Annotated in this window: 55 protein-coding genes (2 of these 55 running past the window's edge); 29 read left to right on the forward strand and 26 right to left on the reverse strand. The window is 65.0% G+C overall.

The window, feature by feature from the left end; genetic code table 11:
- On the reverse strand, positions 1 to 127 hold the 5' portion of the coding sequence (locus APT59_RS22600; RefSeq protein WP_167348572.1) for a hypothetical protein. 41 nt of this gene lie to the left of the window's left edge; the window shows 127 of its 168 coding nt (coding positions 1-127); the start codon lies at positions 125 to 127; its stop codon lies off the left edge, out of view.
- A gap of 182 nt (positions 128 to 309) precedes the next feature.
- On the opposite strand from APT59_RS22600, the gene APT59_RS20605 reads away from it, so the two are divergent.
- Positions 310 to 765 (forward strand): EVE domain-containing protein, encoded by a 456-nt coding sequence (locus tag APT59_RS20605; RefSeq protein ID WP_059316545.1) that lies wholly within the window; start codon positions 310 to 312, stop codon positions 763 to 765.
- 78 nt (positions 766 to 843) lie between these two features.
- Here the strand turns inward: APT59_RS20605 and APT59_RS20610 are convergent, their stop codons facing one another.
- Both APT59_RS20610 and APT59_RS20615 read right to left on the reverse strand, forming a co-directional pair.
- Positions 844 to 1,251, reverse strand: a complete 408-nt coding sequence (locus APT59_RS20610) for a flagellar basal body-associated protein FliL (RefSeq protein WP_059316546.1) — start codon at positions 1,249 to 1,251, stop codon at positions 844 to 846.
- A 45-nt stretch (positions 1,252 to 1,296) separates the two neighbouring features.
- Positions 1,297 to 2,322 carry a DUF5924 family protein gene (locus tag APT59_RS20615; protein WP_059316547.1) on the reverse strand — a complete coding sequence of 342 codons (1,026 nt, stop codon included), beginning with the start codon at positions 2,320 to 2,322 and terminating at the stop codon, positions 1,297 to 1,299.
- A gap of 193 nt (positions 2,323 to 2,515) precedes the next feature.
- On the opposite strand from APT59_RS20615, the gene glpT reads away from it, so the two are divergent.
- Positions 2,516 to 3,856 (forward strand): glycerol-3-phosphate transporter, encoded by a 1,341-nt coding sequence (glpT, locus tag APT59_RS20620; RefSeq protein ID WP_059316548.1) that lies wholly within the window; start codon positions 2,516 to 2,518, stop codon positions 3,854 to 3,856.
- Between the two features lie 148 nt (positions 3,857 to 4,004).
- Here glpT and APT59_RS20625 read toward each other — a convergent pair whose 3' ends face one another.
- The 5 genes from APT59_RS20625 to APT59_RS20645 form a co-directional block, all read right to left on the reverse strand.
- Positions 4,005 to 4,973 carry a CDP-6-deoxy-delta-3,4-glucoseen reductase gene (locus APT59_RS20625; protein ID WP_059316549.1) on the reverse strand — a complete coding sequence of 323 codons (969 nt, stop codon included), beginning with the start codon at positions 4,971 to 4,973 and terminating at the stop codon, positions 4,005 to 4,007.
- A gap of 11 nt (positions 4,974 to 4,984) precedes the next feature.
- Complete coding sequence (ubiD, locus tag APT59_RS20630) at positions 4,985 to 6,451, reverse strand: 4-hydroxy-3-polyprenylbenzoate decarboxylase (RefSeq protein WP_017639419.1); 1,467 nt, start codon at positions 6,449 to 6,451, stop codon at positions 4,985 to 4,987.
- 119 nt (positions 6,452 to 6,570) lie between these two features.
- Positions 6,571 to 7,833 carry a transcription termination factor Rho gene (gene rho, locus APT59_RS20635; RefSeq protein ID WP_059316550.1) on the reverse strand — a complete coding sequence of 421 codons (1,263 nt, stop codon included), beginning with the start codon at positions 7,831 to 7,833 and terminating at the stop codon, positions 6,571 to 6,573.
- A gap of 226 nt (positions 7,834 to 8,059) precedes the next feature.
- Positions 8,060 to 8,386, reverse strand: coding sequence for a thioredoxin TrxA (trxA, locus tag APT59_RS20640; RefSeq protein WP_017639417.1), 327 nt, complete (start codon positions 8,384 to 8,386; stop codon positions 8,060 to 8,062).
- Positions 8,387 to 8,635: 249 nt separating this feature from the next.
- The gene (locus APT59_RS20645; RefSeq protein ID WP_059316551.1) at positions 8,636 to 9,328 is read right to left on the reverse strand and encodes a FadR/GntR family transcriptional regulator; all 693 of its coding nucleotides are present in this window, start codon (positions 9,326 to 9,328) and stop codon (positions 8,636 to 8,638) included.
- A gap of 267 nt (positions 9,329 to 9,595) precedes the next feature.
- Between APT59_RS20645 and APT59_RS20650 the strand changes: the two genes are divergently transcribed.
- The 5 genes from APT59_RS20650 to ppx all read left to right on the forward strand — a co-directional run bounded on the left by APT59_RS20650 (position 9,596) and on the right by ppx (position 14,023).
- Positions 9,596 to 10,378, forward strand: coding sequence for a transporter substrate-binding domain-containing protein (locus tag APT59_RS20650; RefSeq protein WP_059316552.1), 783 nt, complete (start codon positions 9,596 to 9,598; stop codon positions 10,376 to 10,378).
- 3 nt (positions 10,379 to 10,381) lie between these two features.
- Positions 10,382 to 11,047, forward strand: a complete 666-nt coding sequence (locus APT59_RS20655) for an amino acid ABC transporter permease (RefSeq protein WP_059316553.1) — start codon at positions 10,382 to 10,384, stop codon at positions 11,045 to 11,047.
- The gene (locus tag APT59_RS20660) at positions 11,044 to 11,694 is read left to right on the forward strand and encodes an amino acid ABC transporter permease (RefSeq protein WP_174523177.1); all 651 of its coding nucleotides are present in this window, start codon (positions 11,044 to 11,046) and stop codon (positions 11,692 to 11,694) included. Before APT59_RS20655 ends, APT59_RS20660 begins: the two co-directional genes overlap by 4 nt.
- Positions 11,681 to 12,412 carry an amino acid ABC transporter ATP-binding protein gene (locus APT59_RS20665; RefSeq protein ID WP_059316555.1) on the forward strand — a complete coding sequence of 244 codons (732 nt, stop codon included), beginning with the start codon at positions 11,681 to 11,683 and terminating at the stop codon, positions 12,410 to 12,412. The genes APT59_RS20660 and APT59_RS20665 overlap by 14 nt, the downstream gene beginning before the upstream one ends.
- 111 nt (positions 12,413 to 12,523) lie before the next feature.
- Complete coding sequence (gene ppx, locus APT59_RS20670) at positions 12,524 to 14,023, forward strand: exopolyphosphatase (RefSeq protein ID WP_059316556.1); 1,500 nt, start codon at positions 12,524 to 12,526, stop codon at positions 14,021 to 14,023.
- 879 nt (positions 14,024 to 14,902) lie between these two features.
- On the opposite strand, the gene ppk1 is transcribed toward ppx, so the two are convergent.
- Both ppk1 and hemB read right to left on the reverse strand, forming a co-directional pair.
- Positions 14,903 to 17,128, reverse strand: a complete 2,226-nt coding sequence (ppk1, locus tag APT59_RS20675; protein ID WP_059316557.1) for a polyphosphate kinase 1 — start codon at positions 17,126 to 17,128, stop codon at positions 14,903 to 14,905.
- 9 nt (positions 17,129 to 17,137) lie between these two features.
- Positions 17,138 to 18,160 carry a porphobilinogen synthase gene (gene hemB / locus APT59_RS20680; RefSeq protein ID WP_059316558.1) on the reverse strand — a complete coding sequence of 341 codons (1,023 nt, stop codon included), beginning with the start codon at positions 18,158 to 18,160 and terminating at the stop codon, positions 17,138 to 17,140.
- Between the two features lie 264 nt (positions 18,161 to 18,424).
- Here hemB and APT59_RS20685 point away from each other — a divergent pair, with 264 nt between their 5' ends.
- A complete protein-coding gene (locus tag APT59_RS20685) occupies positions 18,425 to 18,979 on the forward strand; it encodes a DedA family protein (protein ID WP_059316559.1) in 555 nt (184 codons plus the stop codon).
- A 118-nt stretch (positions 18,980 to 19,097) separates the two neighbouring features.
- Positions 19,098 to 21,218: a putative bifunctional diguanylate cyclase/phosphodiesterase gene (locus tag APT59_RS20690; protein ID WP_082696397.1), complete on the forward strand. Its 2,121-nt coding sequence runs from the start codon at positions 19,098 to 19,100 to the stop codon at positions 21,216 to 21,218.
- 25 nt (positions 21,219 to 21,243) lie between these two features.
- On the opposite strand, the gene APT59_RS20695 is transcribed toward APT59_RS20690, so the two are convergent.
- On the reverse strand, positions 21,244 to 21,714 hold the full coding sequence (locus APT59_RS20695) for a YaiI/YqxD family protein (RefSeq protein WP_059316561.1): 471 nt from the start codon (positions 21,712 to 21,714) through the stop codon (positions 21,244 to 21,246).
- A gap of 100 nt (positions 21,715 to 21,814) precedes the next feature.
- Here APT59_RS20695 and APT59_RS20700 point away from each other — a divergent pair, with 100 nt between their 5' ends.
- Complete coding sequence (locus tag APT59_RS20700; protein ID WP_059316562.1) at positions 21,815 to 22,579, forward strand: SDR family NAD(P)-dependent oxidoreductase; 765 nt, start codon at positions 21,815 to 21,817, stop codon at positions 22,577 to 22,579.
- A gap of 9 nt (positions 22,580 to 22,588) precedes the next feature.
- On the opposite strand, the gene APT59_RS20705 is transcribed toward APT59_RS20700, so the two are convergent.
- From APT59_RS20705 to APT59_RS20715, 3 genes are read right to left on the reverse strand one after another with little or no spacing between them, the layout of a single operon-like run.
- A complete protein-coding gene (locus tag APT59_RS20705; RefSeq protein WP_059316563.1) occupies positions 22,589 to 23,224 on the reverse strand; it encodes a LysE family transporter in 636 nt (211 codons plus the stop codon).
- Between the two features lie 4 nt (positions 23,225 to 23,228).
- Positions 23,229 to 23,804: a mechanosensitive ion channel domain-containing protein gene (locus tag APT59_RS20710; protein WP_372237650.1), complete on the reverse strand. Its 576-nt coding sequence runs from the start codon at positions 23,802 to 23,804 to the stop codon at positions 23,229 to 23,231.
- A 2-nt stretch (positions 23,805 to 23,806) separates the two neighbouring features.
- Positions 23,807 to 25,720 carry an ATP-binding cassette domain-containing protein gene (locus APT59_RS20715; protein ID WP_059316564.1) on the reverse strand — a complete coding sequence of 638 codons (1,914 nt, stop codon included), beginning with the start codon at positions 25,718 to 25,720 and terminating at the stop codon, positions 23,807 to 23,809.
- A 47-nt stretch (positions 25,721 to 25,767) separates the two neighbouring features.
- On the opposite strand from APT59_RS20715, the gene APT59_RS20720 reads away from it, so the two are divergent.
- A complete protein-coding gene (locus APT59_RS20720; RefSeq protein WP_059316565.1) occupies positions 25,768 to 26,232 on the forward strand; it encodes a TIGR02444 family protein in 465 nt (154 codons plus the stop codon).
- Here APT59_RS20720 and APT59_RS20725 read toward each other — a convergent pair.
- The 8 genes from APT59_RS20725 to APT59_RS20760 form a co-directional block, all read right to left on the reverse strand.
- Positions 26,229 to 26,705, reverse strand: a complete 477-nt coding sequence (locus APT59_RS20725; protein WP_007161363.1) for an Rsd/AlgQ family anti-sigma factor — start codon at positions 26,703 to 26,705, stop codon at positions 26,229 to 26,231. The two genes, APT59_RS20720 and APT59_RS20725, sit on opposite strands and share 4 nt — an antisense overlap.
- Before the next feature lie 108 nt (positions 26,706 to 26,813).
- Positions 26,814 to 27,269, reverse strand: a complete 456-nt coding sequence (locus tag APT59_RS20730) for a disulfide bond formation protein B (protein WP_059316962.1) — start codon at positions 27,267 to 27,269, stop codon at positions 26,814 to 26,816.
- Positions 27,270 to 27,387: 118 nt separating this feature from the next.
- The gene (locus APT59_RS20735; RefSeq protein WP_059316566.1) at positions 27,388 to 28,596 is read right to left on the reverse strand and encodes a heme biosynthesis HemY N-terminal domain-containing protein; all 1,209 of its coding nucleotides are present in this window, start codon (positions 28,594 to 28,596) and stop codon (positions 27,388 to 27,390) included.
- Complete coding sequence (locus APT59_RS20740; RefSeq protein ID WP_059316567.1) at positions 28,593 to 29,756, reverse strand: uroporphyrinogen-III C-methyltransferase; 1,164 nt, start codon at positions 29,754 to 29,756, stop codon at positions 28,593 to 28,595. Before APT59_RS20740 ends, APT59_RS20735 begins: the two co-directional genes overlap by 4 nt.
- A 17-nt stretch (positions 29,757 to 29,773) precedes the next feature.
- Positions 29,774 to 30,532, reverse strand: coding sequence for a uroporphyrinogen-III synthase (locus APT59_RS20745; RefSeq protein ID WP_059316568.1), 759 nt, complete (start codon positions 30,530 to 30,532; stop codon positions 29,774 to 29,776).
- The gene (gene hemC / locus APT59_RS20750) at positions 30,529 to 31,467 is read right to left on the reverse strand and encodes a hydroxymethylbilane synthase (RefSeq protein ID WP_059316569.1); all 939 of its coding nucleotides are present in this window, start codon (positions 31,465 to 31,467) and stop codon (positions 30,529 to 30,531) included. Before hemC ends, APT59_RS20745 begins: the two co-directional genes overlap by 4 nt.
- A gap of 93 nt (positions 31,468 to 31,560) precedes the next feature.
- Positions 31,561 to 32,307, reverse strand: coding sequence for a LytR/AlgR family response regulator transcription factor (locus tag APT59_RS20755; RefSeq protein WP_017639394.1), 747 nt, complete (start codon positions 32,305 to 32,307; stop codon positions 31,561 to 31,563).
- Between the two features lie 4 nt (positions 32,308 to 32,311).
- A complete protein-coding gene (locus APT59_RS20760; RefSeq protein ID WP_059316570.1) occupies positions 32,312 to 33,388 on the reverse strand; it encodes a sensor histidine kinase in 1,077 nt (358 codons plus the stop codon).
- A 128-nt stretch (positions 33,389 to 33,516) separates the two neighbouring features.
- On the opposite strand from APT59_RS20760, the gene argH reads away from it, so the two are divergent.
- On the forward strand, positions 33,517 to 34,911 hold the full coding sequence (argH, locus tag APT59_RS20765) for an argininosuccinate lyase (RefSeq protein WP_059316571.1): 1,395 nt from the start codon (positions 33,517 to 33,519) through the stop codon (positions 34,909 to 34,911).
- Between the two features lie 279 nt (positions 34,912 to 35,190).
- The gene (locus tag APT59_RS20770; RefSeq protein ID WP_237140547.1) at positions 35,191 to 35,955 is read left to right on the forward strand and encodes an endo alpha-1,4 polygalactosaminidase; all 765 of its coding nucleotides are present in this window, start codon (positions 35,191 to 35,193) and stop codon (positions 35,953 to 35,955) included.
- 8 nt (positions 35,956 to 35,963) lie between these two features.
- Here APT59_RS20770 and APT59_RS20775 read toward each other — a convergent pair whose 3' ends face one another.
- Both APT59_RS20775 and APT59_RS20780 read right to left on the reverse strand, forming a co-directional pair.
- The gene (locus APT59_RS20775) at positions 35,964 to 36,839 is read right to left on the reverse strand and encodes an NAD(P)-dependent oxidoreductase (RefSeq protein ID WP_059316573.1); all 876 of its coding nucleotides are present in this window, start codon (positions 36,837 to 36,839) and stop codon (positions 35,964 to 35,966) included.
- 36 nt (positions 36,840 to 36,875) lie between these two features.
- Positions 36,876 to 37,859, reverse strand: a complete 984-nt coding sequence (locus tag APT59_RS20780) for a magnesium transporter CorA family protein (protein WP_059316574.1) — start codon at positions 37,857 to 37,859, stop codon at positions 36,876 to 36,878.
- A gap of 55 nt (positions 37,860 to 37,914) precedes the next feature.
- Here APT59_RS20780 and APT59_RS20785 point away from each other — a divergent pair, with 55 nt between their 5' ends.
- Positions 37,915 to 38,193, forward strand: coding sequence for a hypothetical protein (locus APT59_RS20785; protein WP_059316575.1), 279 nt, complete (start codon positions 37,915 to 37,917; stop codon positions 38,191 to 38,193).
- Here the strand turns inward: APT59_RS20785 and rnk are convergent.
- Both rnk and cyaY read right to left on the reverse strand, forming a co-directional pair.
- Positions 38,190 to 38,573, reverse strand: a complete 384-nt coding sequence (gene rnk, locus APT59_RS20790) for a nucleoside diphosphate kinase regulator (RefSeq protein ID WP_059316576.1) — start codon at positions 38,571 to 38,573, stop codon at positions 38,190 to 38,192. The two genes, APT59_RS20785 and rnk, sit on opposite strands and share 4 nt — an antisense overlap.
- A 192-nt stretch (positions 38,574 to 38,765) precedes the next feature.
- A complete protein-coding gene (gene cyaY, locus APT59_RS20795; protein ID WP_059316577.1) occupies positions 38,766 to 39,095 on the reverse strand; it encodes an iron donor protein CyaY in 330 nt (109 codons plus the stop codon).
- A 169-nt stretch (positions 39,096 to 39,264) separates the two neighbouring features.
- Between cyaY and lptM the strand changes: the two genes are divergently transcribed.
- From lptM to APT59_RS20870, 15 genes are all read left to right on the forward strand, one after another.
- A complete protein-coding gene (lptM, locus tag APT59_RS20800) occupies positions 39,265 to 39,390 on the forward strand; it encodes an LPS translocon maturation chaperone LptM (RefSeq protein ID WP_007161378.1) in 126 nt (41 codons plus the stop codon).
- Between the two features lie 9 nt (positions 39,391 to 39,399).
- Positions 39,400 to 40,647 (forward strand): diaminopimelate decarboxylase, encoded by a 1,248-nt coding sequence (gene lysA / locus APT59_RS20805; RefSeq protein ID WP_059316578.1) that lies wholly within the window; start codon positions 39,400 to 39,402, stop codon positions 40,645 to 40,647.
- Between the two features lie 10 nt (positions 40,648 to 40,657).
- A complete protein-coding gene (dapF, locus tag APT59_RS20810) occupies positions 40,658 to 41,488 on the forward strand; it encodes a diaminopimelate epimerase (protein ID WP_059316579.1) in 831 nt (276 codons plus the stop codon).
- The gene (locus APT59_RS20815; RefSeq protein WP_059316580.1) at positions 41,485 to 42,171 is read left to right on the forward strand and encodes a DUF484 family protein; all 687 of its coding nucleotides are present in this window, start codon (positions 41,485 to 41,487) and stop codon (positions 42,169 to 42,171) included. Before dapF ends, APT59_RS20815 begins: the two co-directional genes overlap by 4 nt.
- A 15-nt stretch (positions 42,172 to 42,186) precedes the next feature.
- Positions 42,187 to 43,080 carry a tyrosine recombinase XerC gene (gene xerC, locus APT59_RS20820; protein ID WP_059316581.1) on the forward strand — a complete coding sequence of 298 codons (894 nt, stop codon included), beginning with the start codon at positions 42,187 to 42,189 and terminating at the stop codon, positions 43,078 to 43,080.
- Entirely contained in the window at positions 43,077 to 43,787 is a 711-nt protein-coding gene (locus APT59_RS20825) for an HAD family hydrolase (protein ID WP_059316582.1), read from the forward strand. Before xerC ends, APT59_RS20825 begins: the two co-directional genes overlap by 4 nt.
- Before the next feature lie 872 nt (positions 43,788 to 44,659).
- Positions 44,660 to 46,039 (forward strand): pyridine nucleotide-disulfide oxidoreductase, encoded by a 1,380-nt coding sequence (locus APT59_RS20830; protein WP_059316583.1) that lies wholly within the window; start codon positions 44,660 to 44,662, stop codon positions 46,037 to 46,039.
- Positions 46,040 to 46,083: 44 nt separating this feature from the next.
- The gene (locus APT59_RS20835; RefSeq protein WP_059316584.1) at positions 46,084 to 47,256 is read left to right on the forward strand and encodes a DegT/DnrJ/EryC1/StrS family aminotransferase; all 1,173 of its coding nucleotides are present in this window, start codon (positions 46,084 to 46,086) and stop codon (positions 47,254 to 47,256) included.
- Between the two features lie 19 nt (positions 47,257 to 47,275).
- Positions 47,276 to 48,811 carry a lipopolysaccharide biosynthesis protein gene (locus tag APT59_RS20840; RefSeq protein WP_059316585.1) on the forward strand — a complete coding sequence of 512 codons (1,536 nt, stop codon included), beginning with the start codon at positions 47,276 to 47,278 and terminating at the stop codon, positions 48,809 to 48,811.
- A gap of 1 nt (position 48,812) precedes the next feature.
- A complete protein-coding gene (locus APT59_RS20845) occupies positions 48,813 to 49,748 on the forward strand; it encodes a glycosyltransferase family 2 protein (protein ID WP_059316586.1) in 936 nt (311 codons plus the stop codon).
- Positions 49,749 to 49,806: 58 nt separating this feature from the next.
- Positions 49,807 to 52,020 (forward strand): polysaccharide biosynthesis tyrosine autokinase, encoded by a 2,214-nt coding sequence (locus APT59_RS20850; protein WP_059316587.1) that lies wholly within the window; start codon positions 49,807 to 49,809, stop codon positions 52,018 to 52,020.
- Positions 52,021 to 52,069: 49 nt separating this feature from the next.
- Positions 52,070 to 52,600 carry a transcription/translation regulatory transformer protein RfaH gene (rfaH, locus tag APT59_RS20855; RefSeq protein ID WP_059316588.1) on the forward strand — a complete coding sequence of 177 codons (531 nt, stop codon included), beginning with the start codon at positions 52,070 to 52,072 and terminating at the stop codon, positions 52,598 to 52,600.
- Between the two features lie 35 nt (positions 52,601 to 52,635).
- Positions 52,636 to 53,634, forward strand: a complete 999-nt coding sequence (locus tag APT59_RS20860) for a glycosyltransferase (protein ID WP_059316589.1) — start codon at positions 52,636 to 52,638, stop codon at positions 53,632 to 53,634.
- Positions 53,631 to 54,878: a glycosyltransferase family 4 protein gene (locus APT59_RS20865; protein ID WP_059316590.1), complete on the forward strand. Its 1,248-nt coding sequence runs from the start codon at positions 53,631 to 53,633 to the stop codon at positions 54,876 to 54,878. Before APT59_RS20860 ends, APT59_RS20865 begins: the two co-directional genes overlap by 4 nt.
- Before the next feature lie 30 nt (positions 54,879 to 54,908).
- Positions 54,909 to 55,714 carry the 5' portion of a glycosyltransferase family 4 protein gene (locus APT59_RS20870; RefSeq protein ID WP_059316591.1) on the forward strand. Its footprint extends 283 nt past the window's final position, so the window shows 806 of its 1,089 coding nt (coding positions 1-806); it begins with the start codon at positions 54,909 to 54,911; the stop codon falls past the right edge of the window.

Raw genomic sequence — 55,714 nt, forward strand, 5'->3', positions numbered from 1 at the left:
CGGCATAGCGGGCGTACTGCTGCTGGCTTTGGCGCTGTTCCCAGAAACTCTGGGTGTACCCGGTGGTGACCACGCCCAGGGTGAAGATCAGGACCAGCACCCATAACAGATCAGGTTTGCGTTTCATCGAGCTGGGCCACCCCCTTGCTGGCACCTTTGGGCAGGACAGGACGTCGCCCTGTTATGCTCAGCGCGTACGGTCAGACTACATCCGGAATGCGCGGCATTCTGCGACAAGCGGTCGCCCCTTGCAATCGACCAGACCCCTTCCTGGAAGCTCCCGAGCCTCCATTCGTCAGGAGACGAACCGTGGCCTGCTGGCTGTTGAAATCCGAGCCCGATGAGTTCTCACTTAACGACCTGCAACGCCTGGGCCAGGCGCGCTGGGATGGCGTGCGCAATTACCAGGCGCGCAATTTCCTGCGTGCCATGGCGCACGACGACCTGTTCTTCTTTCATCATTCGAGTTGCGCCGAGCCAGGCATCGCCGGCATCGGCCGAATCGTGGGCGAGGCCTTCGACGATCCCACCGCCCTGGATCCAGAGAGCCCCTACCATGCACCCAAGGCCAGCGCCGACAGCAACCCCTGGACGGCGCGCCAGGTCGCCTTCGTCGAAGCCTTTCCGCGGGTATTGACGCTGCCGCGCCTGCGCGCGCTGCCGGCGCTTGCCGACTTCGCCCTGCTGCGCAAGGGCAACCGGCTTTCGGTGATGCCGGTCAGCACCACGGAGTGGGCGGCGATCGTCAACGCGGCCCGCGGCTGAACCGGCGCCAGAGGCTGCTCACGAGGCCGGAACGAAGGCGACATTTTCAACACCGCCTAGCAGGTCACGCGCAGCTTCTCAGGGCTGGATGATCAGGTTGTTGAACAGCAGATCCTCCACCAGGGGCTTGCCCTCCTCCTGGGTGATCACGCTCTGTACCTGCTTGAGGGCCTCCTGCCGCAGCTTCTCGCGCGCCTCCACGCCGGCCAGGGTCTCGTCGGTCTGCTGGGCGAAGAGCATCACCAGCTGATTGCGGATCAGCGGCTCGTGGAACTCCACCCGGTCCTTGGCTTCCTTGCCGGTCACCATCAGCGCGATATCGGCCTTGTAATACTTGAGCTTGGGCCCGCTGCCGTAGTTACCGACCAGCGCCGGGGTCAGGTTGTAGAACTCGGTCTTGGGGGCCTCCCCTTCCTTTTTCTCTTCATTCGCCCAGGCATTGAGGGCCAGGCAGAAGGACAACAAAACGGCAGCGAAGACTTTCACGGCAAATCCTCTAGAGGTGGGTGCCTGCAGCATAGCCAGCAGGACTCAAGGGGTCACCTCGAACCTGAGGGTTCCGATCACCTGGCCGACGTCCGTCACCACTTGCACCTGCCAACGGCCAGTCACGTCGCCGGGAAAGTTCTGCTTGTGGGTCCAGGCGCGATAGCCCGCCTCCCGACCGCCGCTGATGTCCAGGGGAATGCGATCCACTTCCCGACCGGCATGGCGCCAGACGTGATAGATACGTTCGTTCAGGCCGCGTGGCGCATTGATGGCGGTAAAGGCATAGAGCCCCTGGGCGCGCAGCTGGGCACTGCTCAGCGTCTTCACCGAATCGCCGGGCTGGCGCTTGAGGCTGTCGAAGTTGGTGCTCATGCCCATGTCGGTCAGCCACAGGGTCGCCGGCGGCACCCAGGCGCGCCCCAGCCAACCGAAGGCGCCGATGGCCAGGCACAGCCCCAGCAAGCCCAGCCAGCGCCAGCCCAGGCGTACCCGGAAGGCCACTGCCAGACTGGGAAAGGACAGCAGTACGGCGACGCCCAGCGCCAGTTCGTAGCTCTGGGTGGTGGTCAGGTGCAGGATGATCGGCAAGGCGGTGAGCAATACCGCGAACAGCGTCAGGGTGTGGTAGCTGAGGAATACCCAGCGCCGCGGCGCCAGGGTCTTGTAGTAGAGCGGATCGATGATGGAAACCAGTGCGGCCGCGCCAAGCAGCCCGGTGAACAGCGCCTGGCCACTGTTCCAGGCCGTGGTGATGGCAAAGAACGGCAGGCAGAAGAACAGACTCTCCTGGTGGATCAGCTGGGTGGCGTAGCGCAACAGCGGCGGCGGCAATTCCCAGCCGAAGCGCCGGCTGACCCAGCCCCTGAGCACGTTTTCCAGCATCAGCCAGACCCAGCTCGCCAGCATGATCACCGCCATCACGGGCGCGAAGCCTTTCTGCCGGTCCACCAGCAGGAAGCTGCAGATCCCCGAGATGAAGCCGGCCAGGGCGATCAGTCGCGGATAGCGCTCGAACAGCGCCAGGGCGAGGTTAAGGGCACGAGAAGACAGGACTTTCCAGGCAGGCATAGCGACTCGCGAAAAACGACGACGGCAGGACGCGCCACCCTAGGCGCGCAACCCGTACAGATCAAGGGGCAAACCCGGCCCTGGCTGCCGCAGAGCGGAAAAGCCTGTTCAGGCTGTAATATCATTGTAATATTCGAAAACGAACCTGGAATGTTCGCTTTCGATTAATACTTATAACAATACCGAGGCTCCCATGCTTGGAATCTTCGCTCCCGCGGCCCATAGCGCGCCGCTGCCCGCCGATCGTATCGACCCCGTCTACCGTCGCCTCCGCTGGCAGATCTTTGCCGGGATCTTTATCGGCTACGCGGGCTACTACCTGCTGCGCAAGAACTTCTCGCTGGCCATGCCCTACCTGGTGGAGCAAGGCTACAGTCGGGGTGAACTGGGCGTGGCGCTCTCCGCGGTGGCCATCGCCTATGGCCTGTCCAAGTTCCTCATGGGTCTGGTCTCGGACCGCTCCAATCCCCGCTATTTCCTGCCCTTCGGGCTGGCCATGTCGGCGCTGGTGATGCTGCTGTTCGGATTCGCGCCCTGGGCTACCTCCAGTGTCAGCATCATGTTCGTCCTGCTGTTTCTCAATGGCTGGTTCCAGGGGATGGGCTGGCCGCCCAGCGGTCGCACCATGGTGCACTGGTGGTCGCAGAAGGAGCGCGGCGGTGTGGTCTCGGTGTGGAACGTCGCCCACAACGTGGGCGGCGGTCTGATCGGGCCGCTGTTCCTGCTCGGCCTGGCTTGGTTCAACGACTGGCATGCGGCCTTCTATGTCCCGGCCGTGGTGGCGCTGGCGGTCGCCGTGTTCGCCTTCATCGCCATGCGCGATACCCCGCAATCCTGCGGCCTGCCATCGGTGGAAAACTGGAAACAGGATTTCCCCGAAGGCTACAGCGAAGGCCATGAGCGCGAATTCTCCACCAAGGAGATCTTCGTCGAATACGTACTGAAGAATCGCCTGCTCTGGTACATCGCCCTGGCCAACGTCTTCGTCTACCTGCTGCGCTATGGCGTGCTGGACTGGGCACCCACCTACCTCAAGGAAGCCAAGCACTTCTCGGTGGACAAGACCTCCTGGGCCTACTTCTTCTACGAATGGGCCGGCATCCCCGGCACCCTGCTCTGCGGCTGGCTGTCGGACAAGCTGTTCCGCGGCAACCGTGGCGCGACCGGCGTGGTGTTCATGCTCGGCGTACTGGTCGCCACCCTGGTCTATTGGCTCAACCCGGAAGGCAACCCCGGTGTCGATCTGGCAGCGCTGGTGTCTATCGGCTTCCTGATCTACGGCCCGGTGATGCTGATCGGCCTGCAGGCGCTGGAACTGGTGCCCAAGAAGGCTGCCGGCACCGCCGCAGGCTTTACCGGGTTGTTCGGCTACCTGGGCGGCTCGGTGGCAGCCAACGCCCTGGTGGGCTACACCGTGGACCACTTCGGCTGGGATGGCGGCTTCATGCTGCTGATCGGCTCGTGCGTCCTGGCCATCGTCTTCCTGGCGATGACCCTGAGACACACCGGCATGGTGGCCAAGTCCGCGCGCTGAGCCTAGCGGCGGTCTCGTAGGTTGGGCTGAGACGGCTCCATCGTCGAAGCCCAACGCGATCGGCGCGCAGCGGCAAGAGCTGTTGGGCTTCGCTGCGCTCAACCCAACCTACGGCGGCACATCACTGGTTGCCATGGCCGCGGCGAGCCTAACTCCGCGGCGCGTAGGCGAAGACGTCGGCGCGCATCTGGTGCGCGTCCATGCCGGCTTCCACCAGGGCATCCAGGGTGGCGTAGACCATGGCTGGCGAGCCGCTGGCATAGACATGCAGATCGCTCAGGTCGACGAAATCCGCGCGTACCACCTCGTGCAGCAGACCGCAGCGCCCTTCCCAGCCGCAGGCCTCGCTCACCACTCGGTTCAGGGTGAGATTGGGCAGGTCCGCCCAGGCGTCCCAGGACTCGATGGCATAGAAGTCCTCCGGTGTCCGCACACCCCAGTAGAGGTGCACCGGATGAGCGAAGCCACGGGTACGAACGTCCTCGATGAGGCTGTGCATCTGCGCCATGCCGGTCCCGGCGGCGATCAGCACCAGGGGGCCATCGGGCAGCTCGGCCAGGTGGGCATCACCATAGGGCAGTTCGACCTGGGCCATGCCCTTGGTTTCGAATTGCGCCAGCAGTGCCTGGCTGCTGGCCTCGCGGGCCAGCACGTGCAATTCCAGCTCGCGCCCTTGGTGTGGCGCGGAGGCCAGGGAGAAGGCCGACTGCTTGCCGTCATCCCGCTGGACCATCAGATACTGGCCGGCGTGATAACGCGGTGGCCGCCCGGCCGGCGCACGCAATCGCACGCGGCGCACATCACCGCCGACATCATCGAGCGCGACGACCTGGCAGGCCAGCTTGCGTACCGGCAACTCGCCTGGCGCCAGCACCCCGTCCCATTGCAGCAGGCAATCGGTCAGGGGCACGGCCACGCAGACATAGACTTCGCCATGATCGGCGGTCTGCCCGTGCTGGATGACCTGACCCTCCACCAGCAGCGCGGCGCAGAGCTGGCAATTGCCATTGCGGCAGCTGTGCGGCCCGCTGTAGCCGAGGCGCTGCGCGGCGGCCAGGATGGCTTCGCCGGGCTGGGTTTCCAATACCGCACCCGAGGGCTGCAGGGTGACCTTCATCGTCGTCTCCGTTAATCGATCCCGAGACTGGACCACATCTCGTCCACCCGTTTGACCACCGCTTCGTCCTTGACGATCGCCCGGCCCCATTCGCGGGTGGTTTCACCCGGCCACTTGTGAGTGGCGTCCAGGCCCATCTTCGAGCCCAGGCCGGAGATCGGCGAGGCGAAGTCCAGGTAGTCGATGGGGGTGTTGTCGATCATCACGGTGTCGCGCTTGGGATCCATGCGCGTGGTGACGGCCCAGATGACATCGTTCCAGTCACGCGCATTGATATCGTCGTCGGTGACGATCACGAACTTGGTGTACATGAACTGCCGCAGGAACGACCAGACGCCCAGCATCACCCGCTTGGCATGGCCCGGGTACTGCTTCTTGATGGTCACCACCGCCATGCGGTAGGAGCAGCCTTCCGGCGGCAGGTAGAAGTCGACGATTTCCGGAAACTGCTTTTGCAGGATGGGCACGAAGACTTCGTTGAGCGCCACGCCGAGGATGGCCGGCTCGTCCGGCGGCCGTCCGGTGTAGGTGCTGTGATAGATGGGGTCGCGCCGGCGAGTGATGCGCTCCACGGTAAAGACCGGGAAGGTATCGACCTCGTTGTAGTAGCCGGTATGGTCGCCATAGGGGCCTTCCGGCGCCGTCTCACCCGGATGGATGACCCCTTCCAGCACGATTTCGGCGCTGGCCGGCACCTGCAGGTCGTTGCCCACGCACTTGATCAGCTCGCTGCGACTGCCGCGCAGAAGGCCAGCGAAGGCGTATTCGGACAGGGTATCCGGCACCGGCGTGACCGCACCGAGGATGGTGGCCGGATCCGCGCCCAGGGCCACGGCCACCGGATAGGGCTGGCCGGGATGCTTCTGGCACCACTCGCGGAAATCCAGGGCACCGCCACGGTGGCTCAGCCAGCGCATGATCAGCTTGTTGCGGCCGATGACCTGCTGGCGATAGATACCGAGGTTCTGGCGCTCCTTGTTGGGCCCGCGGGTGACGGTCAGGCCCCAGGTGATCAACGGCGCCACGTCGCCCGGCCAGCAGTGCTGGATCGGCAGCTTGCCCAGATCGACCGCCTCGCCTTCTTCGATCACCTCCTGGCAGGGCGCATCCTTGAGGACCTTGGGCGCCATGCTGATGACCTTCTTGTAGATCGGCAGCTTCGACCAGGCATCCTTCAGGCCCTTGGGCGGCTCGGGCTCCTTGAGGAAGGCCAGCAGCTTGCCGATCTCGCGCAGGGCACCGACGTCCTCGGCGCCCATGCCCAGCGCCACGCGCTGGGGCGTACCGAAAAGGTTGCCCAGCACGGGCATGGAAAAGCCCACGGGATTCTCGAACAGCAGCGCCGGGCCCTGCTTGCGCAAGGTGCGGTCGCAGATTTCGGTCATCTCGAGGATCGGCGAGACCGGGGCGGTCACGCGCTTCAGTTCACCACGCTGCTCCAGGCTGCGGATGAAGTCACGCAGATCTCGGTATTGCATGCGGCCTCTTGGTGCTGGGGAAAGTCTGGCAGTCTACCGCCTGAGTCGCGCATCGAGAAAGCATTGGCCCAGAAACGCGAAAGGCCGGGATTTCCCCGGCCTTTGCATGCGACGGCGCCTTACTTGCTGCGCTTCATCGAATCGAAGAACTCGTTGTTGGTCTTGGTCTGACGCAACTTGTCGAGGAGGAATTCGATGCCGGCGATCTCATCCATCGGATGCAGGATCTTGCGCAGGATCCACATGCGCGACAGCTCTTCCTCGTCGGTGAGCAGCTCTTCGCGGCGGGTGCCGGACTTGTTGATGTTGATGGCCGGGAAGACCCGCTTCTCGGCGATACGACGCTCCAGGGGCAGTTCCATGTTGCCGGTGCCCTTGAATTCCTCGTAGATCACCTCATCCATCTTCGACCCGGTTTCCACCAGCGCGGTAGCGATGATGGTCAGGCTGCCGCCTTCTTCGATGTTCCGCGCGGCACCGAAGAAGCGCTTGGGCTTCTCCAGGGCATGGGCGTCGACACCACCGGTGAGCACCTTGCCGGAGCTGGGGATCACGGTGTTGAAGGCACGGGCCAGACGGGTGATGGAGTCCAGCAGGATGACCACGTCCTTCTTGTGCTCGACCAGGCGCTTGGCCTTCTCGATCACCATGTCGGCGACCTGCACGTGGCGGGTCGGCGGCTCGTCGAAGGTGGAGGCCACCACTTCACCGCGCACGGTGCGCTGCATCTCGGTCACTTCCTCGGGACGCTCGTCGATGAGCAGCACGATGAGGTAGCACTCGGGATTGTTGCGGGTGATGTTGGCCGCGATGTTCTGCAGCATGATGGTCTTGCCCGCCTTGGGCGGTGCGACGATCAGGCCGCGCTGACCCTTGCCGATGGGGGCACAGAGGTCGATGACCCGACCGGTGAGGTCTTCGGTGGAGCCGTTGCCGGCTTCCATGGTCAGGCGCTTGGTGGGGAACAGGGGCGTCAGGTTTTCGAACAGCACCTTGTTCTTGGCGTTTTCCGGACGGTCGAAGTTGATGGTATCGACCTTGAGCAGCGCGAAGTAGCGCTCGCCCTCTTTCGGCGGACGGATCTTGCCGATGATGGTATCGCCGGTACGCAGGTTGAAGCGGCGGATCTGGCTGGGGGAGACATAGATGTCGTCGGGGCCGGCCAGATAGGAGGAGTCGGCGCTACGCAGGAAGCCGAAGCCGTCCTGCAATATCTCCAGCACCCCATCTCCGGAAATCTCGTCGCCGCCTTTGGCGTGCTTCTTGAGCAGCGCAAAGATGATGTCCTGCTTGCGGGACCGGGCCATGTTTTCCAAGCCCGCGGCATCCGCCATTTCCAACAGTTCTGTGATGGGCTTTTGCTTGAGTTCGGTCAGATTCATAGACGTATGTTGACGTGAGAAGAGGCGAGGGAGGGATTCGAGCTGAGCGGCCGGATGCGAGAGTAGTTTCGCGGGATGCGTTCTGAAGAGGAGAACTGACGGCTACAGCAGATGAGAAGACGGCCCACTGATGGGGTCGTGTCTGGAATCTAGCACCTGCATGGGTACACGTCCAGCCGTCCAGGCATAAAAAAGCCCCGCATGGCGGGGCTTTCGACCAGATTCCTCAGACGTTGGCGTCGAGGAAGGCAGCCAGTTGCGATTTGGACAGAGCGCCGACCTTGGTGGCCTCGACCGCGCCGTTCTTGAACAGCATCAGGGTCGGGATGCCACGCACGCCGTACTTGGGCGGGGTGTCCTGGTTTTCGTCGATGTTCAGTTTGCAGACCTTGAGCTTGCCTTGGTAGTCCTTGGCGATCTCGTCCAGGACCGGGGCAATCATCTTGCAGGGACCGCACCATTCGGCCCAGTAGTCGACCAGCACGGGGCTGTCGGACTTCAGCACGTCCTGCTCGAAGCTGGCGTCGCTGACGTTGGTGATGTATTCGCTCATTGACTCTCTCCGAATTCGGGTGCGACTTGAAGTATGGCCATGATAGCCCTGCTGCCGTCACTTCGAAAGCATTCGAACATTGATGGTGACTATGACGGGCATTGATGGCAAAGGCAGCTCACGATCTGGCGAGCCGGCGACAACCAGGGCGGCAAGGCCTCGGAAAGTGGAGTCTACGCGGGGTAAAAGCGCATTCCTAAGGCCTTTTCGCCATCGCTTGCCGACATGCAGCCGATCGTGGACAGCGTTTTAGACAGCAGGCACCGGGAAGGGGGTTCCACTGCGCAACGCCGCATTGCGGATATGTTCGCGCATGGCCTTCTGCGCAGCCGCTGGCGAGCGCCGGGTCAGGGCCCGGAGAATGCGCCGATGTTCCTGCCAGGTTTCCAGGGCCCGCTCGGGCCGGACGAAGGGCAGCTTCTGACTTTCGTGAAAGCGCTCGGGGCTGGTGGTGATCACTGCCAGCATGGCCGGATTGTCCGCGGCCAGCAGCAACTGGCGATGGAAGTCGAAGTCCAGCGCCGCTGCCTCTTCCAGCTCGTTAGCCCGTAGTGCCCGGTGCAGGGCACCGAGATTGACCTCCAGCCGATCCAGATCGGCGGGACTCAGGGTCATGGCGGCCAGTCCCGCGGCAAAACCCTCCAGCGCGAAGCGCAACTGGAAGACGTGGGCCGGGGTGACCTCGCCGGTGAAGGGCCAAGGCCCGTCCGCGTGCGTCGCTTCCTGCACATAGACCCCACGTCCAGGCTGGACGCTGACCAGTCCCAAGGCGCTGAGGGTGGACAGCGCCTCGCGCAGGGACGCGCGACTCACGCCCAGCCGCTCGGCCAGCTCGCGTTGCGCCGGCAGCGCCGCGCCGGGTGCATAGCCTTCGGTCTCGATCAGCTGGCGAATGGCGTCGACGGCATAGTGGGGGACGGCGCGGGTGGCTGCGAGGGGCATGGAGTGGTCAGGCCAGTCAGTCCGGAAGTTCGCCTTTTATGCCGATTTTCCCGCCAGTTCAAGCCTGGCCCCAAGGCGGAGCACGGCACGACAAGCGCGCACCAAAGCGGCTCACGCTAAAAGCAGAGGTCTGCTTAGCCGCCGGCCAACTGTTCAGACCAGTAAGACCAATCGCCAAGCGTAGTGGCCTCTGCGGCAGCCCGGCAGGGTGCTGGCACATGAAATGCACTGGGCAGAGCCATCCCATCCTGCTTCCGGAGTCTCGTCATGCTCAAGCGCTGGACCGCCCTCTCCCTGTTCGCCTTGGGCCTGACCGCCCTGCACGCTCCCGCCCAGGCCGATCAGCTGGCCGATATCCAGCAGCGCGGCACGGTGCGCATCGCCGTACCCCAGGACTTTCCACCTTTCGGTACCGTGGGCCCGGATCTCAAGCCCCGCGGCCTGGACATCGACACCGCCCAGCTGATCGCCGACAAGCTCGGGGTCAAGCTGGCCCTGACCCCGGTCACCAGCACCAACCGCATTCCCTTCCTGACCACCGGCAAGGTGGACATGGTCATCTCCAGCCTGGGCAAGAATCCCGAGCGCGAACAGGTCATCGACTTCACCAAGCCCTATGCGCCCTTCTTTCTCGGCGTGTTCGGCGCCAAGGGCAGCACCCTGAGCACGCCCGAGGAGCTGGCCGGCAAGACCGTCGCCGTGACCCGCGGCGGCATCGAGGACATGGAGCTGAGCAAGGTGGCGCCCAAGGACGCGGTGATCAAGCGCTTCGAGGACAACAACGCCACCATCGCCGCCTATCTCGCCGGCCAGACCGAATTCATCGCCAGTGGCAGCTCGGTGATGGCGTCCATCGCCAACAAGAAGCCCGACCGCGCACCGGAGATGAAGATCACCCTGAAGAATTCGCCCAACTACATCGGCCTGGCCAAGCACGAACCGGCGCTCAAGGCCAAGCTGGACGGCATCCTCGACGCCGCCCGCGCCGACGGCAGCCTGGATCGCCAGGCCGAGAAGTGGCTGGGCCAGCCGCTACCCAAGGACATGTAAGGCATGGCCTACCAGTTCGACTTCCAGCCGGTACTGCAGCAGAGCGATCTGCTGCTCAAGGGCGCCCTTTTCACGCTGGAGCTGACCGCCATCGGCGCGGTGCTGGGCATTGCCCTGGGCATTCTTGGCGCGGTCTGCCGCGCCTGGCGGCTCACGCCCTTCGACCGGGTGTTCGGCGTCTATGTCGAGCTGATCCGCAATACGCCCTTTCTGATCCAGCTGTTCTTCATCTTCTTCGGCCTGCCTTCGCTGGGGGTGCACATCAGCGAATGGCAGGCGGCGGTGCTGGCCATGGTGATCAACCTGGGCGCCTATTCCACGGAAATCATTCGCGCCGGCATCCAGGCGGTACCCAAGGGCCAGCTGGAAGCCGCCGCGGCCCTGGCCATGACCCGCGCCGAGACCTTTCGCCACGTGATCCTGCGGCCCGCGCTGGCCAAGGTCTGGCCGGCCCTGTCGAGCCAGGTGGTGATCGTGATGCTGGGCTCGGCGGTCTGCTCGCAGATCTCCACCGAGGAACTGACTTTCGCCGCCAACTTCATCCAGTCGCGCAACTTCCGCGCCTTCGAGACCTATCTGCTGACCACCCTGCTCTACCTGGTCATGGCCATCGGCGTGCGCCAGCTGCTGCACTGGATCGGCCGGCGCTTCATCCAGGGAGGCCGCTGATGGATTTCACCCTCTGGGATATCGTCCGCAACCTCGGTACCGGGCTGTACTGGACCTTCATCCTGTCGCTGGCGGCCTTTGCCGGCGGCGGCCTGGCCGGACTGCTGGTGCTCTGGGCACGGCTGTCGCCGCTGCGGGCGCCACGCACGCTGGCGCGCCTGCACATCGAGCTGTTCCAGGGCACGCCGCTATTGATGCAGCTGTTCCTGGTGTTCTTTGGCGTCTCGCTGCTGGGGCTGGAGATTCCCGCCTGGCTGGCTGCCGGCGTGGCCCTGACCCTGTTTACCAGCGCCTACCTCGCCGAAATCTGGCGCGGCTGCGTCGAGGCCATTCCCGACGGCCAGTGGGAGGCGTCGGAAAGCCTGGCCCTGACCCGCTTCGAGCAGTTGCGTCATGTGATCCTGCCCCAGGCCCTACGCATCGCCGTGGCACCTACCGTGGGCTTCTCGGTACAGGTGGTCAAGGGTACCGCCGTGACCTCCATCATCGGCTTCACCGAGCTGACCAAGATCGGCGGCATGCTCGCCAATGCCACCTACCAGCCCTTCACCGTCTACGGCCTCGCCGCCCTGGGCTATTTCATCCTCTGCTACCCGCTGTCGCTGGCCGCGCGCTGGCTGGAAAGGAGACTGCATGCCGCTGCTTAGAGTGACCGCCCTGCACAAACACTATGGCAATCATCATGTGCTCAAGGGCATCGACCTGACCGTCGAGGAAGGCCAGGTGGTGGCCATCATCGGCAAGAGCGGCTCGGGCAAGAGCACCCTGCTGCGCACCCTGAACGGCCTGGAGTCGATCAACGACGGCGTCATCGAGGTGGACGGCGAGTACCTGGACGCCGCGCGGGTCAACCTGCGTTCACTGCGGCAGAAGGTCGGCATGGTCTTCCAGCAGTTCAACCTCTTCCCGCACCTCACGGTGGGCGAAAACGTGATGCTGGCGCCCCAGGTGGTCAAGAAGACGAGCAAGGACGAGGCCCGCGCCCTGGCCCGACAGATGCTCGACCGGGTCGGCCTGGCGGAGAAATTCGACAGCTATCCGGATCGGCTGTCCGGTGGCCAGCAGCAGCGGGTGGCCATCGCCCGCGCCCTGGCCATGTCGCCACGGGTGCTGCTGTGCGACGAGATCACCTCGGCACTGGATCCAGAGCTGGTCAACGAGGTGCTTGCCGTGGTCAAACAGCTGGCCCGCGAGGGCATGACCTTGATCATGGTCACCCACGAGATGAGATTCGCCCGCGAAGTGGGCGACAAGCTGGTGTTCATGCACCAGGGCAAGGTGCACGAGAGCGGCCATCCCCAGGAGCTGTTCGCCCGCCCGCAGACACCGGAACTGGCCCAGTTCATCGGTCAGGTGGCCTCCTGAGGCGAAAAACCCTATTTTTTCTGCCACTTTGCGCAACCGTAACCGCTGTGCGCTTGAAGCCATCACCGGCTAGCTGGCACGATGGCGCGGTTTATCGCCGAGAGCCTCCAGATGCAGCCTTCGCCAGCCGAACCCCACGAACTGATCGCCGCCATCGACCTGGGCTCCAACAGCTTTCATATCGTCCGGGCGCGCAATTTCCACGGGGAGATCCGCATCCTTGAGCGGTTGGGCGAAAAGATCCAGCTGGCCGCCGGCCTGGACGAATCGCGCCTGCTCAGCGAAGAGGCCATCCAGCGTGGCCTGGACTGCCTGCGCCGCTTCGCCCAGCTGATCGCCGGCATGCCGCGTGGCGCCGTACGGGTGGTGGGCACCAATGCCCTGCGCGAGGCGCGCAATCGCGCCGAATTCATCCAGCGCGCCGAAGCCGTGCTCGGCCATGCGGTCGAGGTCATTTCCGGTCGCGAAGAGGCCCGCCTCATCTATCTGGGCGTGTCCCACTCCATGCCCGATGTGCCCGGGCGCCGCCTGGTGACCGACATCGGCGGCGGCAGCACCGAATTCATCATCGGCCAGCGCTTCGAGACCCTGCAGCGCGAGAGCCTGCAGATGGGCTGCGTCAGCTTTACCAAGAGATTCTTCGCCGACGGCAAGATCACCGCGGCCCAATATGCGCGTGCCTACACTGCCGCGCGCCTGGAATTGATGAATATCGACCAGGGCCTGCGCGAGATGGGCTGGCACCAGGCTCTCGGCGCCTCCGGTACCATCCGCGCCGTGGCTCTGGCGATCCAGGCCGCCGGCCGTGGCAATGGCGAGATCACCCCGGACGGCATCGAGTGGCTCAAGCGCAAGCTGCTCAAGCAGGGCGACATCAACCTGCTCAACATCGATGGCGTGAAGCCGGATCGGCGCGCCATCCTGCCAGGTGGCCTGGCCATCCTCGAAGCCCTGTTCAAGGCCCTGGAACTGCAGGAGATCCACCTTTCCGAAGGTGCCCTGCGCGAAGGGGTGCTCTACGACATGATCGGCCGGCACAGCCACGAGGACGTCCGCGAACGCACCCTCAAGGGCCTGGCCGAGCGCTACCACGTGGACCAGCGTCACGCCGAGCGCGTGGAAAAGCGCGCGCTCAAGTCCCTGGCCCAGGTCGCCGACGCCTGGGGCCTGACCGACGAGAACCATGCCGAGCTGCTGCGCTGGGGGGCGCGCCTGCACTGTGTGGGCCTGGATATCGCCCACTACCAGTACCACAAGCACGGCGCCTACCTGATCGAGCACTCGGACCTGCCCGGCTTCTCCCGCCGTGACCAGCAAGCCCTGGCACTGCTCGTGCGCGGCCACCGCCGCAACATCCCCCAGGATCGCCTGCAGGAGCTGGGCCCGGAAGGCGAGCCCTTGCTGCGCCTGACCCTGCTGCTGCGCTTCGCCATCCTCTTCCACCACATCCGCCACAAGAGCATTCCGGACGTCCAGCTCAGCGCTGGCGAGCGCAGCCTGGACGTGCAGTTCCCCGACGGCTGGCTGGAGGAAAACCCCCTCACCCAGGCCGACTTCGAGCTGGAAGCCCAGTGGTTGGAGCGGGTGGGGTATCGGTTGAGCGTTCGCTGAGGGGATTTTTCGTAGGTTGGGCTGAGCGGGAGCGAAGCCCAACTGTTGCATGTGCAACTCTGCACCCTAGGTTTTGTAAGTGCCCTGGCTGTTCATCGAGCTTTGCTGATGTTTCTTGTTTCGCCCACCCGGGCGACTCACTTTTTTCAAACGCGGCTGCGCGCCCCGGAAAAAAGTAAGCAAAAACGCTTGCCCTGGACATCCGGCCCTCCGCTGCGCTGCGGGTGACTCGCGTTGCTCGCCCTTCGGGCCAGCCTGCGGCTGTTACTCCGCTACGCTACGTTTCGCTCACGCCAGCGCCGTTCCGGGTCGGCCTACACGAGCCGTCCATGGCCCGTTAGGCCTCTCGCCGCATCCATGCGGCTCGACCCACTCCACGACACTGGCGTTCGCCCTCCTGAACGGGGCGATTCGCCAGCCTGAAAGTGTTGGTTGAAGAGCCCGTAACCCGTAGCGTGGACAACGGCGCAGCCTTGTCCACTGTTTATGATCAAGCTCATCAGTGGAAAACGCTGCGCGGTTTTCCACGCTACACCTGTGAACACCCAAGCCTTAGGCTTGCGCCCCGTCCCCATCAGTGAGGCCGAGTGTAGGTGCCGCTTAGGAGGATGCGAGGCAGGACGCCGAGCAAGGAGCGAGGGGACCCGGAGCGCAGCGGAGGGCCGAAACGTGGGGTGTGCTTTCTTTTGCTTACTTTTCTTTGCACCGGGCGGCGGTCCGCAAGCAAAGAAAAGTAAGTCGCCGGCCAGGCGAAACAAGAGCCGTCAGCAAAACACGATAATCAGCTCTTGCAGTGAAAAGCCAACAGTTGGGCTTCGCTGGCGCTCAGCCCAACCTACGGAACGGCTAGGCCCATGGTGGCATGGGCCCGAAACTCCCTCAGCGGGTATTCACCACCGGACTGGCCAGCCGCTCCAGCAGCGTCGCCTGCACGCTACGGGCGTTCTGGTTGCCAGTGGGCGACTGCCGCACGTAGCTGCCGTCCTCCTGCAGTACCCAGGCCTGGGTGTTGTCGGTGAGGTAGCCTTCCAGCTCCTTCTTGACCCGGCTGATGAGCTTCTTGCCCTCCACCGGGAAGCAGGTCTCGACGCGCATGTCGAGGTTGCGCTCCATCCAGTCGGCGCTGGAGAGATAGAGCTTCTCGTCACCGCCGTTGAGGAAGTAGTAGATGCGGCTGTGCTCCAGGAAGCGGCCGATGATGGAGCGCACCTGGATGTTGTGGGACACGCCCGGTACGCCCGGACGCAGGCAGCACATGCCACGCACCACCAGGTCGATCTTCACCCCGGCCTGGCTGGCCTTGTAGAGGGCGCGGATGACCTTGGGATCGGTGAGGCCGTTGACCTTGGCCATGATCTGCGCCGGACGTCCTTCGCTGGCCGCCACGGCTTCGCGGTTGATCATCTCCAGCAGGTTCTTCTTCAGGGTGAAGGGCGCGTGCAGCAGCTTCTTCATGCGCAGGGTCTTGCCCATGCCGATCAGCTGGTTGAACAGCTTGTGCACGTCCTCGGTGAGGGCCACGTCGGCGGTCAGCAGGCTGTAGTCGGTGTACAGCTTGGCATTGCCGGCATGGTAGTTACCGGTACCCAGGTGGGCATAGCGACGCAGCTCACCGTTCTCGCGGCGCAGGATGAGCATCATCTTGGCGTGGGTCTTGAAGCCCACCACGCCGTAGATGACCACGGCGCCAGCCTGCTGCAGGCGGCTGGCCAGCTGCAGGTTGGATTCCTCGTCGAAGCGGGCGCGCAATTCGATGACCGCGGTCACCTCCTTGCCGCTGCGCGCCGCGTCCACCAGGGCGTCGACGATCTCGGAGTTGGCACCGCTGCGGTAGAGCGTCTGCTTGATCGCCAGGACGTTAGGGTCCTTGGCGGCCTGGCGCATCAGGTCGATCACCGGGGTGAAGGACTCGAAGGGGTGCAGCAGCAGCACATCGAGCTTGCCCAGCACGTTGAAGAGGTTGTCCTTCTTCTGCAGCAGCTTGGGAATGGTCGGCGTGAAGGGGGCGCTCTGCAATTCCGGATGGCTATCCAGCCCGGTGATGGAGAACAGCCGGGTCAGGTTGACGGGACCGTTGACCTTGTACAGCTCGCTTTCGCCCAGATTGAACTGCTTGAGCAGGTAGTCGGTAAGGTGTTTCGGGCAGATGTCCACCACCTCGAGCCGCACCGCATCGCCATAGCGACGCGAGAACAGCTCGCCGCGCAGGGCACGGGCCAGGTCTTCGACATCCTCGGTGTCCACCGAGAGGTCGGCGTTACGGGTCAGGCGGAACTGGAAGCAGCCCTTGACCTTCATGCCGGGGAAGAGATCGTCGGCATGGGCGTGAATCATCGAGGACAGGAAGACGTAGTTGTCCCCGGGACCGGCGACCTCCTCGGGCACCCGGATGATCCGCGGCAGCAGGCGCGGCGCCGGGATGATGGCCAGGCCCGAGTCACGGCCGAAGGCGTCCATGCCCTCCAGCTCGACGATGAAGTTGAGGCTCTTGTTCACCAGCAGCGGAAAGGGGTGGGTCGGATCCAGGCCGATGGGCGTGATGATCGGCGCGATCTCGTCGCGGAAGAACTTGCGCACCCAGGCCTTGATCTTGACGTCCCAGTAGCGCCGCCGGATGAAGCGGATCTGCTGCTCGGCCAAGGCCGGCAGCAGGACGTCGTTGAGGATGGCGTACTGCCGTTCCACCTGGCCGTGGACGATTTCGCTGATGCGCGCCAGCGCCTGGTGCGGCAGCAGGCCGTCGGCCCCGGCCTGCTCACGGGCGAAGGCGATCTGCTTCTTGAGGCCCGCCACGCGGATCTCGAAGAACTCGTCCAGGTTGCTGGAGAAGATCAGCAGGAACTTGAGGCGTTCGAGCAGCGGATAGGATTCGTCGAGGGCCTGTTCCAGCACCCGGATGTTGAACTGCAGCTGCGACAGCTCGCGATGGATATAGAGGCTGCTGTCGTCCACGTTGGCCGCCGGCACGGTAGGCGCGGGCGGCGCCTCCACCACGGGCGCGGGCTGGACAGCGGCGTCTGGCGCGACCGCCTCGGTGGTCAGGTCCGTGGACTCGACGGTGGCTGATTGTTGCAGATCGGTTTCGACGAAACCCTGGCTACTCATTGAAGCTCCTTAGGAACGCGAAGGCCCCTGGCGAAGTTGTTGGGCGGCGCGTTTGGCGAAATAGGTGAGGATGCCGTTGGCCCCGGCGCGCTTGAAGGCCAAGAGCGATTCGAGGATGACGGCCTCGGACAGCCAGCCGTTCTGGATCGCGGCCATGTGCATGGCGTACTCGCCGCTCACCTGGTACACGAAGGTCGGCACGCGGAATTCCTCACGGACCCGGCGGACGATGTCCAGGTAGGGCATGCCCGGCTTGACCATCACCGAGTCGGCGCCCTCGGCCAGGTCGCCGGCGATCTCGTGCAGCGCCTCGTCGCTGTTGCCCGGATCCATCTGGTAGGTGGCCTTGTTGCCCTTGCCCAGGTTGGCGGCCGAGCCGACGGCATCGCGGAAAGGCCCATAGTAGGCGCTGGCGTACTTGGCCGAGTAGGCCATGATCTGCACGTTATGATAACCCGCGTCTTCCAGGGCGGCGCGGATGGCACCGATGCGACCGTCCATCATGTCCGAGGGTGCGATCACCTGCGCCCCCGCCGCGGCATGGGACAGCGCCTGCTTGACCAGCACCTCGACCGAGATGTCGTTGAGCACGTAGCCGCGCTCGTCGAGGATGCCGTCCTGGCCATGGGTGGTGAAGGGATCCAGGGCCACGTCGGTGATCACGCCCAGCTCGGGAAAGTGCTCGCGCAGGGCGCGGGTGGCGCGCTGGGCGATGCCGTCGGGATTGTAGGCCTCGGCACCATCCAGCGACTTGCGCTCGACAGGGGTGACGGGGAACAGGGCCACGGCGGGGATACCCAGCGCTACCAGTTCGGCGGCCTCCTCCAGCAGCAGGTCGATGGACAGCCGCTCGACGCCGGGCATCGAGGGCACGGCTTCGCGACGGCCTTCACCGTCCAGTACGAAGACCGGCAGGATCAGGTCATCCACCGTCAGTGCATGCTCGCGCATCAAACGACGGGAAAACTCGTCGCGGCGCTGGCGGCGCATGCGAGTGGCAGGGTAGCTACGGCTGATGGGGGTAAAGCTCACGATCGACTCCCAGACCCGGATCACGGGTCAGTGTGAGGGGTTATAGGCCACAATCATGACCGATTGGTAACAGTAGATGACAATATGGTGTGCCTATAGCGCCTATCCAAGGCAGACGCTGACCGGAGCTGGCGTGACACAGGGTCGCAGTGAAATCTGTGGCTGACCGCCTGGCACCCGGCGGACGGAAGTCCGTCACACTTTCTTTCCAGGCGCCAACCGGGGTAGGCTGCGCCATCTTCAATTCACCTCGTGTAGCGCCGAATGCTCCAGCAATTCCTCCACGATTTCGGCTATTTCGCCCTTTTTCTCGGCACCTTCTTCGAGGGCGAAACCATTCTGGTGCTGGCCGGCTTTCTCGCCTTTCGTGACTACATGAGCATCCAGACCGTCATACTGGTCGCTTTCTGCGGCAGCTATGCCGGCGATCAGCTCTGGTATTTCCTCGGTCGTCGCCACGGGCGCAAGCTGCTGGCGCGCAAGCCCAAGTGGGAAGCTGCCGGGGATAAGGCGCTGGCGCACATCCGGCGCCACCCGGATCTCTGGGTGCTGAGCTTTCGCTTCGTCTATGGCCTGCGCACGGTGATGCCGGTAGCCATCGGCCTGTCCGGCTATCCGCCGGCGCGCTATCTGATCCTCAACGGTATCGGCGCCATCGTCTGGGCCACGGTGCTGGGCTACGCCGCCTACCACTTCGGCGCGGTTCTCGAAGGCGTGCTGGGCAATCTCAAGCGCTATGAACTGATGGTGCTGGGCGGCCTGGTGGTGATCGGCCTGCTGCTCTGGCTCTGGCGCCGCAGCCGCGCACCCAAGGTCTGATGGGCGAACGTCCGGTTAGCGGCTACGCCCATCGACCGGATTAAAGGCTCGGCCGCCGCTGCCGATGCCCTGAGCATCAACCTCCTTTAACGCCCGTGCGGCAAGCTGGCGATTGAGCATGCTGAATTTCTCCACCTTGCTTCCCCCCGGTCATCAGGTCCTGGCCGCCAACACGTACGAAGGCGTACTGGTGGTGCTGTCCTACCTTATCGCCAGTGCGGCGGGCTATACCGCCCTGGCCATGGCCGACTGGGTGACCAACAGTCGCTCCCGCCGCGGCAGCGAGTTGGCCAAGCTGATCGGCGCCATCGCCCTGGGTGGTGGCATCTGGTCGATGCACTTCCTGGCCATGCTGTCGTTCAAGATCGGCATCCATGTGCACTATGCCCCGCTGCAGACCCTGGGCTCGCTGCTGATCGCCATTGCCGTGTCCTACACGGTGATGCACCTGATCGGTCGCGAATCCCTGACCGCACCTCAGTATCTGCTCGCCTCTCTGGCCGCCGGCCTGGGCATCGCGACCATGCACTACACCGGGATGCTGGCCATGCACTCGGTGGCGGTGCAGCTCTACGATCCGCTGCTGGTGGTGGTCTCGGTGGTGATCGCCAGCCTGGCCTCCCTTGGCGCCCTGCTGCTGGCTTTCCGCCTGCGCGGCAGGACTGGCCTCAGGACCGTCTGGCTGCGCCTGCTGGGGAGCCTGGGACTCGGCTTCGCCATCGTGTCCATGCACTTCACCGGCATGGCCGCCCTGACCCTGGCCGTGCCCGTTGGCTTCGAGCCGGATGGCCTGGCGGAAATGAACCAGCATCTGGAGCTGGGCATGGGGATCGCGCTCGGCACCCTGTTCATCATCATGGTCGGCCTCCTCGCCGCCTGGGCTGGCGAGCGCTTCCATGCCCAGCGCCTGCGTCTGGAACGGGTCTCCACCACGCTCGACCAGATCACCCTGCACGACCCCCTCACCCATCTGCTCAACGGCGCCAGCTTCATCCAGACCGTGGATCGGGCCATCGGTCAGGCGCGGACCGGCGAGCAGTTCGCCCTGTTGATGCTGGACATCGACCACTTCAAACGCATCAATGACAGCCTCGGCCATGCCCTTGGCGATGAATTGCTGATCCAGATGGCGCAGCGGATTCGCGCCGTGCTCGACAACGATCTACCACTGGCCCGCTATGCCGGCGACGAATTCAGCCTGCTGCTGCCCCTGGGCCAGCGCGGCGACAGCCAGCCCCTGGCCCTGCGTCTGCTGGAGCAGCTGCGCCCGCCCTTCGAATTGGCCGGGCAGCGCATCGCCATGACCTTCAGCCTGGGGATCGCCCACTATCCCCAGGATGGCGCCAACGCCGGCCAGCTGCTGCGCAGTGCCGGCCTGGCAGTCGGCCACTGTAAGCGCAGCGGGCGCAATTGCAGCCAGAGGTTCACCACCGAACTCCAGCGCGAGGCCGATGACCTGCTCAGCCTGGAGATGGACCTGCGCCACGCCCTGGCCCAGGGCGGCCTGCACGTGGCCTACCAGCCTATCGTCGACCCCGCGGGCGGGCCCGTCGGCCTGGAAGCCCTGGTCCGCTGGCAGCATCCGGTGCTGGGTCCGCTGAGTCCCGAACGCTTCGTTCGCGTCGCCGAGGAAACCGGGCTGATCGCTGACCTGGATGGCTGGGTCATGCGCCAGGCCTGTGCCGACCTGGCCCAGCTGCGCCGCGAGGGCTACCTGGCGCTCCGGGTGTCGGTGAACTGCTCGGCGCTGAATCTGAGTGATCGCCTCCTGCCCCAGGCCATCGCCCGGGCGCTGCAGGCCGAAGATCTACCCGCCTCGGCGCTGACTCTCGAAGTGACCGAAAACGCCCTGATGCACAGTCTCAACGTGGCCGTCGAGGTGCTCGGCGAGATCCGCACCCTGGGTGTGCGGGTCTCCATCGACGACTTCGGCAGTGGCTACTCGTCGCTGGCCTACCTGAGTCGGCTACCGGTGGACTCGCTCAAGGTGGACCGCTCCTTCGTTCGCACCATCCCCAAACAGAGCAACGACATGGCCATCGCCTCGGCGATCATCGCCATGGCGCACAAGCTGGGCCTGAATGTGGTCGCCGAAGGGGTGGAAACCGCCGAACAGCGCCAATTCCTGCAGGCCAACGGCTGCAACTTCATGCAGGGCTATCTGTTCGGTCGACCCATGCCGTTGCCGCAACTGCGTACCTGGCTGCAGCAGCACAGCATCACGGCCGTTCCCGCCTAGGTCCTGTCCGAAGCATCGGCATTGCTCATACAGGCCTGGCGGCGGCCTCGCGCTGGAGACGGGTCAGCAACCGATCCAGCGCATTGGCGAAGGCCTGGCGATCCCGCTCGCCGTAGCCGGCCTGGCCGCCGCCCATCTGCCCCTGGTCACGCAGATCGGTCATCAGATTGCGCATGGCCAGACGCTGCCCCATGTTGCGCTCGTCGAACTCCTGGCCACGCGGATCAAGGGCAGCCACGCCCTTCTTCACCAGGCGATCGGCCAGGGGAATATCGCTGCAGATCACCAGGTCACCCGGCTGTGCCTGTTCGACCAAGTGATCATCAGCGGCATCGGGGCCGCTGGGTACCACCACCAGGCGGACACAGGCGAAGGGCGGCTTGATCTGCGGCTGTCCGGCCACCAGCACCACCTCCAGCTTGCGCTTGAGGGCGAACTTGCAGACCAGCTCCTTGGCGGCGCGCGGACAGGCATCGGCATCGATCCACAGGATCACGAGATTTCTCCGGCAAAAGCCCAGGATACCGCGCCGTGGCGGCGCACCCCAGCGCAGCGGCGCGGTCGGACAGGGATACCGATCCGACCGGAGTCCACCCATGACCTTCTGGCAACGCCTGGAGCACCCCGCTCAGGCCCTGGTGTACGGTGCCACTGGCGGCCTCGGCCTGGCCCTGTGCGAGCAGCTGCTGACCCGTGACGACGTGGGCCTGGTCTGGGCCTGCGCGCGCCAGGCTGAAGCCCATGAGGGCCTGACCGAGTTGGCGCGGCAGCACGGCCCGCGTCTGCGCCGGCTTGATGTCGATCCGCTCGCCGCAACCGACCTGGCGACCCGGCTAGCGGGCGCGACGCCGCGCCTGGACCTGCTGCTGTGCGCCTCGGGCCTGTTGCAGGGCGAGCAGGCACAGGCCGAGAAGAGCCTGGCGCAGGTGGGTCAGGCCGGCCTGGTGGAAAGCTATCTGGCCAATGCCGTACTGCCGCTGTTGCTGATCCGGCAGCTGACGCCGCTGCTCAAGGGCCAGCATCCCTGCCAGATCGCGGCGCTCTCGGCACGGGTCGGCTCCATTGGCGACAACCGCCTGGGTGGCTGGTATGGCTACCGGATGGCCAAGGCCGCGCTCAACCAGGGACTGCGCTGCGCCAGCATCGAACTGGCTCGACTCAACCCCCAGAGTTGCGTGCTGGCCCTGCATCCCGGCACCACCGATACCGCGCTGTCACGCCCCTTCCAGGCACGGGTGCCGGCTGACAAGCTGTTTACGCCAGGCTATGCGGCGGAGCGGCTGCTGGAAGTACTGGCCGCCCGCACCCCGGCCGAGACCGGCAGTTTCTGGGATTGGCAGGGTCAGGCGGTGGCCTGGTAGCGGCCGGCTTCAGATCGCGGCGCGGCGCACCGTGGACAGCAGCGCCGCGGCGGCGAGGAACAGGCTGGCGAAGACCCGGTTGGTGATGCGCTGCTGACGCGGGGTGCGCAGTAGGGTCAGTACCCGGGCGGCGAGGCCCGTGTAGCCGGCCATGACGATCAGGTCGACGGTGACCATGGTCGCCCCGATGATCAGGTACTGCGCGGCCAGGGGCGCCCGGGGATCGACGAACTGCGGCAATACCGCGAGCAGGAAGATCAGCGCCTTGGGGTTGCTCACGTTGACCAGGAAGCCACGCATGATCAGGGCGCTGATACGCGGTGGCAGACGTTCGCCGGCCACCTGTTCGCCCAGGTCCAACGGCGCCGCGCGCCATTGGCGGATGGCCAGGTAGGCGAGATAGAGAACCCCGAACCACTTGATCAGGGTGAAGGCCAGCTGCGAGGTCGCTAGCAAGGCGCCGACACCCACGGCGACGACGGCGATCTGCAGGGCCAGCCCCAGCTGCAGGCCCAGTGCCGTCCAGTAGCCGCGCCGGAAACCGTGGTTGACGCCCGCGCTCATGGAGGCGACAGCGCCTGCCCCCGGCGAGAGGCTGATCATCCAGCAGGCGATGAAGAAACCGGTCCAGACCTGCAGACTCATGGGCTTACCTGTCGAGGTGGAAGTCGAAGGAGCCGTCGGCATCACGCCAACGGCGTACCGACTTCTGGAAGAACTGGGTGTTGGGGATCTGCACCAGGGCGCCTTCCTGGTTGTCGTCCAGCTCCTGCAGGGTCACGAAGAGCATGTTGATGGCCACCACCCGCCCCTTGATGCCGGGCTTGTCCGAGGCGTCCAGCACCTCGATACGATCGCCCAGGCGGAAGGGCCCGACGGTAAAGATCAGCACCGCGCAGAACAGATTGGACAGCACGCTCCAGATGGCGAAGAAGGCCACCGCCGCCACGGCGACGAAACCGGAGATGGCCGTCCAGAGCACGGCGGCGGATACGCCGAAGCGCTCCAGAGCCATGAGGATGGCACTGCCCATGATCAGCCAGCGCAGGGTCCCGCGCAGCCCCAGGACGATCTGCGGCGGCAGCGGATAGCGCTCGCCCAGGCCGGTGACGGCGCGGGCGACGATGCGCTGCAGCACATAGCCGATCAGCAGCACCAAGGCGACCTGGCCGGCTACCAGCAGGTAGTCGCCCCAGCCGGGCAGCCAGGTGTGCAGCCACTCGATCATCAGGCCCCCTCGAGTTCGGCTTGCAGGCTTTCCAGCCGTTCCAGGGCCTCCAGCCACTGCTCTTCCAGTTCTGCTTCACGGGTCTTGGCGGCGGCCTGGTCGGCCAGTGCCTGGCGCAGCTCGTCCTTGCGCGCGGCGTCGTAGAGACCGCTGTCACCCAGCCGAGCCTCCAGGGTGGCGAGTTTTTCCTGCAGCTTGCCCAGCTCCGCTTCCAGCTTGTCGGCGGTCTTCTTCAGCGGCGCCAGCTGCTGGCGCAGGGCCGCGGCGGCCTGACGCTGCGCCTTGCGGTCGGTCTTGTCGACCGCGGCGCCCTCGCCGGCTACGAGGCCTGGCTCCTGACGGGCGCGGAAATCCACCAGCCAGCGGCTGTAGTCGTCCAGGTCGCCGTCGAAGGCTTGTACCTTGCCGTCGGCCACCAGCAGGAATTCGTCGGTGGTGCTCTTGAGCAGATGGCGATCGTGAGACACCACCAGTACCGCCCCGGCAAATTCCTGCAGCGCCAGGGTCAGGGCCAGGCGCATGTCCAGGTCCAGGTGGTTGGTGGGTTCGTCCAGCAGCAGGAGGTTGGGCTTCTGCCAGGCGATCAAGGCCAAGGCCAGACGTGCCTTTTCGCCACCGGAGAAATTCAGCACCGTCTCATCGCAGCGTGGACCACGGAAGTCGAAGCCACCCAGGAAATCGCGCAGACTCTGCTCGCGCTCGCCAGGGGCGATGCGCTGCAGGTGCAGCAGCGGGCTGGCCTTGGCGTCCAGGGAATCGAGCTGATGCTGGGCGAAGTAGCCGATAGCCAGATTCTCGCCCCGCTGCAGCCGGCCGCCGAGGGGTTCGAGCTCCGCGGCTAGGGTCTTGATCAGGGTCGACTTGCCGGCGCCATTGGGACCGAGCAGGCCGATCCGTGCGCCCGGCGTCAGTTGCAGCTTGACCGGATGCAGGATGGTGGTCTCGCCGTAGCCCAGCCGGCCCTCGGCCAGGTCGAGCAGCGGGCTGGACAGCTTGTCCGCCTCGCGGAAGACGAATTCGAAGGGCGAGTCGACATGAGCCGGCGCCAGCTCTTCCAGGCGTTCCAGGGCCTTGATCCGGCTCTGTGCCTGGCGCGCCTTGGTGGCCTGGGCCTTGAAGCGGGCGATGTACTTCTCCATGTGGGCGCGCTGGGCCTGCTGCTTGTCGTAGGCCTGCTGCTGCTGCGCCAGGCGTTCGGCGCGGGTGCGCTCGAAGCTGGAATAGCCGCCGCGATAGAGCACCAGCTTCTGCTGGTCCAGATGCACCACGTGATCGACCACCGCATCAAGGAAATCGCGGTCATGGGAGATCAGGATCAGGGTGCCGGGATAGCCTTTGAGCCAGTCTTCCAGCCAGAGGATGGCGTCCAGATCCAGGTGGTTGGTGGGTTCGTCCAGCAACAGCAGGTCCGAGGGACACATCAGCGCCTGCGCCAGGTTCAGGCGCATCCGCCAGCCACCGGAGAAGTCGCCGACCTGGCGCTCCATCTGCGCGGTGGTGAAGCCCAGACCGGCCAGCAGCTTGCGGGCCCGGGCATCGGCGGTATAGCCGTCGCCGGCCTCGAAGTCGGCATGCAGCCGGCCCAGGGCATTACCGTCCTGGGCCGCTTCGGCGGCTGCCAACTCGCGCTGGATGCGGCGCAACTCGATGTCGCCATCCAGTACGTAGTCCACCGCCAGCCGCTCCAGGGTATCCACCTCCTGGCGCATGTGGGCGATGCGCCAGGCGGCCGGGATGTGGCAGTCGCCGGCGTCGGCGCCGAGCTGGCCGCGCAACAGGGCGAAGAGACTGGATTTGCCGGCGCCATTGGCACCGATCAGACCGGCTTTCTGGCCGGGATGCAGGGTCAGGTCAGCGCTTTCGAGCAGACGCTGGGGACCACGCTGTAGAGTAAGGTTCTGTAGTCGGATCATGGCGGCGGAGTGTAGCAGCTCCACCACCCACGAATGGGGAGGCGGACATGCAAGAGGACCTGTGGGAATTCGCGTTGGCAGTATACGCCCGGCCTGGCGTGGAAGGCGCCTGTTTGCGTCTGCAGGAGGCCGGGGCCGATGTCTGCCTGGTCCTGACGGCGCTCTGGCTGGATCGGCGCGCCTGCGCCCTGGATGCCGAGGGGCTGACCCGGCTGCAGCGTGCCTCGCAGCACTGGCAGGACACGGTGGTGCGCCCTCTGCGGCAATTGCGCCAGGCCTGGAAGACCCCCTCCGGAGTCGATGAACGCCTGGCGGCGCTGCGCGAGCAGCTCAAGGGACTGGAATTGGCGGCGGAACGTGAACAGCTCGCCCGCCTGGCGCGACTGGCGGCGCATTGGCCGTGCCGCGATGCGCAGCACCCGGGAGGCTGGTTGCATGCCCTGGCACCGCGCGGGGCAGCGCCAGCGGACCTCGACCTGCTGGCCGAGGCGGCACGGGTGATCCGGGTCTAGACCGAGGCCAGCCGCGGCTGCTGGTGCGAGGTGTGCAGCACCTCGATGAGGCAGTCTTCCAACTCGAAGCGTTCGCGCAGGGTTTCGCCCAGCAGCTTGAGCTCGATGGTCAGCAGCCCCGGGTCGCGATAGGCGCCACGCTCGAATCTGTCGTTGAAGTTGAGGGCGGCGTCGGTCAGGGCCTGCAGGCGCGGATAGACGCTGTCGGCGAACTCGATGGCGCGCTCGTCCTGGAATTCGCGGGCTTCAGCCACCAATTGCTCGTAGATCTCGAAGTGCGCGGTGGACATGTAGTCGACCAGCATGTCGCAGAGGCGCTCCAATTCGCTCACCTCGCGCACCGGACCCAGCAGGGGCTCCATGTCCAGGGTTTCGTAGGCGGTCACCAGCTCGCGGCGGGCAATCAGCCAGCGGTCGATCAGCTGGTGGACCCCACCCCAGCGTTCCTGGGCATTGCGGCAGGTTTCTAGCATGACGGCAGCTCTCTATACGGGCGAAACGGTCCGGGCGCAGGCGCCCGGGTGTTATCAGGAACTATACCGACATCGTCTCGCCAGGCGAGTGCCGTTGCTCGGAGAAAGTCAGCGACGGCGAAAGATCTTGACCAGGCTCAAGGCCATGAGCAGCACGAAGGCCAACAGGCTCCATTCCGGGATGCTCAGACCGAACAGCGTCCAGTTGACCTCGGCGCAGTCGGCGGTGCCGTGCAGCACCAGGCGAATGATCTCCTGGAAGGGCAGCGCCTGCATCATGTAGTCCAGGCTGGGCAGGCAGGCCGCCAGCTCTTCCGCCGGCACCGTCTGCAGATAGACCTGGCGCCCGGCGGTGGCCGCACCGGCCGCGGCCAGCAGTAGCAGGGTGACCCCGTAGATACGGCGGCCTCGCTTGCCAGGCGCCTGGATGCCGGCGATGAGGGCGACCACACCGACCAGGATGAAGAAGATCCGCTGCATGACGCACAGCGGACAGGGCTCCAGCCCAACCACGTGCTCAAGATAGAGACCGACGCCCATGAGCACCGCGCAGGTGGCGGCCATGAACAGGAAGATGAAGCGGGGACTAGTCACGGACGCGCCGTCTCCAACAGGGAATTGGGACGTTACGGTAGTGAAAGCCCGGGCACCTTTCAAGGACCCGGGCTAGCGAGGGAGGTTGTCAGCCCTTCGCCGGGGGTAGCGAACCAGCCGCCGGATCGCGCCATTGGCTTTGCAAGAGCTGCTGACTGCGGCTCACATCGCCCAGCTGCATGGTCACCCGGGCCAGCTCGCCGGCGGTGATCGCCGAGGGACGCTGCGCCAGGCTGCGCTCCAGGTACTCACGCGCCTTGCCCCACAGCTGGTTGTTCATGCACAGCCGCCCCAGGGCCAGCAACAGCACCGGATCCTGGGGCTTGTCCTTGAGCCAGCCCTCGGCATGGTGCAGTGGCCGGCTGGCGTCGCGAGGACGCAGCTGGCCATAGAGTTCGACCAGGCGCTCGTCCCACTGGCGATTGAGGGTGATGTGCAAGACCTCTTCGGCCAGATCGTCACGGCCGATGGCGCGCAACTGGCGGGCATAGGCCAGCACCACCGAGGCATCGCCCTTGAGCGCCGTGGGGACCTGCTGCCACTGGGCATCCACCGCCGACTCGGCGCCCTGAGCCGGGACCTCGTCAAGGGTAGCGATCCATACCTTGCGCTCCAGGTCGTCCTGCTCCTGGGGCCGCAAGACCTGCTGCTTGCGCAGCTGCGGCAGCAGGGCGATCAGGGCCGGCCAGTCGCGCAGGGTCACCTGCAGACGCTGCAGCTGCAGCAGCACCTCGCCATTCTTCGGATACTTGGCCTGCAGCGGTGCCAGGCTGTCACGCGCTTCCAGGTACTGACCCCGGTCGATCTGCAGGCGGGCCTGTTGCAGGCCGATGGCGAGCTCGGCCTGAGGCTCGCGCTCCCGGGCCTGACGTAGCAGGCGATCGCGCTCTTCCAGGTCGCCAAGTTCGTTGGCGGCGCGGGCCGCGCCCAGCAGCACGAACAGCGGCTGGTCGGCGTGCTCGGCCGCGCCTTTCAGATGCTTGAGGGCACCGCTCCAGTTCCCCTCGGCAAGTTCCAGCTGGCCCTTGTGGCGGGCCTGCTCCAGGCGCCGCTGGCGATTGTGCCGCGACCAGGGGTTGAGCACCTTGCCGGTCAGGCCCAGGGCGCCCAACACCAGCTTGAGGATGTAGAGCGCCAGCCAGATCGCCACCAACAGGGCCAGGAAGGCCCAGAGGCTCGATTCATAACGGAAGTTGCTGTAGGACAGCAGCACATAGCCCGGCTCCTTGGCCAGCACCACGGCGACGCCCAGACCGACGAGCAGGGCGAACAGGAACAGCAGGTACAGGCGCTTCATGGGCGATTCTCCTGAGCCGCGCCGGCGGCATTGGTCGGCTGGATTTGCTGACGTTGCGCGATATAGGCCTGCAGCGCGGTCAGGGCCGGCGTCAGGTCAGGCGCCTCGAAGGTGACCGGGCGCTCGGCCAGCTCCTGCAGGCGCAGCTTGACTGCAAGGCTGTCAGGATTCTGGTTGTTGAAATGGGCGGCGAGGACGTCTTGCGCCTGCTCGATGGACAGCCGATAGACCTCCTGATTGCCGTTGAGCACGGCCCATTGCGCCTGTTCCAGCGCCAGGCTCATGGCCAGGCGTACCTGGGCCAGGGATTCCTCGGCCAGCAGCGGGCGGATCGGCTGGTCGGCGGAGAAATCGATGCGGAAATAGCTGGAGATGCGCTGGCGGAAGTCCTGCCACCATTGCTGCAAGGCATTGCTCGGCGGTATTGCGGCCTTCTCGACGCCGGGCTGATCGGCCACGGTGGCGGAGAAGCGTGGCGGCAATGGCTCCAGGCTCTGTACCTGATTGCGCAGCGAGGCCAGCTGGACGAACTGCCCGGTCCGGTCCAGATCGGGCAGCTGTCGCAGCGTCTGCTGGGCATTGGCCACCTGCTGACGTGCGTTGAAGGCCGCCGGATCGTTCTGCGCCTTGAGGATGTCATCGACACCCTGCAGGAGATTCTGGGCGCTGGGCACGTCCTGCAGGGCAGTCATGCGCAGGGTCGCCATGCGCAGCAGATGCTCGGCCTCGGTCAGGCGCCAGGCCTGGCGACTCTGGCCGACCACCTCCTTGAACTGTTCGGCGAGGTGCTGTTGATCACCTTGCAGGGCACCGAGCTGACGACGGCGTTCTTCCAGCTCGTTGGCCGACGGCAGGCGTGCCAGATCGGCGCTCAGCGCCTGGTTGCGTACCTCCAGCTGCCGCAACTGGCTGCGCAGGTCCTCGGCCTGGGCCGTCTGAGCCTGTTCGTTCTGGTGTATCTGCTGCAGTTGCCAGACACTCCAGCCGCCCACTCCCAGGCCACCAGCGGCTACCAGCAGGGCCAGCAGCGCGAGACCGGACGCCTTGCCGGAGCCCTTGCGGCGCGCACCTACCGGAGGCGGTGCCGGTGGTGGCGAGGCGGGAGTCACGACAGGATCGGGAGAGACGTCATCGGCGCGGGGGGCTTGAGTTTCGCTCACGGGAATTCCTTGTAGGGTCAATCCGGATGGTGATGGGCTAGCGTGGCGATCAGAGCGCCGGCGCTGGCGCCCTGGCACTCGATCACGCGGGGGCAGCCACTGGCGCGCGCCAGTTCGGCCACTCGGGCGCTGGGTACCAGCAGGGGATAACGGCGCACCACGGGCCAATCCGCACCCGCACAGGCCTGCAGATGCGCGAAACCCTGCCCACTGCTGACCATGATGGCATTCAGGCGTTCCGCTGCCAGGGTCTCTAGGACCTGCCCTGCAGGGTACTGCGGACACTGGCGGCGATAGAGTTCGAGCACCTCGACACGGACACCACGGGCGCTGAGGGTCTCGACCAGCAGATCGCGCCCCCCTTCGCCACGCAAGAGCAGCACCTGGGGCTCAGGACGCTGCAAGGCGTCGGCCAGGGCCGGCAGGGCCAGCAGGCCTTCGCTGTCTTCGCGTGGGGGATAGTGCACATGCAGACCATAGTCTTCGAGCACCGCCGCAGTGGCCGCGCCCACGGCGAACCAGGCCTGCAGCGGCGGTTGCGGCCAGTAGCGGTCCAGGGCGGCGAGCCCCAGGCGAGCGGCCGGCTTGCTCACCACCAGCACGGCGGCATAGCGGTCCAGATCGAGCCAGAGGGTGCGCTGTTCGGGGGTTTCCGCCAGCGGCTGGAGCTCCAGCAGCGGCAGACTGGCACTGGCGATGTCCGCCGCGGCCAGGGCAGTGGCCAGCGGTGGATTCTCCTCCGCCGGCCGGGTCAGGAGCAGGCGCCAGCCGCTCATGATTCGCCGGAAATCCCGTAGACGGCGTCAAGGATGCCCTGAGCGCCCTGCGCCAGCAGGTCTTCGGCCACGGCCACGCCAAGACCGGCCGGATCATTGACGGGACCTCGGGCTTCGGCGCGCAGCAACAGAGCGCCATCAGGCTGACCGACCAGACCACGCAGCCAGAGCAATTCGCCTTCCTGTACCGCGTAGCAGGCGATGGGCACCTGGCAGCCACCGTTGAGGCGACGATTCAGGGCGCGCTCCGCAGCGACCCGGCGCTCGGTGTCGAAATGATGCAGGGGTTCGAGCAGGGCGTGGACCTCGGCATCGTCGGTCCGGCATTCGATGCCCACGGCGCCCTGGCCACCGGCAGGCAGGCTGTTCTCGACGGTCAGGGATTCTCGGATGCGCTCGGCGAAGCCCAGGCGGATCAGGCCGGCGGCGGCCAGGATGATGGCGTCGTAGTCGCCGGCGTCGAGCTTGGCCAGGCGCGTATTGACGTTACCGCGCAGGAAGCGGATCTCCAGGTCCGGTCGCAGGGCCAGCAACTGGGCCTGGCGTCTCAGGCTGGAGGTGCCTACCACGCTGCCGTGGGGCAGATCGGCGAGGCGCGCATAGCGATTGGAGACGAAGGCGTCGCGCGGGTCTTCCCGCTCGCAGATGGCGTATAGCCCGAGGCCCGCAGGAAATTCCATGGGCACGTCCTTCATCGAATGCACGGCGATGTCGGCGCTGCCGTCGAGCAGGGCGTTTTCCAGCTCCTTGACGAACAGACCCTTGCCGCCAATCTTGGCCAGCGGTGCGTCGAGCAGCTTGTCGCCGCGGCTGGTCATGGGCAGCAGGCTCACCCGCAATCCCGGATGCGCCGCTTCGAGGCGGGCTTTCACATAGTCGGCTTGCCACAGTGCCAGGGCACTCTGGCGCGTGGCGATACGAATTTCGCGGAGCATGGACATTACCGGCACGTCAGATTGCCGGCCATGATAGCAGGTCGACCGGCGCCCCTCCCCCGCTGCGCGCCGGTCACCGACCCGGAAGCGACGTCAGATGCTGTGCATCAGGCGACGCACACCGGCCACATGGCGGCGGCTGACGGTCAGCGCATCGCCATTCATGCCCTTGAGGAACAGCTGGAAGTGACCCAGAGGGGTACGCTGCAGGCGCTCGATGCGCTCGCGGGACACCAGGGCATTGCGGTGGATACGTACGAAGCGCTCGCCAAACTCGTCTTCCAGGGCCTTGAGCGGTTCGTCCAGCAGGACCTCGCCACCCGAGTGTCTCAGGGTCACGTATTTGTGGTCGGCGATGAAGTAGACCACGTCGTCCAGCGGAATCAGCTCGATACCCTTGCGGGTCCGGGCGCTGATATGGCTGCGCGGCCCCGGACCACCGCTGGCCGGCGGCTTGGTCAGGGCGGCAAGCTGCATCCGGTTCGGACGCTGGGCCTTGCCCAAGGCGGCAGCCAGGTCTTCCTGGCGTACCGGCTTGACCAGATAGCCAACGGCACTCACCTGGAAGGCGTCGAGCGCGTACTCATCGTGAGCGGTCACGAAGATCACCGCGGGCGGCGATTCGCGCTCGCAGAGACGCGCGGCCACCTGCAAACCGTCCAGACCCGGCATGCGGATGTCGAGCAGGACGATGTCAGGCTTGAGGTTTTCGACCAAAGCGAGGGCTTCCTCACCGTTGGTGGCTGTTGGCTCCAGGGCGGTATAACCGTCCAGTTGCCCCACCAGACGGGCCAGACGCTCGCGCGCCAAGGGTTCGTCATCGACGATCAGGACATTCATAAGCTCAGGCTTCCCGCATGAGTCGCTCGCATGGATAGCGAAGAGACGTTGTATGCCGCTGGTCGCGGCGTTCGATTTTGAGACTCGCAGCTGGTCCGAAAAGTGCCGTTAATCGCGCCTCGATATTGCTCAAAGCTTGACGAGTACCCTTTGGCGGGCGTGGCTGCTGCTCCACCTCGGGATCGTAGGGGTTACTGATCACCAGTTCGAACACCCCGTCTCGGTAGGTGGCGAAGATGGTCACCAAACCGCCTTCGATACGCGGCGCGACGCCATAGATCAGGGCGTTTTCCAGCAGCGGCTGCAGGGTCAGCTGGGGAATCGGCAGATCCGCCGGCACCCCGTCCACGTCCCATTGCAGCTGCAGGCGATCACCCAGGCGCAAGCGCTCGATCTCCAGGTAGCGGCGTGACAGCTCCAGCTCCTGGGACCAGCGCACCTTGGTACCGGGCTGGGCCAGACTGGCACGGAACAGGGCCGAGAGGTCCAGCACCGCGCGCTCGGCCTTGTCCGCATCCAGGGCGATGAGACTGGCGATGCTGTTCAGGCTGTTGAACAGGAAGTGCGGACGGATGCGCGCTTGCAGGGACTCGATACGCGCGTGCAGCTCGGCCTGCTGCTGGCGGCGCCACTGGCTCTGCAGCCAGAAGTAGCGCAGCAGCAGCATGGACATGATCAGGGCGATCAGTGCATGGCGCATGTAGAGCCGCACCTCGCCGGTCCGCTGCAGCGGACCGGCCAGTTGCAGCCAGTCGGCTACCAGGGTGCAGAGCAGCGTCAGCGCCACCACGATGGCGCAACAGAAACCGCCGGCCACCACCGGTCGATGACGTGCGAGCCAGGGCCGCAGGCGACAGAGCAGCGCCGCCGACAGCAGCACGATCCATTGCACGAACAGCGACACCAGCGCCAGCCGGATCCAGTTGAACTGCAGGGTGAAGGGCTCCGCCAAGACGAGGACCAGCACCAGCAGCTCGGCCAGCACCACCAGCACGAGCAGGGCTTCCGGTTCGCAGAGCGCCGGGACGAAGAAGTCGTCGACCTTGACCGGTCGAGGGGTTTTGCGGCGTTCGAGTATCATGGAGCCAGTGTGGGTCAGATACCACTCGTCGGCAAGTCGGCTCCGTTGAATCAGGCCGGAACCCGCTCAGGACTGCTATCATCGGCCCCCTCTCACTTCCACCGACAAGCCCAGCAGCAGGCCGATTCATGAGCAGCGAAAAAACCAACCAGTCCTGGGGCGGACGCTTCAGCGAACCCGTCGACGCCTTCGTCGCCCGCTTCACCGCTTCGGTGGACTTCGACAAGCGCCTCTACCGCCACGACATCCTCGGCAGCCAGGCCCATGCGCGCATGCTGACCCAGGCCGGGGTGCTCAGCGAAGCCGAGCGCGACGCCATCGTCGCGGGGCTGGACGAGATCCGCAGCGAGATCGAGGCCGGCACCTTCGAGTGGCGGGTCGACCTGGAAGACGTGCACATGAACATCGAGGCACGCCTGACCGAGCGTCTGGGCGTGGTCGGCAAGAAGCTGCACACCGGCCGCAGCCGCAATGACCAGGTGGCCACCGACATCCGCCTCTGGCTGCGCGACGAGATCGACGCCATCCTCGCCGAGCTGAACCGCCTGCAACAGGGCCTGCTGCAATTGGCGGAGGCCGAGGCCGATACCATCATGCCCGGCTTCACCCACCTGCAGACCGCCCAGCCGGTGACCTTCGGCCATCACCTGCTGGCCTGGTTCGAGATGCTCTCCCGCGACCACGAGCGCCTGGTCGACTGCCGCAAGCGCGTCAATCGCATGCCCCTGGGCAGTGCGGCCCTGGCCGGCACCACCTACCCCATCCAGCGCCAGGTCACCTGCGAGCTGCTGGGCTTCGAAGCCATCGGCGGCAACTCCCTGGATGGCGTCTCGGATCGCGACTTCGCCATCGAATTCTGCGCCGCCGCCTCCCTGGCGATGATGCACCTGTCGCGCTTCTCCGAGGAGCTGGTGCTCTGGACCAGCGCCCAGTTCCAGTTCATCGACCTGCCCGACCGCTTCTGCACCGGTTCCTCAATCATGCCGCAAAAGAAGAATCCCGACGTTCCCGAACTGGTACGCGGCAAGACCGGCCGGGTGTTCGGCGCCCTGACCGGCCTGCTGACCCTGATGAAGGGCCAGCCGCTGGCCTACAACAAGGACAACCAGGAAGACAAGGAGCCCCTGTTCGACGCCGCCGATACCCTGCGTGACTCCCTGCGTGCCTTCGCCGACATGGTGCCGGCCATCAAGCCCCGGCGCGAGATCATGCGCGAGGCAGCGCGTCGCGGCTTCTCCACCGCCACCGACCTTGCCGACTACCTGGTGCGCAAGGGCCTGCCGTTCCGCGATTGCCACGAGATCGTCGGCCATGCGGTGAAGTATGGCGTGGATAGCGGCAAGGACCTGGCCGAGATGAGCCTGGACGAACTGCGTCGCTTCAGCGATCAGATCGAGCAGGATGTCTTCGCCGTCCTGACCCTGGAAGGCTCGGTCAATGCCCGTGACCACATCGGCGGCACCGCCCCGGCCCAGGTCCGCGCCGCCGTGAAGCGTGGTCTCGAGCTGCTGGCCAAGCGCTGAGGTCTGTCCTGCGCTCCCCTCACCGCCTCTCAGTGGCGGCTGCCCGGGAGCAGGCAAGCCGTCCATCGGACGGCTCTGCCTGACGGAGAGCCAGGCCGTATGGCCTTGGTGGCACTGTGCCCACCTGCAATCCGTCTACGACAGGGCTCTCTGGCTGAAGGCCCTGGCAGGCCGCTGAGCGGCCGCCGACCAGCCGTCGATAGGGACGACCACCCGCACTCAGGACCGTGGCCAGGCGGCCGATACTGAAGACTTGACCAGCCGTTCGAGTCAAGTCTCATGCGCCTTTCAGCCTGTTCCATCCTGCTTTGTGGAATGTTCGCCGCTGCCTCCAGCCAGGCCGCCCTGCCCCCGCCGCTGCCCCAGACACTCACCTGGCATGTCCAGCTGAACGGCGTGTTGCAAAAGCCCAATCGCACCCTCTACGACATCGATCTCTATGACACCAGCAAGGCGGTAATCGCCAACCTGAAAGGCAATGGGAAGACGGTGATCTGCTATTTCAGCGCCGGTACCTGGGAAGACTGGCGACCCGATGCCGCCCTCTACCCCAAGGCGGCCCTGGGCAAGGCGCTGGACGCCTGGCCGGGCGAGCGCTGGCTGGACATCCGGCGCACCGACGTCCGCGTGTTGCTGGCCAAGCGTCTGGACCTGGCCGTGCAGAAGGGCTGCCAGGGCGTGGACCCGGACAACGTCGACGGCTTCAGCAACCCCAATGGCCTCAAGCTGACCAAGGCCCAGCAGCTGGACTTCCTCAACTGGCTGGCCGACGAGGCGCACAAGCGCAGTCTGCTGGTGGGCCTGAAGAACGCCGTTGATCTGGTGCCGAGCCTCTACACCAAGTTCGACTTCGCGCTCAACGAGAGCTGCTACGACTACGCCGAGTGCAACGCCTACAGCTACTTCCGCACCCAGAAGAAGCCGGTGATGATCATCGACTACGGCCTCTACAGCACCAAGCGCTGCAGCCAGGCCAAGACCTCGGGCTACAACCTGCAGTTCTACCCGCTGTCGCTGGCGGCGCTGGGCACCGCCTGCAAGTAGGCAGGCTCTCAGTCGAGCCCGGCCTTCTTGTGCGACCTCTGTCCCAGCGCGATCCAGTCCAGATCGCCCTCGCCCTGGGCGACGGCCTCCAGCAGGTTGTCCCTCAGGACGCTGGCGAAGGGTAGCGGCACCGCCTTTTCCTGCCCGGCCGCCAGGGCCAGACCGACGTCCTTGAGCCCCAGGCTGAGCTTGAAGGCCGCGGGCGAGAACTTTCGCTCGGTCAGCAGGCGACCGTAGTTCTGGTACACCGGGGCGGCGAACAGGGTGCTGGTGAGGATTTCCAGCAACGCCGCCGGCTCCACGCCATAGCTGCGCGCCAGGGCGGTACTCTCACCCATGGTTTCGATGGCGCTGGCGATCATGAAGTTGCCAGCGATCTTCACCACGTTGGCCTGGCGCGGCTCCACGCCCACCGGCCAGGTCTTGCGCCCCAGGACGTCGAGCAGCGGCTGAACGTGCTCGATCGCCGCTTCAGCACCCGCCACCACGATGTTGAGCTGGCCACTGGCAGCCACGTCGGTGCGACCGAACACCGGCGCCGCCACATAGCCCACGCCCGCTTCGGCATGACGCGCGACCAGTTCATCGACCAGGGCCACCGACAGGGTGGCCATGCTGACGTGAATCAGTCCGGCCCGCGCCTGCTGCAGGGCGCCGCTGTCGAGGACCACCTCGCGGGTGGCGGCGTCATTGGCCAGGATGCTGAAGACCACCTCCACATCGAAGGCCTCCGCCGGCGTCGCCGCCGCACGGGCACCCTGGGCGACCAGGGCCTCTACCGGCTCGGGGGAGCGATTCCAGACCACTACCTCATGACCGGCCTTGAGCAGATTGGCGGCCATGCCCTGGCCCATGCCACCCAGGCCGATGAATCCGATACGCATAGTTTTGTCTCCTCGAGGTGCGATGGATGCCGCCGGCTATAGCCAGCGGCGAAACTTGAACCAGGCATAGGGAATCAGCGCCGAGACCACCATGGCGCCCAGCGCCAGTGGATAGCCGTAGTGCCAGTCCAGCTCCGGCATGACCTTGAAGTTCATGCCATAGACGGTGCCCACCAGCGTTGGCGGCAGGAACAGCACCGAGGCGATGGTGAACACCTTGACGATGTTGTTCTGCTCCACGCTGATCAACCCCAGGGTGGCGTCGAGCAGAAAGCCGATCTCGCCATTCATCTTGGTCTGGTAGTCGCTCAGCGAACGCACGTCGCGCTCCAGCGTCTTGAACCAGGTCTTGGCCGTACCGGAGATCCAGGTGGCACCTGCCCGGCGCAGATAGGAGACGATGCGGTTGATGCCCAACAGGCTTTCGCTGAGCTGGGCCAGCAGCTGGTTGCTGCGACCGAGCTGCTTGACGATGGATTGCAGGTCGGTCTTCGGCTGCTTTTCCTGATGGGGATCCAGGGGTTCGCGAAACACCGCCTTGGCCAGGCGATTGAGATGCGCCTGCACCGATTCGAGGATGTCGGCCACCCGATCCACCAGGCTATCCAGCAGCGAGGCGAAGATGACATCGCTGCGACAGTGCTGGCTCGCCTGCTGCTGGGCCTTGCCGAGAAAGGTCTTGAAAGCGGCCAGTTCGGCGTAACGCACCGTTACCAGCCACTCGGGCGTCAGCACGAAATTGACCACCGAGGCCTGCGGCTGATGCTCGCTGAAGCCGCTGACCACGGTGGTGGTCAGGTGCAGGGCCTGGTCGGTCTGATAGAGTCGCGAGGATTCCTCGATCTCGGCGATTTCTTCCCGGGTGGGGATGTCCATCGCCAGTGCCTGCTCCAGATAGCGCTCTTCCGCCTCACTGGGATCGAGCAGATCGACCCAGAGCAAATCGTCCGGCAGAGCGTCTCCCGGCGACAGCGGCTGGGCCACCAGCTCGTTGGCGGACAGGCGATAGCAGGTGATCATCTAGAAGACTCCAGGCCAGAATCAGGGGTCGCACTGTAACAAAAGGTATCCAGACATGATTGACCACGCCGATGACGAAGAATCCTTCGTGTCCTCCCATCTGATCGAAGCGATGGAGAACCAGCTCGCCGCCGGCGAGCCGGATTATGTCCAGGCCGTGCTCAACAAGCTGACCCTGGTCGGCTACGAGCGCGAGGAAGCGGTGCTGCTGATGGCCCAGGCGCTGTCCTTCGAGATCGAAGCCATGCTCGACGCCGATCGCCCCTTCGATGGCGCCCACTACGAGCGCCTGCTAAGGGCCCTGCCGGACCTGCCCGAGGTCGCGGACGACTAGGCCTCGACCGGCTCCAGCGCCAACAATTCCACCTGCTGCTCCTTGCCGCCGGGCACCGGCCAGCTCAGGTGCTCGCCAGGCGTCGCCCCGAGCAGTGCGCTGCCGGCCGGCGCCAGTACCGACACCCGCCCTTCCACGCCGGCATCCTCGGGATAGACCAGCACCACCTGATACTCCTTGCCGGTATCGGTCTCGCGGCAACGAACGCGGGAATTCATGGTGACCACGGCACCGACCTCGCCAGGCGCCACCACCCGGGCCTGGGCCAGCTCCTCGTCCAGGGCCTCGGCCACGGGGCCGAATTCGGGCAGGTCATCGAGCAGCCGTTCGAGACGGGGCATATCGGCGGCGGAAACGGTGATGGGCGATGCATGGCGCATGGCGGACTCCTGGAGGACAAGACGACGCGGCCCCTGCCGCGAACAGCGGCGGACCAACGGGATGACGGGCAACAGACGCCCAGTGGGAAGCCGCGACACGGGCGGCAAAAGAAAACGGCGCTCGAAAGGCGCCGTCAGGTCACGCTAGCACAGGGCTCAAGGCTTGGGTCAAGCCGCACCGACCGCAGGTCGTCATAGCCCGGGTAGAGCCACGCTCTCGCCGGTCTGTTCCAGCGTCACCCGTACCAGCAGGGCGCCGAGGGTCTCGGACGAGGTGTCGCAGATCCAGCTCTGGCCATCCCAGTCGAAGTGATAGCCACCCGACCGCGCCGCCACCCAGAGCTGCACCAGCGGGGGCTGGCGGCTGAGAATGACCTGGCTGCCGTTGTCGAACTTGATCGTCAGCACGCCGCCGGCATTTTCCAGATCCAGGTCCAGACCGCTGTCGTCATAGGCGTCTTCGACCTGGCGCTGGGTCTGGTCGACGAGGTGATGGAATTGCGCTTCGCTGAGCCGGCTCATGACGATCCTCGAAAGAAGGGAAACAATCGCCGCACGGTAGCGGGCTGCCCGGATGGCGTCCAGTCGAGGCGTTCGCCAGCGCATGCGCTTCAGCCATCCGGGCGTGTCAAAGAGTCGCTCAACCCCGTTATACTCCGGGCAATATTCGCCTGAATAAAGGTTTAGCGTCATGAAGCGCCTGTCTCTCCTCTTCATCGCCTGCGCCTGCCTGCTGGCCGGCTGCGGTCAGAAAGGCCCGCTGTACCTGCCCGACGACCAGAAAGCCGCCAAAGAACACCGCCACGACGTGTTCTAAGGAGCCCCCATGGAAGTCTTCGCTGTCCGTGCAGGTGAACTGCATGCGGAAGGGGTAGCCCTGAGCGCCGTGGCGCAGCAGTTCGGCACCCCCGCCTATGTCTACTCGCGAGCGCATATCGAGAGCCAGTACCGCGCCTATACCGATGCGCTGGCCGGTCTGCCGCACCTGGTCTGCTTTGCCGTCAAGGCCAACTCCAACCTCGGCGTGCTCAACGTCCTGGCCCGCCTCGGCGCCGGCTTCGACATCGTCTCCCGGGGCGAGCTGGAGCGGGTGCTGGCCGCCGGTGGCGATCCGCACCGGGTGGTGTTCTCCGGGGTCGGCAAGACCCGCGACGACATGCGCCGGGCGCTGGAAGTGGGCGTGCACTGCTTCAACGTCGAATCCACCGACGAACTGGAGCGGCTGCAACAGGTGGCCGCCGAGCTGGGCGTGGTCGCGCCGATCTCGCTGCGGGTCAATCCCGACGTCGACGCCGGCACCCACCCCTACATTTCCACCGGTCTCAAGGAAAACAAGTTCGGCATCGACATCGCTGACGCCGAGGCAGTCTATGCCCGCGCCGCCGAGCTGCCGAACCTGGAAATCCTCGGCGTGGACTGCCACATCGGCTCCCAGCTCACTACGCTGCCGCCCTTCCTCGATGCCCTCGACCGCCTCCTGGCGCTGATCGACCGCCTCGCCGAGCGCGGCATCCTGATTCGCCACCTGGACCTGGGTGGCGGCCTGGGCGTGCGCTATCGCGACGAGCAACCGCCACTGGCCGGCGACTACATCCAGGCCATCCGCGAGCGCATCGTCGGGCGCAACCTGACCCTGGTGTTCGAACCGGGCCGCTTCATCGTGGCCAACGCGGGCGTCCTGCTGACCCGCGTGGAATACCTCAAGCACACCCCCCACAAGGATTTCGCCATCGTCGATGCGGCGATGAACGACCTCATCCGTCCGGCCCTGTACCAGGCCTGGATGGCGGTGGAACCGGTGGTTGCACGCCAGGGCGAAGCCCGCCGCTACGACCTGGTCGGCCCCATCTGCGAGACGGGCGACTTCCTCGCCAAGGATCGCGAGCTGGTGCTGGCCGAGGGCGATCTGCTGACCATCCGCTCCGCCGGAGCCTATGGCTTCACCATGAGTTCCAACTACAACACCCGCGGCCGTGCGGCCGAGGTGATGGTGGATGGCGACCAGGCCCACCTGGTGCGCCGGCGCGAGACGGTGGACGAACTCTTCGCAGGCGAAAGCCGGCTGCCGGCCTGAGGGGAGTTCCATGCAACTGCGCTTCACCAAGATGCACGGCCTGGGCAACGACTTCATGGTCCTCGACCTGATCAGCCAGCACGCGCACATCCAACCCAAGCATGTCCGTCAGTGGGGGGACAGAAACACCGGCGTCGGCTTCGACCAGCTGCTGATCGTCGAGACCCCGACCAAGCCGGACGTGGACTTTCGCTATCGCATCTTCAATGCCGATGGCTCCGAGGTCGAACAGTGCGGTAATGGTGCCCGCTGCTTCGCCCGCTTCGTCTTCGACAAGCGCCTCACGGTCAAGAAGCAGATCCGCGTCGAAACCAAGGGCGGCATCATCGAATTGCACCTCAAGGGCGACGGCCAGGTCCGCGTCGACATGGGCGCCCCGCGCCTGCAGGCGGCCGAGATCCCCTTCATCGCTGACGCGGAGGCCTTGAGCCACGCCGTGCAGGTGGAAGGCGAATCCGTCGAGCTGGCCGTGGTTTCCATGGGCAACCCCCATGGCGTGCTGCGGGTCGCCGACGTCGATCAGGCGCCGGTACTCACCCTCGGACCCAAGCTGGAGTGCCATCCGCGCTTTCCGCAAAAGGCCAACATTGGCTTCCTGCAAATCATCGACGCCCAGCGTGCCCGCCTGCGGGTCTGGGAACGCGGCGTCGGCGAGACCCGCGCCTGCGGCACCGGCGCCTGCGCCGCCGCGGTGGCCGGGATTCGCCAGGGCTGGCTGACCTCTCCGGTCAGCATCGAATTGCCGGGCGGTCTGCTCAACATCGAGTGGGACGGCGTCGGCCAACCGGTGCTCATGACCGGTCCGGCCACCCGTGTCTATGAAGGCCAGGTAAGAGTATGAGCGAGACCCCCGAACTGAATCCGGACCTGGTCGCCGACTGGCTGCTGGATCACCCGCACTTCTTCGCCGACCGCGAAGAGCTGCTGGCGGAAATGCGCGTCCCCCACCAGCGGGGTACCGCCATTTCCCTGGTCGAGCGTCAGCTCGGCCTGCTGCGCGATCGCAATGGCGAGATGCGTCAGCGCCTGGCCCACCTCATGGACGTGGCGCGGGACAACGACCGGCTGTTCGACAAGACCCGCCGGTTGATCATCGGCCTGCTCGATGCCAACAGCCTCGAAGAGGTGATCAGCACGGTCGAAGACAGCCTGCGCCATGAATTCAAGGTGCCCTACGTCGGCCTCATCCTGTTCCACGAGCATCCCCTGCCTGTCGGCCGCAGCGTCACGCCCGGCGAGGCGCAAAAGGTCATCGGCGGCCTGCTGGGTGGCGAGAAAACCACCAGCGGCGTGTTGCGCGCCCATGAGCTGGCCTTTCTCTTCGGCGACTCCGCCAAGGAAGAGGTCGGCTCCGCTGCCGTTGCCGCGCTGTCCCACCAAGGCCTGCATGGCGTCCTGGCGATCGGCAGCCCGGATCCCCAGCACTATCGCAGCAGCCTGGGCACGCTGTTCCTGAGCCACGTGGCGGAAGTCCTGGCGCGGGTACTCCCACGCTTTCCCGTCCCCTTGCGTACGGTGCGCTGAGCCGGGGAGCGGAGCATGCAGGTCCAGCTCGACGCCTATCTCGATCATCTGCGCCTGGAACGCCAGGTTTCGCCCCATACCCTCGATGGCTACCGTCGCGACCTGCGCAAGCTGCTGGCCTTCGCCGAGGCGGAAGGCCAGGCGGACTGGGGCGGTCTGGACAGCCGCCGACTGCGGGCCCTGATCGCCCAGCTGCACCGGGCCGGTGCTTCCAGTCGCAGCCTGGCGCGGCTGCTTTCCGCCTGTCGCGGCTTTTATCTCTACCTGATCCGCGAAGGCTTCTGCAGTCAGGATCCTGCCCATGGGCTATCGCCGCCCAAGGCGCAGAAGGCCCTGCCCAAGGTGCTCGACGTCGACCGCTCCATGCAACTGCTCGACGGCGCCGTGGAGGACGACTTCCTCGCCCTGCGCGATCAGGCCCTGCTGGAGCTCTTCTACAGTTCCGGGCTGCGCCTGTCCGAACTGGTGGGCCTGGACCTGAACGACCTGGATCTGGCCCAGGGGCTGGTCCAGGTCCGCGGCAAGGGCAACAAGGAGCGGGTGCTACCCATCGGCAGCAAGGCCCGCGACGCCCTGGAGACCTGGCTCAAGGTACGCCCCCAGGCCGCGCCGCGTGACGATGCCCTGTTCATTGGCCAGCGCGGCCTGCGTCTGACACCGCGAGCGGTGCAGCTGCGCGTGCGCGAGGCGGGTGTCCGCGAGCTGGGCCAGCATCTGCATCCGCACATGCTCAGGCACAGCTTCGCCAGCCACATGCTCAGTGCCTCCGGTGACCTGCGCGCGGTGCAGGAGCTGCTTGGCCATGCCGACATCGCCACCACCCAGATCTACACCCACCTGGACTTCGGTCAGCTCGCCGAGGTCTATGACAAGGCGCATCCCCGCGCCAAGCGTAAGGCCAGCCGATGACGATTCGCCTCGTAACCTTCGACCTCGACGACACCCTCTGGGAAATCGCGCCCGTCATTCATTCCGCCGAAGCCCTGCTGCGCGACTGGTTCGCCACCTCCGCGCCGCGGCTGGGCGGCGTTCCGGTCGAGCACCTCTGGGCGATTCGCGATCACCTGCTGCAGCAGGATGCCGGCTTGAAGCATCGCGTCAGTGAACTGCGGCGTCGCGTCATCCACCAGGCGCTGCTCGATGCCGGCTACGTCGAACCCGAAGCCGGTCAATTGGGCGAGGCCGGGTTTGCGGTCTATCTTGCGGCGCGCCAGCAGGTCACCCTGTTCGAAGACGTCCACCCCACCCTGGAGCAGCTCGCCGACCGCTATACCCTCGGCGTGCTGACCAACGGCAATGCAGATGTGCAGACCATCGGTCTGGCCGATTACTTCCGCTTCGCCGTGAATGCCGAGCAGCTGGGTATCGGCAAACCCGACCCGGCCCCCTTCCGTGAAGCCCTGCGCCTCACCGGTATTCCGGCAGCCGCCACCGTGCACGTGGGCGACAACCCGGTGGACGACGTCGAAGGCGCGCAGCGCGCCGGCATTCGCGCCGTCTGGTTCAATCCCTTGCAAAAGCCCTGGCAAGGCCCCGGCAAACCGGATGCGGAAATCCGCACCTTGAGCGAGCTACCGGCCGTACTGGCGACCTGGTCGGCGGACATTCAGGATTAAGTCGGACCTTAGCCGCGAAGGGTGACCGTTCATACCCTTCCAGCCGTCTGCTTGATTCGGCGATTTCGTTAACCAATCGCCAAATTATTCGTCACACTTATTGCCAACAGGGGCCGGCGCTTTGCGATGCCCTTCACCAAATAAGGCTTGGCCTCGCGAAATTTTGCCAAGCACGCCTCATTTGCCTCTCGATTAGCCCAAGACAAAGGCCGCGATCACCGTCTCGCTGATCAATTTCCTTCACCGGCCCTCGCGTTGACAGTCCAAACCCTTTTGACAATCATTGCTCCTGGCTCGAAGTAGCGCTGGGATTGCGCGCTGAGTCTGATGCCGTAAAGGTCAGGGAAGACAGCATTACCTCCCCTCCTCTGCGCCTCGCCGATGGCTGCTCAAGTTCCTGTTTTCTGCGTTGTCAGGCCTTGATATCGGTAAACAAGCCCTCTGTTCATCCCGTCCAGGTGCAAACCCGTGCGGTAGCCATGTCAAAAAAGGACCGGCTGCCAATGAATACACGGCAACCTGTGCGGTAGCCATGCCCAGGCGATGAACAAAGGACGATGGCCGTGCAAGCAATTACCCGCAGGAAAACATGGATGTCATCCGAACGCGTTTCAAACCCCTCAGTAACGCAACTTCAGCCGACCCGAAGCAGGCTGACGGGCACTTGCCTGCGCTTTTTCCGGGTCTCGGTAAAACCTTTGATCAGTTGCGGACAATAACTATAGCCGGTACCGACCGACGTTCATCAGACGGTCATTCAACCAATAAAGGTTGAAACTACCGCTTGCATCTTTTGATTACTGCCGGGCACTGCAAGATCCAGCGTTAACTACTTCAACCGCGCCCTGGTCGCGCACACAGAGGAAAGCCCGATGGCAAGGAATGATCTATCGGAATCGACATTAGGATGTCTAATTGGTGGCGCAGGTCCGGCTGGTCTTGGATTCCTGTTCAACGCCATCAAGCGCGGCGCGATAGAGCAGCTCGCCCGGGCAGGCACCATCATCGTCGATGCCGGAACCGAACTGGGTGCCGGCAAGCTAGGTGACTACCAGATCATCGCCAACTCGGTGAGCGACGTCTTTCTCGACTGTCTGCGCGATCCCCTGCTGGCCCCCATCCTGGCGCCGCTGCAGGCCTCACCGACCTTTCGCCATCTCAAGCTGAATGCCCAGGAAGCGCCTGCGCTGCCCATCGTCGGCCAGCTCTTCCAGCAGGCTGCCGGCCTGGTCCTGCCGTGGCTCGAACGCCAGTACGGCATCCCCACCTGGCGCCAGACCCGCATCACCGAAGTCACCTGCGAAGAATCGGGCTATGTGGTCTGGCTCGAGCAGGCGGGTGCCATCCGTCGCGTTCGCACCTCCAGCCTGGTGCTGAACCTGGGTGGCGAACAGACGCGGCGCAGCTTCGAGGAAAGCACCCAGGCCCTGGGCCTGCAACTGCCCCAGAGCGCCTCGATCGACAGCTCCGACAGTCTGCTGCGTCTGCAACCCGAGGCCCTGCGTCAGCGTTACCGCGCGCGTCTCAAGGACGGCGGCCCCATCTGCGTGGTCGGCGGCTCCCACAGTGCCTTTTCCGCCCTGGACAATCTCGCCAGTGCCCTGCACCACGACGGCCTGCGCGAATTGACCCTGATCCATCGTTCGCCGATCCGGCTGTTCTACGAGACCGCCGCCGAAGCGGTGGCCGCGGGCTACGACTTCGACCCCCAGCAGGACATCTGCCCCATTTCCCAGCGAGTCAACCGCTCGGGTGGATTGCGCTACCGGGCCCACGAGATCGGCCGCCAGGTGCTTGCCGGACAGCCCATCGGCGGTACGCCGGTCAAGGTCAGGGCCCTGCAGCTCGATGGCAGCGCCAAACGCCTGGCCAGCGCCCAGTCGCTGTTCGACAGCGCCGCCCTGCTGGTACAGGGCATGGGCTATCAACCCATAGTGCCCGAGCTGCGTAGCCAGGACGGACGTCCCCTGACCCTGCGCACCCTGCGCGGTGGCCTGGATTCCGATGCGGCCGGCTGCCCGCTGGACCAGCACGGCCAGCGACTCAAGGGATTGCACCTCTTCGGTCTGGGCTCAGGTCTGGCGGTTGATCCCCGACTGGGTAGCGAGGCGTCCTTTTCCGGACGCATCTACGGTGTCTGGCAGTTCCACAACGATGCCAGTCGGGAGGCGCTCGACTCGGTACTCAATCGTCTGGACAGGCCTGGCCTCTCGCGCCGGCAACCGGCCGACGCAGTCGCCGAACACGCTTGACCGAACCGACACGTATCAAGGACTCGATAAGCAGGTACCGGATCATGATCAATGTGACCAAGCCCTATCTGGGCGACAAGGAACGCTTCAAGGCGTATATCGACAAGATCTACGCCAACAACTGGATAACCAATCAAGGCCCTCTGCACGCCCAGCTCGAAGAGCGCCTGCGCGATTATCTAGGGGTCAGAAACATCATCCTGGTCAACAACGGTACCCTGGCCCTGCAGGTCGCCTACCGCGCCCTGGGCCTGTCCGGCAGCGCCATCACCACGCCCTTCAGCTTCGTCGCCACCACCAGTACCCTGCACTGGGAGGGGATCCGGCCGGTCTTCGCCGACATCCACCCGGAGACCTGGAACCTGGACCCGGCCAACGTCGAAGCGGCCATCGAGTCCGATACCTCGGCCATCGTCGCCACCCACGTGTTCGGCAACCCCTGCGATGTCCGTGGGCTGCAACAGGTCGCCAATCGCCACGGCCTGAAGGTCATCTATGACGGTGCCCATGCCTTTGGCACCCTCTACGAAGGCCGCTCCGTGCTGGAGTGGGGCGACATCTCCACCGTCAGCTTCCACGCCACCAAGCTGTTCCATACCATTGAAGGCGGGGCGATCATCACCGAAAACGACGAGCTCGCCGAGCGCGTCCGGCGCATGATCAACTTCGGCATCGTCGATGCCGAGCGCATCGAGGGCGTGGGTATCAACGCCAAGCTCAACGAGGTGTCCGCGGCCATGGGGCTGTGCATCCTGGACGAGCTGGAAGACATCCTGGCCCGGCGCGCCGTCATCGGCCAGCACTATGAGCGCCGCCTGCAAGGCGCGTTCGACCTGCAGCGCCCCACCTACGGCAGCCAGCTGAACTACAGCTACTTCCCGGTGGCCCTGCGCGACGAGCCGAGCCTGCTGGACACCAAGAAAGCCCTGAACGCTGTCGGCATCAATCCCCGGCGCTATTTCTATCCGTCCCTGGAAACCCTGGATTACCTGCAGCCCCAGGCGATCAAGCCGGTCTCGCGCAAGCTGAGCCAGCGCATCCTCTGCGTGCCCATCTATCCGGACCTGCCCCAGACGACTCAGGACCTGCTGCTCGAGACCCTGCTGTCGGCACAGCAGAAAAAGACCAGCCTGGAATCCCTGCGGGCACTCATCACACCGGCACAGCTGCTGCCGAGCTGGGATTTTCCCGGCGACTCCTCCCCTGTTCTAACTTGACCCTGGCCCGCTATCTCCCATGACCAGTCCCGCGAAAGTGTCGGTGTTGCGTAACACCCTGATCAACTATGCCGGCCAAGCCTATGCGCTGCTGATCGGTATCTTGATCCAGCCGATGTATCTCGGTCATCTGGGTGCCGAAACCTACGGTCTGATCGGCTTCTTCGCCGTGCTGCAGACCTGGCTGCAACTGCTCGACGTCGGCATTTCCGCCTCGCTGGTCCGCGACGTCGCCCACGGCCGTGGCCAGACGGGCGCGGCGGGTACCCGCGGCCAGCTGCTGCGGTCACTGGAATTCATCTTCATTCCCCTGGCGACTCTGGCCTTCGTCGCCATCGAGCTGAATTCCAACTGGATGGCGGCCCATTGGCTCAACGTCCAGGGCCTACCCACGGAAACCGTGGCCCACTGCATTGGCCTGATGGGGCTGATGATCGCCTTTCGCCTGCTGTCGACGCTGTACAAGAGCGGCGTCCAGGGTGTCGAGCTGCACGGCTGGCTGAATCTGGTCAACGTGCTGATCGCCACGGTGCGCTACTTCGGCGGCCTGATCCTGGTGATGTGGATTTCCCAGGAGCCCCTGGACTTCTTTGTGTTCCAGGCCTTCGTCGCCGTCTTCGAGATGCTGGTCTATGCGCTCAAGGCCTATCGCCTGCTGCCCAACCCCACCTGGTGGAGCGGTTTCGACTGGCAACGCGTGAAGCCCATCGTGCCCTTCGCGCTAAGCATGTCCTTCACCTCTATTCTGTGGATCGCCCTGACCCAGCTCGACAAGCTGGTGCTGTCCAAGGCCCTGCCGCTGTCCGAATACGGCTACTTCAGCCTGGTGGCGCTGATCTCCACCGGCATCGTCACCCTGACCAACCCGCTGGTGCAGGCGCTGCTGCCACGCATGACGGTACTGGTATCCCAGGAGAAACCGCTCGAACTGGAAAGGCTCTATCGCAACGCGGCACGCTTTGCCTTCGGCATCCTGCTGCCCCTGGCGGCCATGGTGGCCTTCCACGGCGAGGCGCTGGTCTTTGCCTGGACCGGTGACAAGGTCTCCGCCCACTGGAGCGAGCCGATCCTGTTCTGGTACGCCTTGGGCTCCGCCCTGCTCGCCCTCAGCCAGTTCCAGTTCTACCTGCAGTACGCCTACGGCAAGTTGCGCCTGCACGTCTGGTACAGCCTGGTCTCCGCGGCCATCTCCGTGCCCATCGTGATCCTGGTGGTCCTGCATTACGGCGCTTATGGCGCGGCGCTGGCCTGGTTCTTCATGCGCCTGATCCCCTTCGTGATCTGGCCGATGATCGTGCACGGCCGCTTCGCGCCGAATCTGCAGCGCTACTGGAACCAGGATCTGCTGGTGGCCGTAGTGGTGACCGCCATCGGCGTGGGCCTGAGCAAGCTGCTGTACCAACAGATTCAACCGCAGGAGCGATTTTCCATCCTGGCCACCCTTGCCCTGGGCGGCGGACTGACCCTGGTGCTGATGGCGCTGAGCTACGTGCTCTGTTCTCCGAAACAGACCCGTACGCGCCTGTTTTCCCAACTCTACAAAGCAGGTATCTGACATGGACGCTCGGACCGAAGCAGAGATCATGAAGAACTGGCCTACCGACTCCAGTCGGCCAGTCGTCAGCGTCGTCTGCCTGACCTTCAACCATCGTGACTACATCGCCCAGGCCATCGATGGCTTCCTGCGGCAACAGACCAATTTCCCCTTCGAGATCATCATCAACGATGACGCCTCGACCGATGGTACCCGGGACGTTCTCAAGGACTACGAGAGCCGTTACCCCAAACTGATCCGCCTGATCCTGCAACAGGAAAACCAGTACAGCCTGGGCAAGCCCTATGGCATGCCGGTCTTCCAGCACGCCCGCGGCGACTACATCGCCTACTGCGAAGGCGACGACTACTGGAACGACCCGCGCAAGCTGCAGCTGCAGGTGGATTTCCTGGAAAACAATCGGGACTACGCCCTGACCTTCCATGCCTCCTATGCCTTCAACAGCAAGGGCATCGTCAATCCGCAGCGCTTCGATGGCCAGGATCACTACGACCGCAGCGAGACCGAGCTGAAGCAGGCCCTGCCGCTGTCCACCCTGACCGCCTGCTTCCGCAATGTCCTGCGGGGACTGCCGCCGGAACTGGAAACCGCCGCGCTCATGGACATCGTCTGGTGGTCGCTGCTGGGCGCCCATGGCAAGGGCAAGTTCATGGAGGAAATCCGTCCGGCCGCCTACCGCGTGCACGAGGGTGGCATCTTCTCCATGCGCGCCAGCCAGAAGCGCCTGCAGATGGATCTCCATACCCAGTACTGCCTCGCCAACTACTACTACCGCCTCGGCGACAGAGACCTGCACATCTTCTTCCTGCGCCAGGTCCTGAGTCTTTCGCTGTCCTCGATTCCGCCGACCCAGAAGGTCAAGGCGCTGCTTCGAGCGGTGTGCAACATCACTGTGAACATCGGGCGACGCTTCGCCCCCAAACGCGTCACCTACTGAACTTACCCATAGCAGTTTTCCGGCTGCGACGTATCCAGCTAAGAGGAAGGGATCCCCCATGACCGCCATGCAGCGCTCTTCGTTCGAACAACACGAAGAACAACATCTGGACCTCAAGACGATGGCCCTCACGCTTCTCGATCACAAGAAGCTGATCGCGGGCATCACCGCGGGCTTTCTGGCCGTGGGCATCACCTATGCCGTGCTGTCCACCCCGCAGTACATCGCCGGGGCGATGATCCAGATCGAACCCAAGAAGAATGCACTCACGGCGGTTGCCGAGACCGTGGTGCGCCCCAACTCGGCCTCGCCGGCGGTAGCCGAGATCGAGCTGCTGAAGTCGCGCGCGGTGCTGACCAAGACCGTGGAGAACCTGCGCCTGGATATCGAAGCCAAGCCACGCTTCTTCCCGCTGATCGGCCACTACCTGTGGCGGACCTACGAAGCCGACAAGCCGGGTCAACTGGCGGACAGCTGGTCGCCGCTGCGCGGTTTCGCCTGGGGCGGCGAGCAGATCGACGTCTTCCAGTTCGACGTTCCGGACGACATGTACGGCGAGACCCTGACGGTCGTGGCCGGCAACAACGGTCGCTATCGCCTGCTGGACAAGGACAAGCAGCCGCTGCTGGATGGCCAGGTCGGCCAGATGGCCAGCGGTAACGGCTATCGCATGCAGATCAAGACGCTGACCGCGCGTCCTGGCACCGAATTCAAGGTGACCCGCAACCGCGTCATCACCACCGCCCAGCTCTATCAGAACCGCATCAAGACCAGCGAAGCGGGCAAGGAATCGGGCATCATCTACCTGTCCCTGGCGGACGAGAATCCCGACCTGGCCAAGAGCGTCCTGTCCGAGATCAGCCGCCTGTACGTGCTGCAGAACGTCGAGCGCAGCTCGGCGGAAGCGGCGCAGCGCCTGGACTTCCTGCGCGGCCAGCTGCCGGCGGTACGCAAGGACCTGGAAAGTGCCGAAGCGGCGCTGAACAGCTATCAGACCAACAGCCGCTCCGTGGACATCAGCCTGGAAACCAAGGCGGTCCTGGACAAGATCGTCACCCTCGACAGCTCCATCTCCCAGCTCAAGCTCAAGCAGGCTGAATACGATCGCCTCTATACCCGCGATCACCCCAGCTACAAGACCCTGCTGAACCAGCTCGCTCAGCTGGAAGTGGAAAAACGTAGCTTGTCGCGCAAGGTGGAAGCCCTGCCCAGCACCCAGCAGGAGCTGCTGCGCCTGAACCGCGACATGAAGGTCACCAACCAGACCTATCAGCTGCTGCTCAACCAGGCTCAGGAACAGGACATCATCCGCGCCGGCACCATCGGCAACGTGCGCCTGGTCGACAACGCCGACGTCAACCTCGACGAACCGGCCACCAACCGCAAGATCGCGCTGATCCTGTCGCTGCTGCTGGGTCTGGTGACGTCCGTCGTGGTGGTCTTCGTTCGCCAGGCCTTCCAGAAGGGCATCGAGAATCCCGACACCGTCGAGCAGATCGGCCTGCCGGTCTACTCCACCCTGCCCTTCACCAAGGACCAGGAGCGCCTGAACCGTCGCCTGAAGAAGAAGACCCGCACCGGCGAGCCCAATCTGCTGAGCGTGGTGCAACCGGCCAACCTGGCGGTGGAATCCCTGCGCAGCCTGCGTTCGAGCCTGCACTTCGCCATGCTGGAAGCCAAGAACCGGGTGATCATGATTTCCAGCCCGACCCCGGGCGTCGGCAAATCCTTCGTCTCCAGCAACCTCGCCGTGGTAGTCGCCCAGTCGGGTCAGCGCGTACTGCTGATCGACGCCGACATGCGCAAGGGCTACCTGCACCGCGTGTTCGGCCTGCAGCCCCAGGCCGGCCTGTCCGAACTGCTGACTGGCCGCAGCAAGCTGCGCGAAACCATCGTGCCGAGCGGTGTCGCCCAGCTGGATGTCATCGGCTGCGGTCAGGCCGCGCCGAATCCCTCGGAGCTGCTGATGCACGCCAACTTCTCCCGTCTGCTGGACGAAGTGGGCAGCCTCTATGACCTGGTGATCGTCGATACCCCGCCGATCCTGGCGGTGACCGATGCCGCCCTGGTGGGTCGTCTGGCCGGTACCACGCTGCTGGTCACCCGTTTCGGTCAGAGCACCCTCAAGGCCGTGGAGAACTCCCGTCGTCGCTTCGCCCAGAACGGCATCACCATCAAGGGCGCCATCCTCAACGGGGTCCAGCGCAAGGCGTCGATGGCCATCGAGGACGATGGCGCCTATGGCTACTACGAATACGGCCCCCGTACCTGATCCGCCGCTCCGCCGCGACTGACTGCTTCCCAGAGAAGGAACTCACCCCATGACGCTCGCCCATCCCACCGGTCACTGGTATCTGGTGCAGACCAAGCCCAACCAGGAAGCCCGGGCTGAAGAAAACCTGAGCAGACAGGGCTATGTCTGCTTCAGGCCCCAGCGCGAGCGCAAGGCGTCGGGTAGAAGTCGCGCGGCAGGCAGCGAGTCGCTGTTCCCGGGTTATCTGTTCATTCAGCTCAACGACGTGAACGACAACTGGTATCCCATCCGCTCGACTCGCGGCGTCAATCGGATCGTCAGCTTCGGCACTCAGCCGACGGCCGTGAGCGAAGGCATCATCGACGACATCCGCCAGCGGCTCGCCACGCTGGCGGAGCCTGCTCCTACCCACCAGCCCGGCGAGACCGTGCGGGTGCAGTACAGCCAGGCGCTGGAAATGGACGCGGTTTTCCTGAGCGCCGACGGTAACGAGCGGGCAATCATCCTGCTCCGCATCCTGCAGCGCGAACAACGGGTCAGCGTTTCTCTTGATCAATTGTCGGCAGCGACTCCCGTCAACCAACGGTTGCGCGCCTGACCAAGAACTGTAAGACCCTTTGGAGGAGTCTCTTCATGCAATGCAAAACCACGGTCGTTACCGTCACCTACGGCAATCGCCTCGGCTATCTGGAGCAGCTGGTCACCCGCGCCCTGGCCGAACGCACCATTCACCAGGTCGTGGTGGTGAGCAACGCGGCGACGGTGTCCCTGGATAGCCTCGAAGCCCGCTGGCCCGGCCAGGTCAAGGTGATCGCCCTGAGCGAAAACACCGGGTCCGCCAACGGTTACGCCGTGGCCCTGGAAGCCGCCCTGGCCACCGATACCACCCATATCTGGATGATGGACGACGACAACGCTCCCCTGGGCGATGCCCTCGAGGTGCTGCATCGCCGTCTGGACGAACTCGGGGCCGTCCATGGCCGCGACAAGGTCGCCGTGCTCGGCTACCGGCCGACCCAGCAGGCCGACATCGCCCAGTGCATTCCCACCCGGATGATCACCCAGCCACGTTCGAGCTACTTCGGCTTCCACGTGGCCCGTATCCCCTACAAGATCTGGCGCCGCCTGCCCTGGGGTCGTCCGCGCGGCGGCAAGCCGGAAGCCCTGGTCGAGCTGCCCTTCGCGCCCTATGGCGGCATGCTGGCCCACCGCAGCCTCTATGAGCGCATCGGCCTGCCGCTGCGCGAGCTGGTGCTCTACTCCGACGACACCGAGTACACCTACCGCATCACCCAGGCCGGCGGAAAGCTGTTCATGGTCACCGAGGCGGAGCTCGAAGAGCTGGAGCACTCGTGGAACATCAAGGAAGGCACCAGCAACGTCTACCAGAACTACCTGCAGGCCGGCTCGGACTTCCGCGCCTACTACGCCGCCCGTAACCAGGCCTGGTTCGACAAGAACGTCTGGGCCAGCTCCCGGCCGATGTACAGCCTCAACCGCTACGTCTTCCACACGCTGCTCAAGTGGTTCGCACGCGACGACAAGAGCCGCCAACGTCTGGCCCTGATCCGGCAGGCGGTCCAGGACGGCGAAACCGGGGCCCTGGGTATAAACCGCAGCTATCCACTATGAAACTGCTCTTTCTCAACAGCTTCTATCCGCCCCATGTGGGCGGAGGCGCAGAGCTCATCCTGCAACGCAGCGTGGAAGGCTTCCAGCAGCGCGGCCACGAGGTCGCCGTGCTGGTGACCGGCCCCGAGCAGGGTGTGCACCAGGAGACGGTGAACGACGTTCGCGTCTATCGCGCCGGGCTGAAGAATTTCTACTGGCCCCTGACCCAGCAGCGCCCCGGTCCGCTGGCGCGCTTCGGCTGGCACTTTCGCGACCAGTACAACAGCGCGATGCGCGCGCCCCTGCGCGAGGTGCTGCAACGGGAAAAACCGGACCTGGTGGTGTGCCACAACCTGTCCGGCTGGTCGGTAGCGGCCTGGGACGAGATTCGCGACAGCGGTACCCCCATCGTCCAGGTGCTGCACGACATGTATCTGCTGTGCCCGAAGAACACCCTGTTCAAGAAGGGCCAGAGCTGCCAGAACCTTTGTGGCAGCTGTGCCGCCCTGCGTCGGCCCCACGCCGAGCATTCCGCCAAGGTGGATGCCGTCGTCGGTGTCAGCCGCTACCTGCTGGACACCATCCTGAACAAGGGGTACTTCCGCGGCGTGCCGAGCCAGGTCATCCACAACAGCAGCCTGATCGCCGGCAGCACCGCGGAGATCCCGGCAGCCAGGTCCGACGGCGCCGTCCGCTTCGGCTACATGGGCACCCTGTCGGAAAACAAGGGCGTGGGCTGGCTGATCGAGCAGTTCCAGCGCCTGTCGCTCAACGCGACCCTGACCATCGCCGGCAAGGGCCAACTGGATTACGAAGCCCAGCTCAAAGCCATGGCCGATCCCCAGAAGGTCAGCTTCGTCGGCTATCAGAAGCCCGCGGACTTCTATCGAGAGATCGACGTCTTCGTGGCGCCTTCGCTATGGGCCGAGCCCTTCGGCATGGTCGCCGTCGAGGCCTGCGCCTTCCAGAAGCCGGTCATCGCCAGCCGCATGGGCGGCCTGCCGGAGATCGTCAGGGATGGCGTGAACGGCCTGCTCTGCAATGCCGAGGACCGCGATTCCCTGGGACGTGCCCTGCAACGCCTGCATGACGATGCCGAGCTGCGGCAGCGACTGAGTCTGCTGAGCCGGACCGCGGTGGCTGACCTGCTCAGCATGGACACCATGCTCGACAGTTACCAGAGCCTCTTCGAGCGCGTCCTGGGCGAGGCGCAGCATGGCTCGACCGCGGCGCGTCACGTTCCTCATACACAGCTTTCCAACTGATCCACCCAGGTCACGGCAACGGGCAGAATCATGATCATCGTCAATTCCCGCTTCATCACCCAGGATCTTCGCGGCGTTCAACGCTTCGCGGAATGCATATCGCTGGAGCTGGCGAAGCTGCGATCCGACCTGCGCTTCGTGGCGCCGCCCGGCGTCGTCAGGCCCGACGTGGCCAAGCGACTGAACATCGAAATCATTGGCACTCGCCAAGGCCAGCGCTGGGAGCAATGGGACTTGCCGAACTGGTTGAAAAGCCAGGGCAGCCCCCTGCTGCTGTCGCTGTGCAGCACGGCGCCGCTGCTCTACACCAACCAGATCGCCACGCACCACGACATCAACTATGTGCGCTTTCCCGAAAGCTATTCGTGGAAATTCCGCACCTCGTATCGCTGCCTGATCCCCATGCTGCTCAAGCGGGCGAACTCCCTGATCACCGTCAGCGAATTCTCCCGGGACGAGATCTCGCGCTTCTATCGCTATCCGAGCAGCTCGATCACGGTCGTGCCCAACGCCGTGGCCGACGCCTTCACCCTGGCAGATCGGGTCGCTGGCGCAGAACGCCCCTATCTGCTGGCGGTGTCCTCGCCCAGCTACCACAAGAATTTCTCGCGGATGCTGGAAGCCTTCGCCGCGCTGCCCCGGGATCTGAACGTCGAATTGCGCATCGTGGGTGACAGCCACGCCGTGTTCGGCCAGAGCGATCTGGTGACCCTGGCCGCCAGGGATCCTCGGGTGAAGCTGCTCGGCCGCATCGACGACGCGGAACTGGCTCGCCAGTATTGCCAGGCCACCGCCTTCGTCTTCCCGTCGCTCTACGAGGGTTTCGGCATTCCGCC

The sequence above is a fragment of the Pseudomonas oryzihabitans genome (genome assembly GCF_001518815.1).
Taxonomy (GTDB): domain Bacteria; phylum Pseudomonadota; class Gammaproteobacteria; order Pseudomonadales; family Pseudomonadaceae; genus Chryseomonas; species Chryseomonas oryzihabitans_E.

Coding starts and splice junctions, on each gene's coding strand:
- APT59_RS20830 (WP_059316583.1), top strand. CDS start 44,660: ATGGCAAGGAATGATCTATCGGAATCGACATTAGGATGTCTAATTGGT.
- APT59_RS20705 (WP_059316563.1), bottom strand. CDS start 23,224: ATGAGTCTGCAGGTCTGGACCGGTTTCTTCATCGCCTGCTGGATGATC.
- APT59_RS20850 (WP_059316587.1), top strand. CDS start 49,807: ATGACCGCCATGCAGCGCTCTTCGTTCGAACAACACGAAGAACAACAT.
- APT59_RS20730 (WP_059316962.1), bottom strand. CDS start 27,269: ATGGCCGCCACCTGCGCGGTGCTCATGGGCGTCGGTCTCTATCTTGAG.
- APT59_RS20625 (WP_059316549.1), bottom strand. CDS start 4,973: ATGAAGGTCACCCTGCAGCCCTCGGGTGCGGTATTGGAAACCCAGCCC.
- lysA (WP_059316578.1), top strand. CDS start 39,400: ATGGAAGTCTTCGCTGTCCGTGCAGGTGAACTGCATGCGGAAGGGGTA.
- APT59_RS20845 (WP_059316586.1), top strand. CDS start 48,813: ATGGACGCTCGGACCGAAGCAGAGATCATGAAGAACTGGCCTACCGAC.
- APT59_RS20745 (WP_059316568.1), bottom strand. CDS start 30,532: ATGAGCGGCTGGCGCCTGCTCCTGACCCGGCCGGCGGAGGAGAATCCA.
- rho (WP_059316550.1), bottom strand. CDS start 7,833: ATGAATCTGACCGAACTCAAGCAAAAGCCCATCACAGAACTGTTGGAA.
- ppx (WP_059316556.1), top strand. CDS start 12,524: ATGCAGCCTTCGCCAGCCGAACCCCACGAACTGATCGCCGCCATCGAC.
- glpT (WP_059316548.1), top strand. CDS start 2,516: ATGCTTGGAATCTTCGCTCCCGCGGCCCATAGCGCGCCGCTGCCCGCC.
- ubiD (WP_017639419.1), bottom strand. CDS start 6,451: ATGCAATACCGAGATCTGCGTGACTTCATCCGCAGCCTGGAGCAGCGT.
- APT59_RS20835 (WP_059316584.1), top strand. CDS start 46,084: ATGATCAATGTGACCAAGCCCTATCTGGGCGACAAGGAACGCTTCAAG.
- rfaH (WP_059316588.1), top strand. CDS start 52,070: ATGACGCTCGCCCATCCCACCGGTCACTGGTATCTGGTGCAGACCAAG.
- APT59_RS20715 (WP_059316564.1), bottom strand. CDS start 25,720: ATGATCCGACTACAGAACCTTACTCTACAGCGTGGTCCCCAGCGTCTG.
- APT59_RS20865 (WP_059316590.1), top strand. CDS start 53,631: ATGAAACTGCTCTTTCTCAACAGCTTCTATCCGCCCCATGTGGGCGGA.
- APT59_RS20780 (WP_059316574.1), bottom strand. CDS start 37,859: ATGATCACCTGCTATCGCCTGTCCGCCAACGAGCTGGTGGCCCAGCCG.
- APT59_RS20615 (WP_059316547.1), bottom strand. CDS start 2,322: ATGCCTGCCTGGAAAGTCCTGTCTTCTCGTGCCCTTAACCTCGCCCTG.
- APT59_RS20760 (WP_059316570.1), bottom strand. CDS start 33,388: ATGATACTCGAACGCCGCAAAACCCCTCGACCGGTCAAGGTCGACGAC.
- APT59_RS20755 (WP_017639394.1), bottom strand. CDS start 32,307: ATGAATGTCCTGATCGTCGATGACGAACCCTTGGCGCGCGAGCGTCTG.
- APT59_RS20645 (WP_059316551.1), bottom strand. CDS start 9,328: ATGCCCCTCGCAGCCACCCGCGCCGTCCCCCACTATGCCGTCGACGCC.
- APT59_RS20700 (WP_059316562.1), top strand. CDS start 21,815: ATGACCTTCTGGCAACGCCTGGAGCACCCCGCTCAGGCCCTGGTGTAC.
- APT59_RS20815 (WP_059316580.1), top strand. CDS start 41,485: ATGAGCGAGACCCCCGAACTGAATCCGGACCTGGTCGCCGACTGGCTG.
- APT59_RS20665 (WP_059316555.1), top strand. CDS start 11,681: ATGCCGCTGCTTAGAGTGACCGCCCTGCACAAACACTATGGCAATCAT.
- APT59_RS20735 (WP_059316566.1), bottom strand. CDS start 28,596: ATGAAGCGCCTGTACCTGCTGTTCCTGTTCGCCCTGCTCGTCGGTCTG.
- rnk (WP_059316576.1), bottom strand. CDS start 38,573: ATGCGCCATGCATCGCCCATCACCGTTTCCGCCGCCGATATGCCCCGT.
- APT59_RS20725 (WP_007161363.1), bottom strand. CDS start 26,705: ATGCTAGAAACCTGCCGCAATGCCCAGGAACGCTGGGGTGGGGTCCAC.
- APT59_RS20720 (WP_059316565.1), top strand. CDS start 25,768: ATGCAAGAGGACCTGTGGGAATTCGCGTTGGCAGTATACGCCCGGCCT.
- APT59_RS20690 (WP_082696397.1), top strand. CDS start 19,098: ATGCTGAATTTCTCCACCTTGCTTCCCCCCGGTCATCAGGTCCTGGCC.
- APT59_RS20655 (WP_059316553.1), top strand. CDS start 10,382: ATGGCCTACCAGTTCGACTTCCAGCCGGTACTGCAGCAGAGCGATCTG.
- APT59_RS20685 (WP_059316559.1), top strand. CDS start 18,425: ATGCTCCAGCAATTCCTCCACGATTTCGGCTATTTCGCCCTTTTTCTC.
- hemC (WP_059316569.1), bottom strand. CDS start 31,467: ATGCTCCGCGAAATTCGTATCGCCACGCGCCAGAGTGCCCTGGCACTG.
- APT59_RS20775 (WP_059316573.1), bottom strand. CDS start 36,839: ATGCGTATCGGATTCATCGGCCTGGGTGGCATGGGCCAGGGCATGGCC.
- APT59_RS20785 (WP_059316575.1), top strand. CDS start 37,915: ATGATTGACCACGCCGATGACGAAGAATCCTTCGTGTCCTCCCATCTG.
- xerC (WP_059316581.1), top strand. CDS start 42,187: ATGCAGGTCCAGCTCGACGCCTATCTCGATCATCTGCGCCTGGAACGC.
- APT59_RS20770 (WP_237140547.1), top strand. CDS start 35,191: ATGCGCCTTTCAGCCTGTTCCATCCTGCTTTGTGGAATGTTCGCCGCT.
- ppk1 (WP_059316557.1), bottom strand. CDS start 17,128: ATGAGTAGCCAGGGTTTCGTCGAAACCGATCTGCAACAATCAGCCACC.
- lptM (WP_007161378.1), top strand. CDS start 39,265: ATGAAGCGCCTGTCTCTCCTCTTCATCGCCTGCGCCTGCCTGCTGGCC.
- APT59_RS20825 (WP_059316582.1), top strand. CDS start 43,077: ATGACGATTCGCCTCGTAACCTTCGACCTCGACGACACCCTCTGGGAA.
- APT59_RS20840 (WP_059316585.1), top strand. CDS start 47,276: ATGACCAGTCCCGCGAAAGTGTCGGTGTTGCGTAACACCCTGATCAAC.
- APT59_RS20860 (WP_059316589.1), top strand. CDS start 52,636: ATGCAATGCAAAACCACGGTCGTTACCGTCACCTACGGCAATCGCCTC.
- APT59_RS20650 (WP_059316552.1), top strand. CDS start 9,596: ATGCTCAAGCGCTGGACCGCCCTCTCCCTGTTCGCCTTGGGCCTGACC.
- dapF (WP_059316579.1), top strand. CDS start 40,658: ATGCAACTGCGCTTCACCAAGATGCACGGCCTGGGCAACGACTTCATG.
- argH (WP_059316571.1), top strand. CDS start 33,517: ATGAGCAGCGAAAAAACCAACCAGTCCTGGGGCGGACGCTTCAGCGAA.
- cyaY (WP_059316577.1), bottom strand. CDS start 39,095: ATGAGCCGGCTCAGCGAAGCGCAATTCCATCACCTCGTCGACCAGACC.
- trxA (WP_017639417.1), bottom strand. CDS start 8,386: ATGAGCGAATACATCACCAACGTCAGCGACGCCAGCTTCGAGCAGGAC.